This window comes from uncultured Litoreibacter sp. (genome assembly GCF_947501785.1).
GTDB lineage: Bacteria > Pseudomonadota > Alphaproteobacteria > Rhodobacterales > Rhodobacteraceae > Litoreibacter.
The window spans coordinates 54689-110832 of record NZ_CANMXB010000001.1 but is presented as its reverse complement, the minus strand read 5'-3'; the positions used below and the strand labels follow the sequence as shown (position 1 = coordinate 110832).

54 protein-coding genes (2 of these 54 running past the window's edge) are annotated in these 56144 nt (G+C 60.9%); 12 read left to right on the top strand and 42 right to left on the bottom strand.

Features of this window, described 5'->3' with window-relative positions; genetic code table 11:
* Both Q0899_RS00560 and Q0899_RS00555 read right to left on the bottom strand, forming a co-directional pair.
* Positions 1-1174, bottom strand: the beginning of a protein-coding gene (locus Q0899_RS00560; protein ID WP_299190712.1) for a helicase-related protein. 1517 nt of this gene lie to the left of the window's left edge; the window shows 1174 of its 2691 coding nt (coding positions 1-1174); it begins with the start codon at positions 1172-1174; its stop codon lies beyond the left edge, outside the window.
* 39 nt (positions 1175-1213) lie between these two features.
* Positions 1214-1774 (bottom strand): tetratricopeptide repeat protein, encoded by a 561-nt coding sequence (locus Q0899_RS00555; protein ID WP_298292761.1) that lies wholly within the window; start codon positions 1772-1774, stop codon positions 1214-1216.
* A 72-nt stretch (positions 1775-1846) separates the two neighbouring features.
* Between Q0899_RS00555 and Q0899_RS00550 the strand changes: the two genes are divergently transcribed.
* The gene (locus Q0899_RS00550) at positions 1847-2134 is read left to right on the top strand and encodes an SCP2 sterol-binding domain-containing protein (protein ID WP_299190710.1); all 288 of its coding nucleotides are present in this window, start codon (positions 1847-1849) and stop codon (positions 2132-2134) included.
* On the top strand, positions 2131-3075 hold the full coding sequence (locus Q0899_RS00545) for an alpha/beta hydrolase (RefSeq protein ID WP_299190708.1): 945 nt from the start codon (positions 2131-2133) through the stop codon (positions 3073-3075). Before Q0899_RS00550 ends, Q0899_RS00545 begins: the two co-directional genes overlap by 4 nt.
* 284 nt (positions 3076-3359) lie before the next feature.
* Here the strand turns inward: Q0899_RS00545 and Q0899_RS00540 are convergent, their stop codons facing one another.
* Positions 3360-4037 carry an ABC transporter ATP-binding protein gene (locus Q0899_RS00540; RefSeq protein ID WP_299190706.1) on the bottom strand — a complete coding sequence of 226 codons (678 nt, stop codon included), beginning with the start codon at positions 4035-4037 and terminating at the stop codon, positions 3360-3362.
* Complete coding sequence (locus Q0899_RS00535) at positions 4030-5268, bottom strand: lipoprotein-releasing ABC transporter permease subunit (RefSeq protein WP_298293328.1); 1239 nt, start codon at positions 5266-5268, stop codon at positions 4030-4032. The genes Q0899_RS00540 and Q0899_RS00535 overlap by 8 nt, the downstream gene beginning before the upstream one ends.
* Before the next feature lie 155 nt (positions 5269-5423).
* On the opposite strand from Q0899_RS00535, the gene Q0899_RS00530 reads away from it, so the two are divergent.
* Positions 5424-6323: an alpha/beta hydrolase gene (locus Q0899_RS00530; RefSeq protein WP_298359181.1), complete on the top strand. Its 900-nt coding sequence runs from the start codon at positions 5424-5426 to the stop codon at positions 6321-6323.
* A 21-nt stretch (positions 6324-6344) separates the two neighbouring features.
* Here Q0899_RS00530 and Q0899_RS00525 read toward each other — a convergent pair whose 3' ends face one another.
* Positions 6345-6944 carry a YceI family protein gene (locus Q0899_RS00525; RefSeq protein ID WP_298292771.1) on the bottom strand — a complete coding sequence of 200 codons (600 nt, stop codon included), beginning with the start codon at positions 6942-6944 and terminating at the stop codon, positions 6345-6347.
* 200 nt (positions 6945-7144) lie between these two features.
* On the opposite strand from Q0899_RS00525, the gene Q0899_RS00520 reads away from it, so the two are divergent.
* Positions 7145-9103, top strand: coding sequence for a bifunctional 2',3'-cyclic-nucleotide 2'-phosphodiesterase/3'-nucleotidase (locus Q0899_RS00520; RefSeq protein ID WP_298359187.1), 1959 nt, complete (start codon positions 7145-7147; stop codon positions 9101-9103).
* On the opposite strand, the gene Q0899_RS00515 is transcribed toward Q0899_RS00520, so the two are convergent.
* The 6 genes from Q0899_RS00515 to Q0899_RS00490 all read right to left on the bottom strand — a co-directional run bounded on the left by Q0899_RS00515 (position 9100) and on the right by Q0899_RS00490 (position 15991).
* Complete coding sequence (locus tag Q0899_RS00515; protein WP_298292776.1) at positions 9100-9924, bottom strand: glycosyltransferase family 25 protein; 825 nt, start codon at positions 9922-9924, stop codon at positions 9100-9102. The two genes, Q0899_RS00520 and Q0899_RS00515, sit on opposite strands and share 4 nt — an antisense overlap.
* Positions 9921-12170 (bottom strand): FkbM family methyltransferase, encoded by a 2250-nt coding sequence (locus tag Q0899_RS00510; RefSeq protein ID WP_299190703.1) that lies wholly within the window; start codon positions 12168-12170, stop codon positions 9921-9923. Before Q0899_RS00510 ends, Q0899_RS00515 begins: the two co-directional genes overlap by 4 nt.
* A 77-nt stretch (positions 12171-12247) precedes the next feature.
* The gene (locus Q0899_RS00505) at positions 12248-12871 is read right to left on the bottom strand and encodes an SGNH/GDSL hydrolase family protein (RefSeq protein ID WP_299190701.1); all 624 of its coding nucleotides are present in this window, start codon (positions 12869-12871) and stop codon (positions 12248-12250) included.
* The gene (locus Q0899_RS00500) at positions 12868-13827 is read right to left on the bottom strand and encodes a serine hydrolase (protein ID WP_299190699.1); all 960 of its coding nucleotides are present in this window, start codon (positions 13825-13827) and stop codon (positions 12868-12870) included. Before Q0899_RS00500 ends, Q0899_RS00505 begins: the two co-directional genes overlap by 4 nt.
* Positions 13828-13840: 13 nt before the next feature.
* On the bottom strand, positions 13841-15178 hold the full coding sequence (proS, locus tag Q0899_RS00495; protein WP_299190697.1) for a proline--tRNA ligase: 1338 nt from the start codon (positions 15176-15178) through the stop codon (positions 13841-13843).
* Positions 15179-15241: 63 nt separating this feature from the next.
* Positions 15242-15991, bottom strand: coding sequence for an SDR family oxidoreductase (locus Q0899_RS00490; RefSeq protein ID WP_299190695.1), 750 nt, complete (start codon positions 15989-15991; stop codon positions 15242-15244).
* A gap of 92 nt (positions 15992-16083) precedes the next feature.
* Here Q0899_RS00490 and Q0899_RS00485 point away from each other — a divergent pair, with 92 nt between their 5' ends.
* Positions 16084-16974, top strand: coding sequence for an NAD(P)-dependent oxidoreductase (locus Q0899_RS00485; protein ID WP_298292788.1), 891 nt, complete (start codon positions 16084-16086; stop codon positions 16972-16974).
* A gap of 93 nt (positions 16975-17067) precedes the next feature.
* Here Q0899_RS00485 and Q0899_RS00480 read toward each other — a convergent pair whose 3' ends face one another.
* From Q0899_RS00480 to Q0899_RS00455, 6 genes are all read right to left on the bottom strand, one after another.
* Positions 17068-18603 (bottom strand): Ppx/GppA family phosphatase, encoded by a 1536-nt coding sequence (locus Q0899_RS00480; protein ID WP_298292790.1) that lies wholly within the window; start codon positions 18601-18603, stop codon positions 17068-17070.
* Positions 18604-18695: 92 nt separating this feature from the next.
* Positions 18696-20870 (bottom strand): RNA degradosome polyphosphate kinase, encoded by a 2175-nt coding sequence (locus Q0899_RS00475; protein ID WP_299190692.1) that lies wholly within the window; start codon positions 20868-20870, stop codon positions 18696-18698.
* A gap of 72 nt (positions 20871-20942) precedes the next feature.
* Positions 20943-21611, bottom strand: a complete 669-nt coding sequence (locus Q0899_RS00470; RefSeq protein ID WP_298292794.1) for a DnaA/Hda family protein — start codon at positions 21609-21611, stop codon at positions 20943-20945.
* 1 nt (position 21612) lies between these two features.
* Positions 21613-22674, bottom strand: a complete 1062-nt coding sequence (locus tag Q0899_RS00465; protein WP_299190690.1) for an AI-2E family transporter — start codon at positions 22672-22674, stop codon at positions 21613-21615.
* 119 nt (positions 22675-22793) lie between these two features.
* On the bottom strand, positions 22794-24923 hold the full coding sequence (scpA, locus tag Q0899_RS00460) for a methylmalonyl-CoA mutase (RefSeq protein WP_298292798.1): 2130 nt from the start codon (positions 24921-24923) through the stop codon (positions 22794-22796).
* On the bottom strand, positions 24889-25941 hold the full coding sequence (locus Q0899_RS00455) for a hypothetical protein (protein ID WP_299190688.1): 1053 nt from the start codon (positions 25939-25941) through the stop codon (positions 24889-24891). The genes scpA and Q0899_RS00455 overlap by 35 nt, the downstream gene beginning before the upstream one ends.
* Before the next feature lie 55 nt (positions 25942-25996).
* Here Q0899_RS00455 and Q0899_RS00450 point away from each other — a divergent pair, with 55 nt between their 5' ends.
* Entirely contained in the window at positions 25997-26470 is a 474-nt protein-coding gene (locus tag Q0899_RS00450; RefSeq protein WP_298292802.1) for a DUF4174 domain-containing protein, read from the top strand.
* 16 nt (positions 26471-26486) lie between these two features.
* Here the strand turns inward: Q0899_RS00450 and Q0899_RS00445 are convergent, their stop codons facing one another.
* From Q0899_RS00445 to Q0899_RS00400, 10 genes are all read right to left on the bottom strand, one after another.
* Positions 26487-28502, bottom strand: coding sequence for an acetyl/propionyl/methylcrotonyl-CoA carboxylase subunit alpha (locus Q0899_RS00445; protein WP_299190685.1), 2016 nt, complete (start codon positions 28500-28502; stop codon positions 26487-26489).
* A 115-nt stretch (positions 28503-28617) separates the two neighbouring features.
* On the bottom strand, positions 28618-28818 hold the full coding sequence (locus Q0899_RS00440) for a hypothetical protein (RefSeq protein WP_298292806.1): 201 nt from the start codon (positions 28816-28818) through the stop codon (positions 28618-28620).
* A gap of 150 nt (positions 28819-28968) precedes the next feature.
* A complete protein-coding gene (locus tag Q0899_RS00435) occupies positions 28969-29172 on the bottom strand; it encodes a hypothetical protein (protein WP_298359228.1) in 204 nt (67 codons plus the stop codon).
* A 334-nt stretch (positions 29173-29506) separates the two neighbouring features.
* Positions 29507-29866, bottom strand: a complete 360-nt coding sequence (locus Q0899_RS00430) for a hypothetical protein (RefSeq protein ID WP_298292810.1) — start codon at positions 29864-29866, stop codon at positions 29507-29509.
* A 149-nt stretch (positions 29867-30015) separates the two neighbouring features.
* Complete coding sequence (locus Q0899_RS00425) at positions 30016-30147, bottom strand: hypothetical protein (protein ID WP_298292812.1); 132 nt, start codon at positions 30145-30147, stop codon at positions 30016-30018.
* Positions 30148-30361: 214 nt separating this feature from the next.
* The gene (locus tag Q0899_RS00420; protein WP_298292814.1) at positions 30362-30817 is read right to left on the bottom strand and encodes a DUF6497 family protein; all 456 of its coding nucleotides are present in this window, start codon (positions 30815-30817) and stop codon (positions 30362-30364) included.
* 34 nt (positions 30818-30851) lie between these two features.
* On the bottom strand, positions 30852-31619 hold the full coding sequence (locus Q0899_RS00415; RefSeq protein WP_299190682.1) for a class I SAM-dependent methyltransferase: 768 nt from the start codon (positions 31617-31619) through the stop codon (positions 30852-30854).
* On the bottom strand, positions 31616-31909 hold the full coding sequence (locus tag Q0899_RS00410; protein ID WP_299190680.1) for a hypothetical protein: 294 nt from the start codon (positions 31907-31909) through the stop codon (positions 31616-31618). The genes Q0899_RS00415 and Q0899_RS00410 overlap by 4 nt, the downstream gene beginning before the upstream one ends.
* A 132-nt stretch (positions 31910-32041) precedes the next feature.
* Positions 32042-32854, bottom strand: a complete 813-nt coding sequence (locus Q0899_RS00405; RefSeq protein ID WP_299190678.1) for a hypothetical protein — start codon at positions 32852-32854, stop codon at positions 32042-32044.
* Complete coding sequence (locus Q0899_RS00400) at positions 32824-34356, bottom strand: acyl-CoA carboxylase subunit beta (RefSeq protein ID WP_299190676.1); 1533 nt, start codon at positions 34354-34356, stop codon at positions 32824-32826. The genes Q0899_RS00405 and Q0899_RS00400 overlap by 31 nt, the downstream gene beginning before the upstream one ends.
* 187 nt (positions 34357-34543) lie before the next feature.
* On the opposite strand from Q0899_RS00400, the gene Q0899_RS00395 reads away from it, so the two are divergent.
* Positions 34544-35761, top strand: coding sequence for a multidrug effflux MFS transporter (locus Q0899_RS00395; RefSeq protein WP_299190674.1), 1218 nt, complete (start codon positions 34544-34546; stop codon positions 35759-35761).
* A gap of 80 nt (positions 35762-35841) precedes the next feature.
* Positions 35842-37224 carry a short-chain fatty acyl-CoA regulator family protein gene (locus Q0899_RS00390; protein WP_298292824.1) on the top strand — a complete coding sequence of 461 codons (1383 nt, stop codon included), beginning with the start codon at positions 35842-35844 and terminating at the stop codon, positions 37222-37224.
* On the opposite strand, the gene Q0899_RS00385 is transcribed toward Q0899_RS00390, so the two are convergent.
* From Q0899_RS00385 to Q0899_RS00370, 4 genes are all read right to left on the bottom strand, one after another.
* Positions 37221-37838 (bottom strand): thermonuclease family protein, encoded by a 618-nt coding sequence (locus Q0899_RS00385; RefSeq protein WP_299190672.1) that lies wholly within the window; start codon positions 37836-37838, stop codon positions 37221-37223. The genes Q0899_RS00390 and Q0899_RS00385 overlap by 4 nt on opposite strands.
* A gap of 92 nt (positions 37839-37930) precedes the next feature.
* Positions 37931-39589: a choline dehydrogenase gene (gene betA, locus Q0899_RS00380; protein WP_299190669.1), complete on the bottom strand. Its 1659-nt coding sequence runs from the start codon at positions 39587-39589 to the stop codon at positions 37931-37933.
* A 1-nt stretch (position 39590) separates the two neighbouring features.
* Positions 39591-41042, bottom strand: a complete 1452-nt coding sequence (gene betB, locus Q0899_RS00375) for a betaine-aldehyde dehydrogenase (protein ID WP_299190667.1) — start codon at positions 41040-41042, stop codon at positions 39591-39593.
* Positions 41043-41102: 60 nt separating this feature from the next.
* Positions 41103-42311, bottom strand: coding sequence for a BCCT family transporter (locus Q0899_RS00370; protein ID WP_299190666.1), 1209 nt, complete (start codon positions 42309-42311; stop codon positions 41103-41105).
* A 160-nt stretch (positions 42312-42471) separates the two neighbouring features.
* Between Q0899_RS00370 and betI (Q0899_RS00365) the strand changes: the two genes are divergently transcribed.
* Positions 42472-43044, top strand: coding sequence for a transcriptional regulator BetI (gene betI, locus Q0899_RS00365; RefSeq protein WP_298292834.1), 573 nt, complete (start codon positions 42472-42474; stop codon positions 43042-43044).
* 98 nt (positions 43045-43142) lie between these two features.
* Here betI (Q0899_RS00365) and Q0899_RS00360 read toward each other — a convergent pair whose 3' ends face one another.
* From Q0899_RS00360 to Q0899_RS00335, 6 genes are read right to left on the bottom strand one after another with little or no spacing between them, the layout of a single operon-like run.
* Complete coding sequence (locus tag Q0899_RS00360; protein ID WP_298292836.1) at positions 43143-43787, bottom strand: glutathione S-transferase family protein; 645 nt, start codon at positions 43785-43787, stop codon at positions 43143-43145.
* On the bottom strand, positions 43788-45296 hold the full coding sequence (gene betC, locus Q0899_RS00355) for a choline-sulfatase (RefSeq protein ID WP_299190663.1): 1509 nt from the start codon (positions 45294-45296) through the stop codon (positions 43788-43790).
* Positions 45293-45868, bottom strand: coding sequence for a transcriptional regulator BetI (betI, locus tag Q0899_RS00350; protein ID WP_299190661.1), 576 nt, complete (start codon positions 45866-45868; stop codon positions 45293-45295). Before betI (Q0899_RS00350) ends, betC begins: the two co-directional genes overlap by 4 nt.
* Before the next feature lie 58 nt (positions 45869-45926).
* Entirely contained in the window at positions 45927-46829 is a 903-nt protein-coding gene (locus Q0899_RS00345; protein WP_298292843.1) for a DMT family transporter, read from the bottom strand.
* 47 nt (positions 46830-46876) lie between these two features.
* On the bottom strand, positions 46877-47485 hold the full coding sequence (locus Q0899_RS00340; RefSeq protein WP_299190659.1) for a LysE/ArgO family amino acid transporter: 609 nt from the start codon (positions 47483-47485) through the stop codon (positions 46877-46879).
* 54 nt (positions 47486-47539) lie between these two features.
* Positions 47540-48283 carry a YebC/PmpR family DNA-binding transcriptional regulator gene (locus tag Q0899_RS00335; protein ID WP_298292847.1) on the bottom strand — a complete coding sequence of 248 codons (744 nt, stop codon included), beginning with the start codon at positions 48281-48283 and terminating at the stop codon, positions 47540-47542.
* Positions 48284-48477: 194 nt separating this feature from the next.
* Here Q0899_RS00335 and Q0899_RS00330 point away from each other — a divergent pair, with 194 nt between their 5' ends.
* Positions 48478-49362 carry a hypothetical protein gene (locus Q0899_RS00330; protein ID WP_299190657.1) on the top strand — a complete coding sequence of 295 codons (885 nt, stop codon included), beginning with the start codon at positions 48478-48480 and terminating at the stop codon, positions 49360-49362.
* 194 nt (positions 49363-49556) lie between these two features.
* Positions 49557-51338, top strand: a complete 1782-nt coding sequence (locus Q0899_RS00325; protein WP_299190654.1) for an SLC13 family permease — start codon at positions 49557-49559, stop codon at positions 51336-51338.
* 13 nt (positions 51339-51351) lie between these two features.
* Here Q0899_RS00325 and Q0899_RS00320 read toward each other — a convergent pair whose 3' ends face one another.
* The 5 genes from Q0899_RS00320 to Q0899_RS00300 are packed head-to-tail and all read right to left on the bottom strand — an operon-like array spanning position 51352 to position 55966.
* Positions 51352-51801, bottom strand: coding sequence for a hypothetical protein (locus Q0899_RS00320; protein WP_298292853.1), 450 nt, complete (start codon positions 51799-51801; stop codon positions 51352-51354).
* A 10-nt stretch (positions 51802-51811) separates the two neighbouring features.
* Entirely contained in the window at positions 51812-53590 is a 1779-nt protein-coding gene (locus tag Q0899_RS00315; RefSeq protein WP_299190652.1) for an SLC13 family permease, read from the bottom strand.
* A 25-nt stretch (positions 53591-53615) separates the two neighbouring features.
* Positions 53616-54533 carry a DMT family transporter gene (locus Q0899_RS00310; RefSeq protein WP_299190650.1) on the bottom strand — a complete coding sequence of 306 codons (918 nt, stop codon included), beginning with the start codon at positions 54531-54533 and terminating at the stop codon, positions 53616-53618.
* A gap of 9 nt (positions 54534-54542) precedes the next feature.
* Positions 54543-55358, bottom strand: a complete 816-nt coding sequence (locus Q0899_RS00305) for a TIGR00282 family metallophosphoesterase (RefSeq protein ID WP_299190648.1) — start codon at positions 55356-55358, stop codon at positions 54543-54545.
* Positions 55359-55405: 47 nt separating this feature from the next.
* Complete coding sequence (locus Q0899_RS00300) at positions 55406-55966, bottom strand: 5-formyltetrahydrofolate cyclo-ligase (RefSeq protein WP_299190646.1); 561 nt, start codon at positions 55964-55966, stop codon at positions 55406-55408.
* A 46-nt stretch (positions 55967-56012) separates the two neighbouring features.
* Between Q0899_RS00300 and Q0899_RS00295 the strand changes: the two genes are divergently transcribed.
* Positions 56013-56144 carry the beginning of a VOC family protein gene (locus Q0899_RS00295; RefSeq protein ID WP_299190644.1) on the top strand. Its footprint extends 507 nt past the window's final position, so only the first 132 of its 639 coding nucleotides appear in the window; its start codon is at positions 56013-56015; the stop codon falls past the right edge of the window.

Sequence of the window (56144 nt, the reverse complement as noted above, 5' to 3'; positions counted from 1 at the left end):
TGTCATGCAGATAGCCGTAGATGACTTCCAACATGCCCGCATGTTCGCCGCTCGAAATCCCCCGAAAATCCGGGATACGGCAGACATCCCACAGCAGTTTGACATCCTGCGGCGTTGAGGTGCGCGCCGTGACATCCGTCATCTGCGACAGCGCTTTCAGCGCGGTCAGATCGTCGGCGTCGCGGGCACGTGACAACCATTCATCATCGGTGCGCATCTCCAAGGACCGGATCAGCCGGTCGATGGAGCCGTATTCTAGCCGGTCATTGCGCCATTGCAGCTTTTTGACGGGCAGGAACTTCGACTCCGTGATCGCCGTGACGACCGCCTCGTCCAGAGGTCGCGCCTCGCCGGTGACGCCGAATGTGCCGGGCTGCATGTAGCGCCCTGCCCGGCCTGCAATCTGCGCCAGCTCGTTGGGCTGCAAAGGCCGCATCCGGCGACCGTCGAATTTGGTCAGCGACGACAGGGCCACATGGTCGATATCGAGGTTCAGCCCCATGCCGATGGCGTCCGTGGCCACCAGATAATCGACGTCGCCGTTTTGGTACATCTCGACCTGCGCGTTGCGCGTCCGAGGCGACAGCGCGCCCATCACCACCGCGCAGCCGCCCTTTTGGCGGCGGATCAGTTCCGCAATGGCATAGACGTTTTCAACTGAGAAGCCGACAATGGCCGAGCGCGCTTTCAGGCGGCTGACCTTCTTGGAGCCGGTATAGCTCAGCTCCGAAAACCGCTCCCGCTTCAGAAACTGCGCCTTGGGCTCCATCGCCGCAATCGCGCTGCGCATCGTGTCGGCCCCCATGAACAGCGTCTCGTGCAGCCCGCGAGAGGTCAGCAGTCGCTGGGTAAATACATGGCCGCGTTCGGGGTCCGCGCAAAGCTGGATCTCGTCGATACCCACAAAATCGGCCCCCATCCCTTCGGGCATGGCCTCGACGGTGCAAACCCAATAGGCCGCGCGCTCTGGCACGATACGTTCCTCGCCCGTGACCAAGGCCACCACTGATGGGCCGCGCAGGGCCACGATGCGGTCGTAAACTTCGCGCGCCAGCAGGCGCAGCGGCAGGCCGATCACACCGGTGCGGTGCGACAGCATGCGTTCAATGGCGTAATGGGTTTTGCCGGTGTTGGTCGGTCCCAGGACCGCCGTCACCCGTGCGTTGCCAGTCATGCGTGGGCAAGGCTTCGCTGGTTGGGGCCGAAATTGGCGTTACAAATCTTGGCCGGACACCTGTTGTTCCAGCCTCTCTACCGCCTCTTTTAGGCCGGGCCGGTGGGGATGTATAGCGTAAGCCGCCTGGTAGGCGGTCAGCGCGTTTTGGCTGTCATCCAATTCCTCCAACATGCGCCCCAAACCCTGCATGGCGCCGAAGTGCCGGGGGTTCAAAGCCAACGTGCGTTGGATATCGGCGATCGACAGCCCGTAATGCCCCGCCCCGAAATAGGCGGTCGCGCGCATGTTCCAGCCTTCGGCAAAATCCGGCGCATGGTCGGTCAGCGCGGTGAAATGGTCGATGGCCTCTTCAATCTTGCCGTCGCTCATCGCGCGCCGCCCGCGATTGAGCAGCAGGTTCATCGCCTTGGATCCGCTATCGGACCATTCCCGCCAAATCGCCTTCTCTATGCTTTCCCAATTTTCTTGTTCGGGCTCGGCAAGGCTGTCAAAAAGCTTGTTGAGCTCGGCCTCGTCGGCGAATGCCGGCCCAGATACCGGTGCCGTAAGCAAAAATGCCGCAACGACAGTGTTGAGGATATGTGTTGAAAACTTCATAACGTCTGTAACTCTAGCGGGTCCGCAGCAAAAATCGAGAGCGGGCCACTCACATTTTTAGGAGATTGAGACATGAGCGACGTCATTACCAAAGCGGTAGAAGCATTGTCGGCAAAATTGGACGGCGGCTTTGACGGCTCGGTCAAGTTCGCCATCGAAGGCGAAGGCGCCATTATGGTTGACGCAAACGGCGTGCGCGCAGGCGACGAAGGCGCGGAATGCACCATGTCGGCAGACGCCGAAACCTTCGAGGCCATCCTCGACGGTGACCTGAACCCAACCGCAGCCTTCATGTCCGGCAAGCTCGCCGTCGATGGCGACATGGGCCAAGCCATGAAACTGGGTGCCGTCCTGTCGTGACGCTGACCCCTGCGCCTCTGCATGCGGACGTGGCCGATGGCCCCGCCGATGGCAAAGCCTATTGGCTGACCTGTCCTGACGGGGTCAAAATCCGTGCAGGCGTTTGGGGAGCCGAGACCGGCACCAAGGGAACGGTGCTGCTGTTCCCCGGCCGCACCGAATTTATCGAGAAATACGGCCGTGCCGCCGCTGGCTTCACCGCGCGCGGATACGCCGTGGTGGTCATCGACTGGCGGGGCCAAGGCTTGGCGGACCGCCTGCTGCCTGACCGCGCCTTGGGCCATGTGGGGTCCTTCAAAGACTACCAAACCGACGTGGCCACGCTGCTCGGATTGGTCGAAGACCTCGCGCTGCCCAAACCGCTGTCGCTGTTTGCCCATTCCATGGGCGGCTGCATCGGCTTGCGTGCGTTGGTCGAAGACCTGACGGTCACCTCCGCCGTCTTCACCGGCCCGATGTGGGGCATCGCGATGACCAACAGCAAACGGTCCCTGGGCTGGGTCGCCTCGACGGCGGCGCATAACCTTGGGCTGGGCAACATTATCTCGCCGGGCACGCTGCCGGAGACATATGTGCTGTCCAACCCGTTTGACGACAACATGCTGACCACCGACCCCGAGATGTTCGACTACATGAAACGGCAGGTCACCAAATACCCCGACCTCGCCCTTGGCGGCCCGACGCTCAGCTGGCTCAACCACGCCCTGCGCGAATGCCGCGCGCTTGCTGCGCATCCAACGCCGAATGTGCCGTGCCTGACCTATCTCGGCACGAATGAGCGGATCGTGGACAAAGACGCCATCCATGACCGCATGGGCCGTTGGCCAAACGGCGAGCTGGTGATCATCGAAGACGGTGAGCACGAGATCATCATGGAATGCGAAGCTGTGCGCGAGCAGGTCTACGAGGCTGCGGACGCATTGTTTACCAAACACGCCTGATTGCGCCGGCGGGTCCTGCCCCGCCGACGTTGCCGCATCTGCTCATGGTGGGAATGTTCGTGAAAAGCGGGCCCGCCAATAGATCGTGGCCGCGAGACGGGGTTTCCCCCGCACCATTCTGTCTTCACATGTGAAGCAAAGTGAGCGCCCAAGTCCGCCGGGATTGCCACGTCCCGACCAGCGCCCTCATGCCACAAGTTTTGTGTTTGGATATCCAGGGACGGGTTCTAGCGCGCAAGATATAACGAAACCTGACCCCACCGCGCGCAGCTTGGCGGGATCGGCTACACCAGCACCCCGTCCTGCAGCCTGACCGTGCGGTCCATGCGGGCGGCCAGCTCCATATTATGCGTGGCAATCAGCGCGGCCAGCCCCGTGTCGCGCGCCAGGGCTATCAGCGCCTCGAACACCTGGTCGGAGGTCGCCGGGTCCAGATTGCCGGTGGGCTCATCCGCCAGCAACAACCCCGGCCCATTCGCCAAGGCACGGCAGAAGGCGACGCGCTGCTGTTCGCCGCCGGACAAAGCGCCGGGGCGGTGATCCGCCCGTTTGCCGACGCCGACCTTGTCGAGCAACTCTTGCGCCCGCGCCTCGGCCTCTTTGCGCGAAATGCCCGCGGCCAGCTGCGGCAGCAGAATGTTCTCGGCGGCGGTGAATTCCGGCAGTAGGTGGTGGAATTGGTATACGAACCCGATCTGCGACCGCCGCGCATTGGTCCGCGCGCGGTCGGAGCGGCCGGTGAGGTCCTCCCCCGCGATTTCCACCTTGCCTGCGTCAGGCGTATCGAGCAGCCCTGCTATATGCAGCAGCGTTGATTTGCCCGCCCCCGAAGGTGCGACCAAAGCCACGACTTCGCCGCGCCCTACTGACAGCTCGGCCCCGCGCAGCACCTGAATTTCGTTGGGTTTACCTGCATTGTAATGCTTCTTGATGCCCGTCAGGCGAATGGCCACATCACTCATAGCGCAAGGCCTCCACCGGGTTCATCCGCGCCGCGCGGCGGGCGGGGAAGATGGTAACGACGAAGCTGAGAAACAGCGACAGGGAGATGGCGGACATGACATCGCCCATTTCCAGCCGTGCCGGTAGCTTGGAAATCATCCGCACGGACGGGTCCCAGACCCCACCGCCCGCGATGTAATTCACCACGTCGAAAATCTGGTCAATGTAGATGGCGAAGAGGCAACCGAGGATCAGCCCCGCGATGGTGCCAATAACGCCAATGCCCGCGCCGCAAATGAAGAAGACGCGCAGCACGGAGCCCTCAGACAGCCCCATCGTGCGCAGGATGCCGATGTCGCGACCCTTGTTCTTCACCAGCATAATCAGACCTGAGACGATGTTCATGGATGCAATGAGGACAAGGATGCCGAGGATGAGGAACATGACGTTATCCTCCATCTCCAGCGCCTGCAGGAACGCACCTGACGAGTCACGCCATGTCCAAAGCAGCACGTTGTTACCTGCGACTTTCATGACCTCGATTTCGCCTTTTGCGATGTTTTCCGGGTCGTCCAGAATGACTTCAATTTCGTCGGCCAACCCCTCGCGGTTGAAGTAATCCTGCGCCTTTTCAAACGGCATGTAGACGCGCGTTCGATCAATGTCGTAGCGGCCGACGCGGAAGACGTAGACCACCTCGAACGCAGCAACGCGCGGCGAGGTGCCAAACGGCGTTTTCGTCCCGTTAGGCGAGATCAGCCGGATCTTGTCGCCCGGCCCCACGCCTAGTTCACGCGCCACGCCGGACCCGATGGCAATGCCCTCGTCAAAGCGCGACCAGTCGCCATAGGCCTCTTGCGGTTCAATCACGCGGCGGATGCCCTCGAAATCGCTGGCGCGGATGCCGAACACTTCGACGCCTGCGTTGCGGCCACGGCCTGTGGCCATGACCTGGCCCTTGACCAAAGGCGCGGCGCGGACCACGCCGTCTGCGGTGGAAATGGCTTTCGCCCGCGCGTCATAATCCGAAATCACCCGCGCCGAACCCGCATTCGCGCCCGCGTCATAGACGGTGATATGGGCGTTCGCGCCCAAGATCGTATCAACAAATTCGTAGCGGAACCCCGACCGCACGGCCAAGGTGATGATCAGCGCGGCCACGGCCAGCGTGATGCCAATGAGCGAAATCCAAGTCATGACCGACACGCCGCCCTCGGCTCGTTTGGCGCGGATGTAGCGCCATGCGATCATCCACTCGAACCCCGCAAAGGGGGCGGTTTTGGTTCCCGTGATCTTGGCCACGTTGGTCTCCTGCTTGCCTGAAACCAGATGTGCGCCTTAAGGACGCGAAGGTCAAGTTGGCACCCGCCCCTTGCACGGGGCGGCAAACCGCTTATCGTTACCCCATGTTCGAAGGTTTCAAGAGTTTCGCCCACGTCATCGGCGACGTTACAATTCATGGCCGGGTCGGAGGGTCGGGTCCGCCGCTGCTGTTGCTGCACGGGTACCCGCAAACCCATGTGATGTGGCACAAGATGGCCCCCGATCTGGCAAAGCGGTTCACGGTGATTGCGCCCGATCTGCGCGGCTACGGGGCGTCTACCTGCCCACGCACCCGCGACGACCACAGCCAAATGTCCAAGCGCGAGATGGCCGCCGATATGGTGGCGTTGATGCGCGGCTTCGGGTTCAAGACTTTCGACATCATGGCCCATGACCGCGGCGCGCGGGTGGCGCACCGGTTGGGCATGGACAGCCCCTACGCGGTGCGCAAGATGATCATCCTCGACATTGCGCCCACGCGGGAGATGTACGCAAACACCACGCTGGGTTTTGCGCGCACCTACGCGCATTGGTTCTACCTGACCGAGCCCTATCCCCTGCCCGAGCGGATGATCGAGGCTGACCCGCGTGACTTCTGGAACAAGAAATGCACCTTCGGCGCGGCGGGCGACGGGCCGTTCTCCGACGAGGCGCGCGATGCCTATCACAACGCGTTTTCCAACAAGGCGGTGATCCATGCGTCGTGCGAGGACTATCGCGCCGCGGCGACCATCGATATCGCCCATGACGACGCGGACGGAGCCCGAAAGCTGACCTGCCCCATCCATGTGCTTTGGGGCGCGCATGGCGCGATCGAGGCCTATTTCGACTGTCTGGAACTGTGGAAGCTCAGGGCGGAGACCGTCACCGGCAAATCGCTGCCCGGCGCGCATTATCTGGCCGAAGAGCTGCCCGAACGCGTCTTGCGAGAAGCGTTCGTGTTTTTGGGGGTCGGCGCGGTGTCGCGCGAGGGCGGCGCATAGGCCGCCCCCGGGCCCTGGTTTCTACTCGTCGAGATTGAACACAAGCCGCATCACCACTGGCGAGGTGCGGGTGATGGAATCCAGGCTGGCCAGTTCCATCAGCTTGTTGACGCCCTCGGTGATGCCAAGGTCTTCGGTCTCAACAAAGATGATGTTGTTGGTCGTCACCATGGCGGAGGTGTCAGACAGTCGGACCGCGAACATTTCGGCGTCCAGATCAACCTCTGAGCCCAGCAGCGACAGGGTGCCCTCGATCTCGAAGGTGGTCATGCCGCCAACTGGCAGTTCGCTGACCTCGGACATGTCGATATTGGCAGACAGCGTCGCGGTGCCCGCGCCTTTGAAAACATGCTCCAACATGCGTTCGTTGCGAATGTCGATATTGGTTTGCACGGAGGCCAGGTCGACCTCGATCATCGCCGCGCCATCCGCGCCAACTGCGCCTGAGATGGTGTTGAAGCTGTGCGCCTCGCCCGTTGTGTCGCCTTTGATAGAGCCGAACACGAGGCGGGAATTGTCGCCATCCAGCGTCCAACCTTTGGCGTGGCCATCGGCGTAAGCCATTGATCCTGCGGCCATCAGGCTGGCGACAAGCGCGAGGGTTTTGAAAGATTTGAACATGAGGGTCCTCCCAGAAATTCCCCACGCGGAAGTGCCGGGGTTAAGAAGGTAACGCTTGGGGGTCGCCTATTATTCGATCAACAACGCATCTTTTTCGGCAAAGGCCAGCCGGTAAGGCATCCCGCCATTTCGTGTTTTGTCACAACGGCATTACACTCGGCGCGTTCATTCCAAGAAAATTAACCAAGGGGGATTCGTCTATGACCATTCAACTCACCCGTCGTGGCTTTGTCGCAGGGACCGCAGGGCTGATCGCGCTGCACCCGTTCTCGGCCCGCGCCGCCACCAACCAAGCACATCTGCGGATCATGGAGACCACCGACCTGCATGTGCATGTTTTCCCTTACGACTATTACGCCGACAAACCCCGCGACACCGTTGGGCTGGCCCGCACCGCCTCCCTGATCAAGGCGATCCGGGACGAGGCCACCAATTCGCTGCTGATCGACAATGGCGACTTCCTGCAGGGCAACCCGATGGGCGACTACATCGCCTACGAGCGGGGCATGAAGGAAGGCGACCTGCACCCGGTGATCGAGGCGATGAACACGCTGGGCTTTGATGCCTCCACGCTGGGCAACCATGAATTCAACTACGGGCTGGAGTTCCTGATGAAGGCGCTTGCGGGCGCGAATTTCCCGGTGGTGAATGCCAACGTGGTCACCGAAATGGGCAGCGACCCCACCAAGGACAAAACGCTGATCCCGCCCTATGTGATCCTCGATCATAAGGTCACAGACGGCGCGGGGGTCGAACATGACATCAAGGTCGGCCTCATCGGCTTCGTGCCGCCGCAGATCATGGGCTGGGACCGCCGCCATCTGGAAGGCAACGTTCAGGCCCGCGACGTCATCGAGACCGCGCAGGCCTACCTGCCGCAGATGAAGGAACAAGGCGCGGACATTATCGTCGCTCTGTCGCATTCCGGTATCGGCGCACCGACGGCGGAGGACGGAATGGAAAACGCGGCGGTGCCGCTGGCGGGTCTGGACGGCGTCGACGCCATTTTGACTGGCCACAGCCATCTGGTCTTCCCCTCACCTGCCTACGAGAACTTCACCGGCACCGACCTGGATGCGGGCACGTTGATGGGTACGCCTGCGGTGATGGGGGGCTTCTGGGGCAGCCATATGGGGCTGATCGACCTGCTGGTCGAGAAGGACGGCAATGAATGGCGTGTGGTTTCTGCTGAATCCGAGGCGCGGCCCATTTCCAAGCGCAACGAGGATCGTTCGACCACGGCGCTGGTGGAAAGCGATGAAGCGGTGCTTGCCTCTGTGCAGCAAGAGCATGACGAGACGCTGGCCTATGTGCGCCGCGCAGTTGGCAAAACCGACGCGCCGCTGCACAGCTACTTCGCCTTGGTGGCGGATGACCCGTCCGTGCAAATCGTGTCGATTGCCCAGCTTTGGTATATCGAGCAGATGATGAAGGGCACCGAACATGAGGGCCTGCCGATCCTGTCGGCTGCGGCACCATTCAAGGCCGGTGGTCGCGGCGGGCCGGAGTATTTCACTGACGTGCCCGAAGGCGATGTGGCGATCAAGAACGTCTCGGACCTGTATCTCTACCCCAACACCGCCCGCGCGGTGCGGGTGACGGGGACCCAAGTGAAGGACTGGCTGGAACGCTCCGCCGGTATCTTCAATCAGGTCGAGCCCGGCGCGCAGGACGTGGTGCTGCTGAACCCGGATTTCCCCAGCTACAATTTCGATGTGATCGACGGGGTCGAATACCAGATCGACCTGTCGCAGCCGTCGAAATACGACCCAAAGGGCGTGTTGCTGAACGAGGATGCCTCGCGGATTGTGAACCTCACCTACAATGGCGAACCGCTTGATATGAATGCGGAATTCATCATTGCGACCAACAACTACCGCGCGGGCGGCGGTGGGTCTTTCCCCGGGGCCACGCCCGATACGACCATCTTTGAAGGCCCCGACACGAACCGCGACGTCATCGTGCGCTACATCGTCGAGAAAGGCACGATCAGCCCGCGCGCAGACGCCAACTGGACCTTCAAACCGATGGAGGGAACGACCGTGTTGTTTGACACAGGGCCAGCGGCGAAAGCCTATGCAACGGATGTACCCGGCGTCACAATCGAGGAAGCCGGGGACGGGCCGGACGGGTTCGCCCGGTTCCGTATCTCGCTTTAGCGGCGGTACTGACCCAAATCATCGGCCAGTGGCGGGCATCCGATCAGCCCGCCATTGGCTATTAGGCGACCATCACCCCAGAGCTTCCAGCCCAGCTTGCGCCCGCCGCGTTTCAGCTCTTTTGAAAGGCGGTATAAAGGCGGCCCCCGCCCGTCATCGGCGTTGATGCGAGTGTCGGAGGTGCGTTCGCTGTTGTCGACGCTGTCAGCCCGGTCGCTGGCCTCGTCCTCGATAAACATCCCCTGCACCGCGACGGCAGGCGTCATCTGCATTGGCCGCCAATCACGGCTGGGCGTGAAGATGAAATCATCGAGATGGTCGCAATAGCGCGCTGCGCGCTTTTCCAACCGGGCCGCGCTTTCCCGGCTCAGCGCGTAGGCAGCGGCGCTGCCGATGGTCTGGATCAACGGCCGCAGAGACACGCCGCCCATATCGACAACAGGGCCCAACCGGCGGGGTTGATTGGCCCCATCCAGCTTGATGACGTCGGCCAGCCGCCCGGCTTCGGAAAGGGAGGCCAATGCATCGCCAAACCCTGCACTCAGGATCGCGTCATCTTCCATGATGACCCCGAATGGCGCCTCGCCATCACGGACCGCCCGCCATGCGACCCGGTGGCTTTCGAAACAGGCGACTTCGGATGTGGTCAGGCTCCAGCGGCTTAGCCACCCGGCTGGGCAGTATTCAGCGGGTTGTGGGTTGTCGAAGGCGTCGACCGCCGAGATACGTTCTGCCCGCAGCCCCTGGGCCGCGAACTGGTCATCCATGAAGGTCCGCCGTTCGGGAACGCGGTCCAGATTGATGTAGTAGATGGGTGTCACTTGCCGCCCCACGGCAGCAAACCTTTGATGAATTTGCGCGTCTTGTATTTGGTGCGCGATTTGGCGCGGGCGCTCATGTAATCCTCGCCCATCTCCTCGGCCTTGTGGCTGCGGATCAACGGGTCTGACGACCACGGCTCAAACGCCACCAGCTTGCCCGCCTCGGGGTCCGGCCGGACGGTCGACGTCGCCGTGCTGTTCAACGCCGCGGCCAAAAAGGAGAAGCTGGAATTGGCAATCGCGACATGATCCGCCAGCCGCATCGCGGTGAAATCGTAGAAGAACCCGTGATCCACAGGCGGCAGGTCGAGCTGATCGGACGTCACAAGGGCAAACTCGTCAAAATCATTGCCCGCCGCGGTCGGGTCGTCGGTAGCGATGTAGACCTGCAGGGTCGGCTCTTTCGCCTGCAACCCGCGCAGCCAATCGACGTACCAGTCGTTGGGCGGCAGGAAGAAAATATCAGTGCCATAATCGCCGCGCCGTAGATGCACCACAGCCACCGGTCCGGCCAAGGCGTCAAACCCGACCCGCATCGCCTGCCCTGCCTCAAGGTAGACGCCTTTATGGGCGAACTCCGCCTCAAGCTCCGCACGGTAGGGCGCGTAATATTTCATGTTGTACTGAAAAAAGCCCTTCAGATCGGCATCCGCCCAAGGCTCCGGCGCATTAACGATGTCGCAATCGTCAAACCCGTATTTGGTTTGCTCTACGGTCCGGCCCGGTTTGGGCAAGGTCGCCTTGCCCGGGCGGACGTGATACATGTCGTCCCCTTCCCAAGGCAGGTTGGCAAATTCAAACCCGTGCTCCGCCGCATAGGTGCGCAGAAACATGTATTGAAACGCCTTGTTGGCGAACCGGCCCATGGACCCAAGCACCGAGTTGGTGATCATCGGGGCCTTCACATAAACCGCGTCGCCCCAGCCTTTGTCGTAGGGGGTCATCGTCTTGATGCGTAGAAAGCCCAGCGGGTACAGGAAGGCGTCCAGATCACTGATATGCGGGCAACCTTCGTAGAGCTCGTCATAGTTGATCTCGGTCTGGATGGCGTCGATATGTTTCAGCGTCTCGGTGGCCCCGCGCAGTGCCATCAGTTCCGCGCCCTGAATATCCATCGTCAGCATGTTGACCGAGGCCGGGTCAACGCCGGTTTCCGCCATGGCGGCGTCCAGTGTCATGGTGCGGACCTCGATCTCCTTGTCGAAGGTGATCTTGGGGTACAGTTCGGCATGTTTGGCCAGGGGCAGCAGCGAGCTGCTCTGATCCATTGACGCAATGTTGAACGTCGCGGTGCCCGCCTTATCCGATGCAGCACCTTCGACGACATGAATATCCGCTTCGCCCGCGGTCTTGTCGCGCAAGGCGCCGGCCAGCTCGGGGTTGGCCTCCACAAAAACAATCGGGCTCATCTTGTTGGTGCGGTAGGTCGGCAGTTCCTGCCCCTGATGCGCGCCCACATGCAGCACGCCCTTGGGTTTGAAGCCGTAGCGCTTCATCTTGTCGACATAGAGCACGATATCTTCGGGCTTGCCGACAAACCGCGAGCGGAGCCGTTCATGCACCGCCAACAGGTTGGCGTAACGGTAATCCTCCATCGCGGGCGTGAAGCGCTCGATCTCGGTGAAATTGCGTTTGCCCACCTTGAACACCGCATAGCCGGACCGGCGCAGGTAGGACCACACGTTGCCCAGAGTGAATCCTGCATCTTCAAACGTGCCGCCATATTCGAACTGTATGTAGTCGACCTGCCCGGCCTTCAAAAGCCGGTTCGCGCCGCGCAGCACGTCATATTCAGCGCCTTCCACGTCGATCTTCAGCAGGTTGATCTGTTTCTTCGGGTCGGTCCAATAGCTGTCCAGCGCCACGGCGGGAACCGCGTTTGCCTCGAACCCTGCGGGCAGCAGGTCGTCCTCCACGCTGGTGCGCCGGTAGATAGAGCTGAGCCGGTCGTCGTCGCGGTAAGTGTTGAACACAATCTCGCCGTCCGTATGGGAGGCCGCCGCGTGGTTGATCGTGCCCTTGTCACCCAGTTGTTCAACGATTTTTTCGTAGGATCCCTTTGTGGCCTCGAACACATGCAGGTCAACGTCACCCACCTGTTCCAGCACGGCCTTGGACCACAGCCCGTGATGCGCGCCGACATCAAACACAACGTCGCCGGGAGCCACGCATTTGGAGATGATCCGGCGCTCTTCGGGTTGGATGACGTCGTCTGACTGTTTGCGAAAATACCTGCGAAGCCCCATCACTCACCCTTTGCGCGTGCTATCTGCGATCCAAACCTGATCTGGCATTTTATCTGCAGCGGCGCAATGGCGCTGGATCATGGCCCCAGCAGCTCTTGAACAACCGGCACCAACCCTTGACCAATTGCGCGGGTGTTTTCCGCGTCCAGATGGATGCCATCAATGGGCGAGCTTTGCGCCACGCTACCTGCGTCAAACCAGGGGACGCCGATGTCATCGGCCTTGGCCTTGGCCAAGGCGCTGAACTGCCGCGAGGCCGCCAGCAGCTCAGCAGTGACATGCGGGTCGTCGCAAGGCACCAACACTTGGGGGATCACCAGCAACACCTTTGGTTGGGCTATATCGGGCACACGCATTGGATGGCGGCGCACGATCTCTGCCAGATGCTCCAGCCCGCGCACCGCGCGCCGCAGTGGGAACCCCCAGTAAACGTCATTCGCGCCCAGGGAAACGATCACCAGATCAAGAGGCGCATGCGTGTGCAGGGCCGACGGCAATAGCGCGGCGCCGTTCATGTTGCCGGGGCTGGCATGCTGGTCCATAGCGGTCGTGCGTCCGCGAAGCCCGTCGCTGATGACGTTCACGCCCTCCAGACCGGCCTGCAATACATTGGGCCAACGGTCCTCGAATTTGTGGCGCGCGCCGCCGTCGGGGCGTGACCCCCAGGTCAAACTATCGCCGAAACACAACACCGTTTTCATTTTTGTTCTCCAAAGACCGCTGCCGCCAACACGCCGTCAAGTTCGGCCATGGCCGGCCAGTCCACGCAAGCGTTATAGGCGACGCTCACCCCCCAGCCACCGTGCCACTGAACCGCAAATGCGCCCGTATTCATCCGGCCCGGGAAGCAAAGCGCCCCGAAATGCCAGAAGTTATGGCCGCCTCTAAAAGCGCGCCAAATGGTGCCGGGACCATAAAACGCGCCGCCGCCCATCTCAGCCATGGGCGCGCCTTCCGGGGCTTGGCCCAGAATACTGCCCTCGCCAAAGTGGTGGGCATGAAATTTGGCGTAATCCGCCACGGGCATGGCCCAGCCGCCAAAGGCCGCGAATGCGCCCGTGCGCGGCGACACCTCCGCCTCCACCCCGGCGGGCCGCAGGACCCTGTCGGCGCAGGCGCGGCCATAGGTCTGACCAGTCTCGACCGAAATCATTCGTCCAAGAATGGCGTAGTTTTCGTTGCTGTAGACATATGTCCCCGCCTTGCCGGGCGGCCCGAGCTCCAGCAGCGCATCCACGATGCCGGGGTGATCAGGCGCATCCAGCATCGCGGGCATCGCCATTTGGGTGGCGTCGTTAACATAGCCGCTGGTGTGGGTCATCAGCTGCCCGACGGTGACATCAGGTCCCTGCCCCAACACGTCGGCGGTCGTGGTGGCCTCGTGCCAGTCACCGCCCGCAATCAACGACATGGCGCATGTGCCCGTGATGGCCTTGGACAGGCTCGCCAATTCCATCGGCGTGTCTGCCGGCTGGCCGATGCCGATCTGGCTGACGACGTTGCCTTGGTATGTTGCGGCCAAAGCGCCGCGCGCCACATCATGCGTGTCGGCCCAATCACGAAACGCCTGTTCCAACCTGTCAGCAACCGCGTCCTGCCCTTGCGCCAGAGCTGGCAAAGCAAGGCAGAGGGAGGCGATCAGACAGGTTATGCGCATCGTGTTCCCCAGGTCAGGATGTTCCGTAAATCGCCGCTACTTTCGCAATCGCGGCGTCCGGCGCCAGCTCCTCGCTTTCGCCGGTTCTGCGGTTCGTCAATTCCACCACGCCGTTCTTCAGGCCACGTGGCCCGACGGTGATGCGCCATGGCAGGCCAATCAGGTCCATGGTGGCAAACTTGCCGCCCGCGCGTTCGTTGCGGTCGTCGTATAGCGGCTCAAGGCCTAGGGCCTCGATCTGCTTGTACAGGCTTTCGCAAGCCGCATCGGCCTCGTCGTCGCCCTGCTTGAGGTTGACGATGCCCACATGGAACGGCGTCACGCCTTCAGGCCAGATGATGCCCTTGTCATCATGGCTGGCCTCGATAATCGCGCCGAGCAGCCGCGACACGCCAATCCCGTGCGACCCCATATGCACCGCCACAGGCTTGCCGTCGGGGCCTTGCACTGTCGCGCCCAAAGCGTCGGAATATTTGGTGCCGAAATAGAAGATTTGCCCGACCTCGATGCCGCGCGCGACTTTGCGGCGCTCCTCGGGGACCTCGTTGAACAGGGCCTCGTCATGGGTTTCGTCCGTGCGGGCGTATTTTGTGGTGAATTCTTCCATGATCGACTGGCATTGCGCCTTGTCGTCATAGTCGATGTCGCGGTCGCCGAAAGTCAGCTCGGTCACGGCGCTGTCGTAGAACACCTCGCTTTCGCCCGTCTCTGCCAGCACCAGGAACTCATGGGTGTCGTCGCCCCCAATCGGCCCGCTATCGGCACGCATCGGGATGGCTTGCAGGCCCATGCGTTCGTAGGTGCGCAGGTAGCTGACCAGATGGCGGTTGTAGGCGTGCAACGCGTCTTCCTTGGTCAGGTCGAAATTGTAGCCGTCTTTCATGTAGAACTCGCGGCCGCGCATCACGCCAAAACGCGGGCGGCGTTCATCGCGGAACTTCCACTGGATTTGGTACATCGTCAGCGGCATGTCTTTGTAGCTCGACACATTGGCGCGGAAAATATCAGTAATCAGCTCTTCGGCGGTGGGGGTGAACAGCATGTCGCGGTCGTGGCGGTCCTTGATGCGCAGCATCTCCTCGCCGTAATCGTCGTAGCGCCCGCTTTCTTTCCACAAGTCGGCCGATTGAATGGTGGGCATCAGCATCGCCATGTGACCCGCACGCGCCTGCTCCTCATGCACGATATTCTCAATGTTTTTCAACACCTTGTAGCCCAAAGGCAGCCAGGAGTAGATGCCGGCCGAACTTTGTTTGATCATCCCTGCCCTCAGCATCAGGCGGTGCGAGACGATCTGCGCCTCGGCGGGCGTTTCTTTCAGGACGGGCAGGAAGTAGCGGGACATGCGCATGGGGGTCAGGCCTTCTTTGTCTGGTTCATTTGTGCCTACGACACGCGCGGCGGTGGGGCAAGTTCAGATGGAGCCTGCTTCAACCATGTAATTGTTTGCGCTGCACATGGCCGCGTCGTCGCTGGCCAGAAACAGCACCATTCGCGCCACGTAAACGGGGTCGATCAGGTCCGGCAGGCATTGCCGCTGACGATGCGCCTCCAACGCCTCGGGCGTGGCCCACAGCTCTTTCTGACGGTCGGTCATGATCCAGCCCGGCACCACCGTGTTCACCCTGATCCGGTGGTCTCCCAAATCCCGGGCCATCGTGCGGGTCAGCCCATGCACCGCCGCCTTCGCCGTCGCATAGGCCGGAAATCCACCGCCCGCCTCCCACCAACTGTTGGAGCCGAGGTTGATGATCGACCCGCCGCCTGCGGCAATCATACCCGGCGCAACCGCCTGGATCGCAAAGAACATATGGCGCAGGTTGGTATCCATCCGCTCGTCCCAGTAATCCGGGGTTACATCCGCCCAATTGTGCCGGTCGTCGCGCGCCGCGTTATTCGCCAGAACCGTAAACGCCCCAACCTTGCCCGCCAGCGTTTCAATCGCCGCCTGCGTCGCCGGGATATCGCGCAGATCACACAAAGCAAATTGCGCACCTGTCTTTTGCGCCACGGCGCGGCTGGCCTCATCGTCGCGGTCCAGAAACGCCACATTGGCCCCTTGTGCCGCAAAGGCCTCAACCGTCAACGCGCCAATACCCCCTGCCCCGCCGGTGACCAAAACGGATTTGCCTTCAAGGCTCGGGTAGGTTGCGAATGCGGGCATGTTTATCTCCAATCTCTGTTCTCCGCGATCCTAGAACAGCTTGCAGCGGCCCGCTACCGCCGCCACAGTGCACCGCAAAAATAGGAGCTTCTATGACCTCGGAAACAGTCGGATTTGTGGGCGTCGGCCTGATGGGCCACGGCATGGCCAGCAACATCTTGAAGGCGGGCTACCCCGTCACCGTGATCGCCCATCGCAACCGCGCGCCGGTCGAGGACCTCGTCGCCAAAGGTGCGACAGAGGCTGCCTCCATGGCCGATATCGCCGCCTGCTCGATCATCCATATCTGCGCCCCGGGGTCACCTCAGGTAGAGGCCATTGTGTCCGAGCTGATGCCGAACCTGACCCCGAACGCGATCATCGTCGATTGCTCCACTTCCGATCCGAATTCCACAATGGCGTTGGCTGACGGGCTCGAAGCCGCAGGCTTCGGTATGGCAGACGCCCCTTTGGGCGGCACGCCTGTGCAAGCAGAGGCAGGTGAGTTGGCCACCATGGTTGGCGCGCCCGACGCCGTATTTGCCCGCGTCAAACCCGTCATCGCGGCCTGGGCCGGCGCCATCGTCCATATGGGCCCCTCCGGCGCGGGTCACAAAATGAAGCTGCTGAACAACTTCCTCGCGATGGGCTACGCCGCGATGTATTCCGAAGCGCTTGCCCTGTCCGAGAAAGTCGGCATCACCACCAACCAGTTTGACAGCGTCATCCGCGGCTCGCGCATGGATTGCGGCTTCTATCAAACGTTCATGGGCTACGCGGTCGAAGGCAATGCAGAGGCCCATAAATTCACGCTGACCAACGCGCTGAAGGACATGCGCTACCTCGAAGCCATGGCCGATGGGGTGGCGCTGGCCAACCCAATTGGCAACGCGGTCAAAAACAGTTTCGCGCTGGCCCATGCCGCAGGTGGAGACGGCGCTGAAGACTACGTTCCGCACCTTGTGGACTACGTCGCAAAACGCAACGGCGTGACCCGCGGCTAGTCTCCATTTGGTTTCAAGCACTCTGGGGATTTGCCCGCGTGGCGAAGGGGCAAAGCCCCTTCAAGAACGCAAAACATCACGGGCGCGCAGCGCTCATTTCACCACAATGTCGGCCTCAAGCGATGCGGCAAGCGAGTTCAAACGGGCCTGTGCGACTTCTCCAAACAACCCTTTGGTCTCGGGGTGTAACTCAAAGGTTAACACGCGCTTTTTGGGCTGCCACTTCAATTCCCCCATCAACTCTGGCCGCTCGACGGAGAACATTGCGCCAAACCGCATCGCCTTACCCAAAATCTCGGCACGTTTCAGGTCTTTGGGCGGCAGCAGTCCAAACAGGTCGTCAAATCGGGTCCCGTCCCGGGAGTTTTTGTAGCGGTGCAACAGCGCGACCCCCAGGAAGATGCGCCCGGCATGATCCAACCCACCGAGATTGGCCCGTGTGGCGTTGTCGAAACACACCTCAGCGCGGTAGTCGGGATGCGCCCGCCAGCTGACGTCGTGCAAGAGACAGGCCGCGCGGATCAGCCGCGCGCGCTCATGCGGGACTTTGCCAAAGATTGGTGCCAGGAATTTGTGCAATTGCCGCCCGAAGCCGGGGATGCGGGCGTTCTTGGCCTCGTCCCAGCGGCAGGCCTCGATCAGCGGGTCGCGGCGTTTCAGCTCAAACGGCATCTGTTCGTATAAAAGCCCCTCTCGGATCCCGTAGCTGGAGGTGGCCAAGGCCTCGGGCTTGAAGCGCTGGATCAGCGATTTCAACACCTGCGCCGCGATCGGCACCAGCCGCATCCGCGCTTCCGAGTTGCCGGTGATCGCGCGCAGTTCATCCACCGACTTGCCGCGGATCCATTTCACCGTCTGCAACACGGATTTCGACGTCATCCGGTATTCGTGGAGGACTTTCAAAGGATAGCCCCGCCGCTCCATGTCCAACCGGGCGAGCGCCCGCCAGGACCCGCCGACCAGGTAGATGGTCTTGTAATCGCGGGGCATGTCGTCGCGCAGATCGGTGATCGTGGCGTCGATCACCGCCTTGCGGACTTTGTGGCCGCCTTTCATCCCCATCAGTTTCAGCGGCCCCAATTCTGACGTGACACGTTTGCCAACGACACCGTCGCCCACCTCCGCCAGCTCCATCGACGAGCCGCCGATGTCGCACATCAGGCCCTGCGCTTCCGGCCAGCCGAGGAAAACGCCCTGCGCGGACAGGCGGGCCTCTTCGGTGCCCGACGCCACCCACAGGTTGATCCCCGTCTCGCGCGCCACTTCTTCGCAAAATTCCGGCCCGTCTTCGGCGTCGCGCACGGCGGCCGTGGCCACGGCGGTCATCGGGCTGACATTCATGCCTTTGCACAGCAGCGAGAACCGTTTCAGCGCGGACAACGCGCGCGCGCGGCCCTCGACAGACAACCGCCCCGTCTCGCGCATATCAGCACCGAGGCCCGCCATAATCTTTTCGTTGTAAAAGTAGGCGGGCGAGCGGGCGGCACCGTCAAACACCACCAACCGGACCGAGTTCGACCCGACATCGATCGTGCCAACCCGGCTGAGCGCCTTGGCCTTCGGATCGTTAAACAGAGGCCGCCCGAACGGGCCATATTCCTCGTTATCGCCGGATTGAGCGCCATCCATGACCAACTGAAAATCCCCGAGGTTCGTGCTGCCGACAACATGCACTTAGCCGCTCGCCCAGGTCAATCCACCGATGGCACATCGCGCTATATTCAGTCCTTGGTGTGCGCCAGTTCTGGCACGTCACCTGCACCGGCCGACCCCCGGCCGGACAAGGACGGGTTCTCCATGAAGAACCGGTGGCAGTTGAAGGGGTGTTCGTCCTCGCCAAAGGTCTGACGCGCGTAGCTACCGTCAGGCTGCAGGACCCAGCTCTGCGCAGTGTCGGCCAGGTTGGCGGCCATAATCTGGCTCATCACCTGCGCGTGCACGGTTTTGTTGGTAATCTCGACCAAAGTTTCGACGCGGCGGTTGAGATTGCGGCCCATCCAGTCAGCAGAGGACATGTAGACCTTGGCCTTCTTTGATGGCAACCCGCGCCCATTGCCAAAGCACACGATGCGCGAATGCTCAAGAAACCGCCCGACGATGGATTTTACGCGAATGTTTTCGCTCAGCCCTTCAATGCCCGGTCGCAAGCCGCAAATGCCGCGCACAACCAGGCTGATTTTCACGCCAGCCTGACTGGCGCGGTAAAGCGCGTCGATGACATCCGGCTCGATCAGCGAGTTCATCTTGGCCCAGATTTCCGCTGGCTTGCCGGCCTCGGCAAACGCAATCTCGGCGTTGATATTGTCGATCAATTGCGACTTCATCGAAATTGGCGCGATCGACAGATTTTCAAGGCTGTCGGGCTGCGCGTAGCCGCCCACGTAGTTGAACACCCGCGTCGCATCGCGGCCCAGCGCCGCGTCACAGGTGAACAGGCTCAGATCGGTGTAAAACTTGGCCGTGATGGGATGGTAGTTGCCGGTCCCGAAATGGGTGTAGGTCACCAGCTTCTTGCCCTCGCGCCGCACGATCGCGCTGATTTTGGCGTGGGTCTTGTAGTTGATGAAACCGTAAACCACATGCGCGCCAGACCGTTCCAGTTTGCGCGACTGGCGGATGTTGGCGGCCTCATCAAACCGGGCCTTCAGCTCGACCAGCGCGGTGACGGATTTGCCGTTCTCCGCCGCCTCGCACAGCGCCGCAACAATAGGGCTTTCGTTGGATGTGCGGTACAAGGTCTGTTTGATCGCCACCACGTCAGGGTCGCGCGCCGCCTGGGCCAAAAAGCGGACCACCATGTCGAATGTCTCGTAGGGGTGATGCAGCAGCATGTCCTTCTGGCGAATGGCCGAAAACATGTCCCCTTCATGGTCCTGGACCCGTTCGGGCACCCTGGGGGTGAAATGCGGCCACAAAAGTTCCGGCGTGCTCATCTCGACCAGCTCGGAGATGTCGCTCAGCCCCAGCATGCCCGAGATTTCGATCACGTCGGCCTCGGTCACTTCCAGCGCTTCCATCACCAACCCGCGCAGCTTTGGGGGGGCGTCGGCGCTCATCGTCAGGCGGACAACCTCGCCCCTGCGGCGGCGCTTCAGCGCTGTTTCAAATTCGCGCACCAGATCTTCGGCTTCTTCCTCAACTTCGAGGTCGCTGTCGCGCAAGACGCGGAATGTGCAATGCCCCTTGGCTTCATAGCCCGGAAAGATGTCACCGACCCGCTCAATCAACAGGTCTTCCATGGCAATGACGCGGGTCTGACCGTTGACGTCCGGCAAGTTGACGAACCGTTCGATCTGTTTGGGGATGGGCAGCAAAGCCTGCAGGCTGCGCCCGTCCGATTTGCGGCTGAGCTGCAGGGCGAGGGACAAGCCGGTGTCCGGGATGAACGGAAACGGGTGCGCGGGGTCAATCGCCAACGGCGACAGCACCGGAAAGATGTTGGAGATGAAGTAATTCTCCAGATATTCAAGATCCGTCTTGTTCAGCGCGTCGCCACCCAACATTGAGAGGCCCGACACATGCATGTCGCGCCGCAAGTCGCCCAGCACGTCGTCCTGGCGTTCCATCAAGGCACGGGCGTTTTGGTCAATCAGCACCAGCTGCTGTGCCGGGGTGCGTCCGTCGGCAGACGGGGTGGTGTTGCCGGCCAGGGCCAGTTCACGCAAGCCCGCGACGCGGACGGAATAAAACTCATCAAGGTTGTTGGCTGAAATCGCAAGAAAGCGCACGCGCTCCAGCAGTGGCACTTTGGGGTTGGAGGCCTCCTCCAGCACGCGCCAGTTGAATGCCAGCCAGCTCAACTCGCGGTTGAAAAAGCGGTCAGGGCCGGTCAGCTCCACACCGTCCAACGCAACGGGCGGCGCAAAATCTGCGTCAAGAAAATTCGCTCCGGTCATGGGCGGCTTTTTGATGTCTGAATGTAACGTCACAGTGACTTATGCCATATTTTTCAGAGATTTGTCCAGAAATCAGCCTGCGTCGCCGCGCAAGATATCGCCTGCCAGTCGCTTGCCGATGGGTTTGCCCTCGCGCAGGGCGCGGGCGTCGATGGCGTCGACAAACTCCCGCGCGGCGCCAAAGCTGCGGCCAATGCGCGGCAGCACGTAATCCAACAGCCCGCTTGGCAGGTTGATCTGCTTGTCGGCGAACAGCTTTAACAACACCACGCTCAGCAGGGCGTCGTCAGGCGGGTCTAGCGCCACCAAAGCCGTGCCCTGAAGGCGGCTCAGCAGGTCGGGCAATCCCACCGACATCGCCGCTGGGGCGGTCGCGGTGGTCATCAGCAGCGGGTGCCCTTCGGCCATCATCAGGTTGTGCAAATGAAACAGAGCCACCTCGTCGTCTGAGGTCATGGTGTCGATATCCTCGATCACCAGCGGCCCTGTGGCCAGTTCGGCAATGTCGCGCGCGGACAGGTTGAGAGCAGGCAGAATGCGGGCCGCGACTTCGCCGGCCCAGACATGGGCCAGATGGGTTTTGCCCGATGCCGCGGGGCCGCTTAGCACAAGCTTGCCATTGGGCCAGCTATCGGAGTTTTCCAAGGTGGTTACGGCCAATTGGTTGGCCTCCGAGACAAAGAAGTTGTCCCGCCCAAGCGCCGGTTTGGTGCTCAGGGAAAATGCCAGCTGCTCGGCCATGTCAGTCGTCCCGGTGCAAGCCGCGATACAGGCGGCTGCCTTGATATTGCACGATGCCAAATCGGGTCAGAACGCCGAAAATGGCGGCGATTGGCACGGCGACCAGCATGCCGACGAAGCCAAACAATGTCCCAAAGGCCGACAGGGCGAAGAGCAGCCAGACCGGGTGCAGCCCGACGCTTTCGCCCACCAGTTTGGGGGTCAGGATGTTGCCCTCCAGAAACTGGCCGACGGCGAAGATGACCGCGACGGCGACGATCCATTGCGGCTCCGCCCAGAACTGAAACAACGCCAGCCCGATGGCCAATGCGCCGCCCACCAGCGCGCCCACATAGGGGATGAACGTGATGAGCCCCGCAATCACGCCCACAACCAGGCCGAATTGCAGCCCGACAAGCATCAAAGTGACCGCGTAAAAGGTGCCGAGAATGCCGCATACGGTCAGCTGTCCCCGCACAAAGCTGGCCAGGGTGTTGTCGATCTCGGTGGCCAGTTCGCGGATCACCGGCGCGTGGTCGCGCGGCAGCAGCGCGTCGATGCGGGCAATCATGTTGTCCCAATCCAGCAGCAGGTAGAAGGCCACCACCGGCACCACCACCACGAACACGGCGGCGTTGATCACGCCCACGGCCGAGCTGAACACGGTTTGCACAAAGGCGGTGCCGCGTTCCTGCAGGGTGCTGCCAATCCCGCTGAGCGCCTTGCGCAGGGTGGAGGTCTCGTCAAGGAGGGTTGGGAACCGCTCGGAGAAGTAGGTGTACAGGCTGGACAGATAGGTCGGGGCCTGCTCCAGCAGGCCGGCGGTTTGGTCGACGACTTCCCGCACCACGAAGATCAGCAACGGCACGATCACCACGATGGCCACCAACGAGATCGTGGCGGTTGCAGCCACCCGGCTGAATTTTAGCCGCTCCAGCCGGTCGGCAACAGGGTCCATCATGTAGGCAATGGCGCCGCCGACGACGAAAGGCAGCAACACGTCGCCGAGGAACCAAAGCATCAAGCCAAACACAACAGCCGCGATGCCCCAATATTTCGCCTGATCTTGAACTGGTAGTGCCATGACGCCTCTTGCAAGCCTGCCCAAGATGTGGCCCATCACGCGCGGCGTTGCAACCCGCGACACCAAAGTCTCGAGGAGACTTTGGTCACAAACTTTCGGGGAAAGTTTGAGCCCCTGATCTAGCCGCGCGACTTTCGGATCAGGTCGAGGATGTCTTTCGCCGCCTCGGGGATGTTGGTCCCGGGCCCGAAGATCGCCTTGACGCCCGCATTGTAGAGAAAGTCGTAGTCCTGCTGCGGGATCACCCCGCCGCAGATAACGATGATCTCGCTTGCATCTGCCTCCTTCAAGGCGGCCACCAGCTGCGGCGCCAGCGTCTTGTGTCCGGCCGCTTGGCTGCTGATGCCAACAACATGCACGTCGTTGTCCACCGCGTCCTGCGCCGCCTCTGCAGGGGTTTGAAACAGCGGGCCCACATCGACGTCAAACCCGATATCGGCAAAGGCTGTGGCGATCACCTTGGCCCCTCGGTCGTGGCCGTCCTGGCCCATTTTGACCACCAGCATGCGCGGGCGACGGCCCTCTTCTTGGGCGAAGGTTTCCACGTCTTGCTGAATGGCGGCGAAGCCCGCGTCGCCCTCGTAGGCTGCGCCGTATACGCCCGCCAGCGTCTTCACCTCAGCCCGGTGACGGCCAAATGCCTTTTCCATGCTCATGCTGATTTCCCCTACTGTGGCGCGGGCGCGGGCGGCTTCGACCGCAAGCGCCAGCAGGTTGCCGGTGCCGTCCCTCGCACCGTTTTCCAAGGCGGCCAGGGCCGCGGCGCAGGCCGCCTGGTCTCGCGTCGCTCGGATTTGCTCTAGTCGCGCAATTTGGCTGTTGCGCACTGCGATGTTGTCCACGTCGCGAATGTCAATGTCGTCTTGCTCGTCCAGTTTGAACTTGTTGACCCCAACGATGACCTCGTCGCCGCGGTCGACCTCGGCCTGCCTTCGTGCGGCGGCTTCCTCGATCCGCAGCTTCGGCATGCCGGAGGCCACGGCTTTGGTCATGCCCCCCATCTCGTCAATCTCTTCGATGATTTTCCAGGCCTCATCCGCCAGGTCCGCGGTCAGCTTTTCGACGTAGTAGCTGCCGGCCAACGGGTCGACGACCTTGGTCACCTTGGTCTCGTTCTGCAAGATCAGCTGGGTGTTGCGGGCAATCCTTGAAGAGAAAGCCGTCGGCAGCGCGATCGCCTCGTCAAAACTGTTGGTGTGCAGCGACTGCGTGCCGCCCAGCACCGCGCTCATCGCCTCATAGGCGGTGCGCACGATGTTGTTGTAGGGGTCCTGCTCTTGCAGCGACACGCCGGAGGTCTGGCAGTGGGTGCGCAGCATCTTCGAGCCCTCTTTCTGCGCCCCAAATTCGGTCATGATGCGGTGCCACAGGAAGCGCGCGGCGCGCAGCTTGGCGGCTTCCATAAAGAAGTTCATGCCAATGGCAAAAAAGAAGGACAGCCGTCCGGCAAACTTGTCGACATCCATGCCCTTCTCAATCGCGGCGCGCACGTATTCCTTGCCGTCCGCCAACGTAAAGGCCAGCTCCTGGACCAGGTTCGCACCTGCCTCCTGCATGTGGTAGCCGGAAATCGAGATCGAGTTGAATTTCGGCATGTCGGTCGACGTGAATTCGATAATGTCCGACACGATCCGCATCGAGGGTTCGGGGGGGTAGATGTATGTGTTGCGCACCATGAATTCCTTCAGAATGTCGTTCTGAATGGTGCCCGACAGCACCGCGCGGTCATGGCCCTGCTCTTCGCCCGCGACAATGAAGGACGCCAGCACCGGGATCACCGCGCCGTTCATGGTCATCGACACGCTGATTTTGTCCAATGGAATGCCATCAAAGAGGATCTTCATGTCCTCGACGCTGTCGATCGCGACGCCCGCCTTGCCAACGTCGCCTTCAACCCGCTCGTGGTCGCTGTCATATCCGCGATGCGTCGCCAGATCGAACGCAACAGACACGCCTTGCTGCCCTGCATCCAATGCTTTGCGGTAAAATGCGTTGCTTTCCTCAGCGGTGGAGAAACCGGCATATTGCCGGATGGTCCAGGGCCTGCCGGTATACATCGTGGCCCGCGGGCCGCGGGTAAAGGGTCCCTCCCCCGGCATGGATCCCATGTGGTCCAGCCCGTCGGCATCTTCCGCGCTATAGACCGGTTGGATTGCGATGCCCTCGGGGCTGTCCCATGTCAGCGCGTCCAGCGGGCGGCCGCGGAGTTCGGCCTCAGCCCGTTTGGCCCAGTCTTGCTTCTTCGTCATCGTATCTTCCTCTTGCATCCAGCGGCCCGCCGGATGTGTCTCCGGTCGGGTCGAAATAAGTTGCCAGACCGTCGCTGCCTTGTATCAGCCAGTCGATGTCGGTCGCGTAGTCCTGTCGTAATTTATGTATCTGGTCGGCATTGAAGGGCTGGTAGCGGCCGCGCCGTCCCATCAGGTTGCTCACAATGTCGGTGTGGCCCCGCTCCATGGCGATTTCCGCGATTTCCACCGCCGTCAGCGACGCATTATGTGTGGTGCCGTTGCCGCTGAGACCGCGTGGCAAGACCCGGCCCGACAGCGCGCCCAGCTGCGGAGCGGGTTGATCGGACCATGCCTCAAACGGCCAAACCGCGATCTTGGCATCGGGAAAAACCGACGCCACATCCGCGATCACATGCCGCCACCGGCGCGGTTGGGTGGTCAGCCTGTCCAGATCCGCCTCCGTCGGGAATGCCGCCCCCGCCTTGATGCGGAACGCCAGTGCCGAGGCCCAGTAGTTGTCGTAGGACCGCACCGCCAACCCGATCCGAACCTGGTGTCCCGCGAAAGCGGGGGCGAAGCGGCTCAGCCGGGGGTGGGTTTGCGAATACAGGCGCGAGCGGCGGAAGTTATGCGCCATCGTGCCAATCATGTTCTCTTCGCTGATCACCAGCCGCCGCATGCCGTTCTGGCTGGCGCGCGAAATTTCCATGCGGATGCGTCCTATCGATCGCTCTGCCGTTGCCTCGTCACAGGGCTGTACAAGATCGGGGTCCCGGACCAGCCCCGCAAACAGCCCCGAGCGGGTACGCCCCGGCCCCCAGATGCTCATCCGGTCGCGCGCCAAAGTCTTGCGGTTGGCGTTCAGAAACATCTGCAACGAGGTTGAGCCGGTGCGATGCGCACCCAAATGCAGGCAAATTTCCATCAGATCACGACCCTTTTGCGCAGGTGCCCATGCGGCACGGTTTGGCAAGAGGTTCTCAGGCAAAACACTGTCAAAGCCGTTAATCACGCGGCTTTGTGCAGCAAAGGTCAATTTGCCCTTAGAAATGCCCGAATGACCGCCTATATAAGCTGCAAGCGGAGGAACTATGAAACACACCTTGATCTTTGTTTTTACGGCATTTTCCGTGGTTGCGGCCGCGTTTTCGGGCATGGCGCAGACCACGTCCGAGGACGGCGACGATATGGCCCCAAAAGACGTAATTGAATTGAATTTGAACGATTTTCTCTGGGAAAAGCGCCCGATTGTGGTCTTCGCCGATACCGACCGCGACCCTGCCTTCGTCCGCCAGCTGGAACTTCTTGAGGCCCGCACCGACGCGCTTTCCGAGCGTGACGTCGTCATTCTGACTGACACGGACCCGTCCAAACTGTCCCCCTTGCGCAAACAATTGCGCCCGCGTGGCTTCATGCTGGTGCTGATCGGCAAAGATGGCGACGTGAAACTGCGCAAGCCCTTCCCTTGGTCCGTGCGCGAACTGTCCCGCGCCATCGACAAGATGCCGATGCGGCAGCAGGAAATCCGCGACCGCAAGGCGGCAGCGTCCAGCACAGATGGGTGAGGCCGCGCGCTAAACATCACTCAAATTCTAAGATCACATCGTCTACGGCAAGATTGTCGCCGGCGGCAGCGTTGATCTTGGACACCACGCCCTTCTTCTCTGCGCGCAGGATGTTTTCCATCTTCATCGCCTCCACGGTGCACAGCGCCTGGCCTTCCTGAACCTCGTCGCCGACGGCGACATCCAGTTTCACGATCAGGCCCGGCATCGGGCACAAGAGCAGCTTGGACGTGTCCGGCGCGACCTTTTCGGGCATCAGCGCGGCCAATTCCGCCTGACGTGGCGTGCGCACATGCACGCGCATATCGGCGCCACGGGTGCGCAGGCGGAACCCGCCTGTGGCCTTGTCGACCTTCAACACTAACGGCTGTCCGTCGATCTCCAGCTCCGCAAGGCGGTCACCCGGGGTCCAGTCGGATGTCACGCGATGCGATACGCCCTTTGCGGGGCCCTTCTTCTTGTGCTTGACGGTGGAGCCGTCCAGATCGGCCTTCACCTTCACCGGGAAGTCCTGGCCCTGCAGAGTCACGACCCAATCCTTGCCCACTTTGCGCTTGTGGTTGTCAATCCGCCCCGAGATGCGGGCGCGCCTGATTTCGGCGACCCGGTTCATCGCCGCAGCGGCAGAGGCCACCCGCGCCAAAGCGTCGTCATCCAGCGTAACCCCTTCAAATCCATCGGGATATTCCTCCTCGATGAACGCGGTGGTGATGTCGCCGGACACAAATTTCGGGTGGTCCATCACGGCAGAGCAGAACGGCAGGTTATGCCCGATCCCTTCCACCTCGAAGCTGTCCAGCGCCACGCGCATGTTCTCGATGGCAGAAGCGCGATCCGGGCCCCATGAGCACAGCTTGGCGATCATCGGGTCGTAATACATCGAAATTTCGCCGCCCTCGTAAACGCCCGTGTCATTGCGCACGACAATGTCCTTCTTGGAAATCTCTTCCGGCGGGCGGTACCGGGTCAGCCGGCCAATCGAGGGCAGGAAGCCGCGATACGGGTCTTCCGCGTACAGCCGCGATTCCATGGCCCAGCCGTTCAGCTTGATGTCGTTTTGCTTGATCTTCAGTTTTTCGCCATAGGCCACGCGGATCATCTGTTCGACCAGATCGACGCCAGTGATCAGCTCGGTCACGGGGTGTTCCACCTGCAGGCGGGTGTTCATTTCCAGGAAGTAGAAGTTCTTGTCGCCGTCCACGATGAATTCCACGGTCCCGGCGCTTGAATAGCCCACGGCATCAGCCAAGGCGCAGGCCTCTTCGCCCATGGCTTTGCGGGTCTTGGGGTCAAGAAACGGGGACGGCGCTTCCTCGATCACCTTCTGGTTGCGGCGCTGGATGGAACATTCACGCTCCCCCAGATAGATGGTGTTGCCCTGCCCGTCCGAGAGCACCTGAATTTCGATGTGACGTGGCTGGGTCACAAATTTCTCGATGAAAATCCGGTCGTCTCCAAAGCTGTTCGCGGCCTCGTTCTTGGAGGATTGGAACCCTTCCCGCGCCTCGTCATCATTCCACGCGATACGCATGCCCTTGCCGCCGCCACCGGCAGAGGCCTTGATCATCACCGGATAGCCAATGCCGGTGGAGATTTTCACCGCTTCCTCGGCATCCTCGATCAACCCCATATGGCCCGGCACGGTCGACACTTTGGCTTCTTGGGCGATTTTTTTGGAGGTGATCTTGTCCCCCATCTTTTCAATCGCGCCGACCGGTGGCCCGATGAAGGCGACGCCAGCGGCCTCCAATGCCTCGGCGAATTTGGAATTTTCCGACAGGAAGCCGTAGCCCGGGTGCACGGCTTCCGCGCCGGTCTGCTTGATGGCGTCCATCACCTTGTCGATGACGATGTAGGACTGGTTGGCGGGCGGCGGGCCGATATGAACCGCCTCATCCGCCATGCGCACATGCATCGCGTTGCGGTCGGCGTCCGAATAAATGGCAACCGTTTTGATCCCCATCTTGCGGGCGGTCTTGATGACGCGGCAGGCGATCTCGCCCCGGTTGGCGATCAGGATTTTCTTGAACATGTTTTAGGTCCCCAGTTCACGCGCCGCAGCGCCAGTAGAAATAGAAAGACCGGGGCGCATTGCTGCACCCCGGTCAAAGCTGTCAGGCGACCCAAGGGCCGCAGTTGTGGTGGTGTTACTTACAGATGCCGACGTCGTCGCAGAAGACGCCAGCCGCGCCGCCGATGACGCCGCCCGCAAGCGCGCTGCCGCCTGTGGCGCTGGCAACCGCTGCGCCGCCAGCGGCACCAACAAGCCCGCGTTCCGCGTCCGAGTCGCAGGCCGCAACGGTGGCGCCGATGGCGATAAGCCCGAGTGTGATGAGTGTTCTACGCATGTCTGCTCTCCTTTTGCATGATTGCAATGAGAACACCCAATCGCGCGGATTGGTTCCATACGGTTGTGTGAGGTGTAAAACGGGCGGCGCTCCGCCGCAAAACGGGCTGGCCTGTCGGCCAAACCCTGCCATTTTGGGGCTAATGCCGCGTTACTTTGGGCAAACGCCCACGTCGTCGCAGAACACGCCACCCACGCCGCCAATGACGGCGCCCGTAAGAAGGTCGCCCCCAACGGCCTTGGAGACGACCGCGCCGCCCGCCGCGCCGACAAGCCCGCGTTCCGCGTCGTTGTCGCATGCCGCAACGGTGCCGATGATGGCCACAAGACCAACTGTGATGATTGATTTACGCATTCCTGCTCTCCTCGATTTGTTTTTTCCGCACGTAAGCACGTGTGGTTACAAAAAGATTCTGCAAAATTGCGGTGGGGTAAAAATGGGCGGTTTCCTGCCAAATTCCCCCTGCGACCGCTTCGCCACAAAAAAAGAGGTCTGCCCGATGGGGCAGACCTCTTCAGAGGGGAAGGGTAACGGTTTTGTACACGCAAGCACGTCTCTGTGCTGGAGGGATATGCTTGCTGAACCAAGGTGCAACGCGCCGCAGCGGGCGCAAAGCGCGCCATGACACCCGCGCAAATTTGGGCCATTTTCTGCTCACATGACGTTAGGGAAAGCAAAAACACGCCGATTATGCCCCGTAAGTGCCGTCAAAAGCAGCAGGAAAGGCTGCGCGGGCGCGGGTTTCGTCGATTTGCAGCAGGGCCTCGTAGCTTTCAGGGTCAAACGGGTCCTCGGCGGGAATCACCTCGCGGCCAAACATCCAGCTCAGCCGTCCGGCGTCCAGGTTGCCGCGTTCAAACGGCGCGTCGCCGAAATGGGACCAAAGGGCCCACATGAACCCCTCGTCGGCACGCCGGTCAGGCGGGCGGCGGTCGGCGAACCGTTCGCGGGCAATCAACGGGGTGGCGCCGTTCTTGTTGTCGCGGCGGATGGTGAACTGGAAGTCGGTGCCGGGCAAACGGCCTGGGAAACCACGGTGCTTAAGCATGGGATACTCCCCCAAAAGGCAAGCGCGGACAACGCCCGATAAGGCGAAGAAACGTTAGGAATGTAGTGGGATGGGTCCCCGGCTCAACGCGCACGGCGGAGCGGGTGGGGTTTTGCGGGGCGGGCCAAAAGGGCCGCCCCGCAAAGGTATTAGAACTTGTTGAATGTGGGCTCTTCGACCACTGGCTCAACAATAACCACTTCTTCTTCTTGCTGGCCGCCGCAAGCTGCGACGATTGCAACGAAGCCGAGGGCAACGATAGCTTTGATGCTCTTGGACATGTCTGTCTCCTATTAGTTTCATACGTCAATGGCCCCGAGTCACCCCAGGGATCGTCGACACACGCTGTATGGGTCACAGAAATGCGACCTTGATGCAAGTTATCTGTTTTCGTTGGGAAAAAATACTGTGCAGCGTTGCCGAAATCACGATGTGTCGCGTTTGCATCATGTGCCCGCCCAGATTGGCTAACACACTCAATATATGGTGTATTTTTCATAAACCCTCCCAGATGCAGGCGTCATTTTGCACCGAGAAGGCATCAAAATATTGCACCACGTTCGGCGCGGATTCGCCAAAAGCGGTTTGTTGCGATGCAATCGAGATGATGATTTGCCCTGCGTCGGGTGCGGATTGCGCGCGAGTCATCAGCCCGAACGTGGCGCAAAGGTGGGTAAAGTCCCCCTCGATCTGCTCAAAGCTGAATGTGTCGCCCAAATTGGGGGCCACATATCGCAGCCGCACGGTGTTGACGGAATGGGTCGGCACACCTTTGGGTTCCAGCCGGGTCTCATGCAGCCGCACAACCAGCCCGGAGGGCAGCGCGATGGTGCCGTCGGCTGACTGCTCCAACGGGACAGGATCGGGCAAGGGCGTCAGAACCGGCTCCTCCTCGCAGCCCACGCCGATCGTGGCGCAGGCAAAGGCCCATATGCCGAGGCTCAGGCTCATTGCGGACCCTGCCCGTTATGTGGCCAAGGCCCCATCAGCCGGACTTCTTTACATGCACGCAGACCAGCGCCTCACGCGCCCACAAGATATCGAGCTTACCGATCTCGGACAGGGTACGGCTTTGCTCTTCCTCGCGCGCGGCGCGCAGGTCGATGATCAGATGGCCGTCGGCGGTGACGCCATCACGGAAGTAGTCCATGTAGGTGTTCACCGGGTAATGGAACCCGCAGGACATGAAGCTGACGGCCAGGTCAACCGGCTTCACCTCCGCAAGGTCCTGTGACTTGGGGTTAATGGTCGTCACGGCGGTCTTCTTCACCCCGTTGGCAAGCGCAAATTCCCGCGCCACGCCGAGGTTGGAATAGGCAGACCCCGACATTTTGTAGCCGAAATGCCGATTCTCGTTTTCCTCGATGTCGATCAAAACAATGTCGCAGCCCAGTTCCCGGGCAGCGAAGACGTCAAAGAACCCATAGCCGCAGCCGATATCGGCGATCCGTTCGGGGTCAATGGCGCGCAGGGTCGGCAGCGTCTCCTCAAATTCCTGATAGATCGCCGCCAGCGTGCGGCGGATCAAAAGCTCGGGCCGGGCCTCGGCCACCTCGACCAATGGCTGGGCGTCGCCATCCGACCAGGCGCGGATCAGCTGCCCGCCGCGGTCCACGTCAAAAATGATCTGTGCACGCTGCAAAATCATGTTCACGACGTCGCCGGTCGAAAACATGGAAATGTCCATGTCTTCAACGGCTTTCATTGCGGCCGCGTCGATCTCTGCTTTGTTCAGGGGGTTGGTTACACTCATAGCTGGCTCGTCCTCCGTGACATGGTGCTGTCTGCCTCGGCGCAGAATAGCTGATTGCCCCGCGCGCTGTTGCGGGGAGAGTGAACCGCCCGCGCGTCACAAAGAGCGATCTGCATCGCGTCGCTCATCCCCGGTCGCCCGAAATCCAGCTTCCGAACGGTGACGTGTGGCCCGTCCTGCCCTTCCTCGTCGAACATGCCCCGCTGCCACATGATCGCAGCCGCCAATGCAATCACGACGACCAGCGCCGCGACCAGAACCAGCACGTTCTCGGCTTTTCCCTTGGCCATCAGCCCGCCCCCTGCACCGATGCGTGGGCCGCCATTTCAAGCGGTTTTTGAAAGGTAGGGTTCAACGCCCCGTCTCCATTTGGTCAAAAATACTCAAATCCGGCGTTTGCTTTACGAGGTAGCGTTCGAGCATCACGATAAAGGCACGCATTTGCCGTCCTCCACTCCAAATTCTGCTCTACCAAGAACGCGAGTTAAGCCACCAAGCTGGGCCTGCACCAAATCAATCTTGATGCTGGGATAGTTTTCGGCCCGCGTAGGCACGCCTAGCCACTTGAAAGATGCCTCGATATTGGCCAATGAATGAATACAGATCGCCATTGCGTTCAAGCTGGACGGGTCACGCTCAAAATTTGGAAGAAGCGGCACGTCGACCTCCAAAGCCCGCCCTTTGGTCCCAACTGTAAAGCTGACCTCCGGCGCGCCAAGCCCCCACAGGTTCAAAATGGACAGCAACTCTTCATTGGGGTCATGCTTTGAAAACGGCTCCTTCAGGTTCGGCATGATAAAAGAAATCGTCCCGGTACAAGCCCCATTCGCTACGCGTTGGCTGAACAGATAAGGGTAAAGCGACTGCTCACCGATCTCTACAGCCATGTGAACAAAAGTCAGGTCATCCAATGCATGCTGGCTACTCGAAAAGTCTGCTGGCCGCGCCACGATCTGACCGCAGGCTTCCCGGAAGGTCTCGACCACCTGGTCCACTCCCACAAAATTGGTTCCCGCAGGCGGTTTCAGCACGACCGATACGCGTTGACCCTCAAAATCGGCGCTATCGTCACCGAGTTCAGTTTTCCACTGAGCCCCAAATATCTCGATATCAGGCAGGGCTGATTGCGCGACGCTTGAATTGCACCACAACGACCAAATCGCAGCAGCGCCGAACGCGACAATATGGGAAACAGTGCGAGGCATCAGAGCGGAATGTTGTCGTGCTTCTTCCACGGGTTCTTCAGGCTCTTGCCGCGCAGCGACGCGAAGGCCCGGCTGACCCGGCGGCGAGTCGAATGGGGCATGATCACCTCGTCAATGAAGCCCTTCTCGGCGGCGACAAACGGGTTGGCGAACCGGTCCTCATAATCCGCCACGCGGGCGGCAATCTTGTCGGTGTCACCAAGCTCGGAGCGGTAGAGAATTTCGACCGCGCCTTTGGCCCCCATCACCGCAATCTCGGCCGTGGGCCATGCGTAGTTGAAATCGCCGCGCAGGTGTTTGGACGCCATCACGTCATAGGCGCCGCCATAGGCTTTGCGGGTAATAACAGTGACTTTCGGCACCGTCGCCTCGCCGTAAGCGAACAGCAACTTGGCCCCGTGCTTGATCACCCCGCCATATTCCTGAGACGTCCCCGGCAGGAAGCCCGGCACATCGACCAGCGTCAGGATCGGGATATCAAACGCGTCGCAGAAGCGCACAAACCGCGCGGCCTTGCGCGAGCTGTCAATGTCCAGGCACCCCGCCAGCACCATCGGCTGGTTGGCCACCACGCCCACAGTCTGACCTTCCAGGCGCACAAAGCCCGTCAGGATGTTCTTGGCAAAGTCTTCCTGTATCTCGAAGAAGTCGCCCTCATCCGCCAGTTTGTGGATCAGCTCTTTCATGTCGTAGGGCGTGTTCGGGTTGTCGGGGATCAACGTGTCCAGCGACGTCTCCTCCCGCGCGACATCGTCAAAGAATGGCCTGACCGGCGGCTTCTCTCGGTTGTTCAACGGCAGGAAGTCGACCAGACGGCGGACCTCGGCCAAAGCCTCCACGTCATTTTCAAACGCGCCGTCCGCGACCGAGGATTTCTTGGTATGGGTCGACGCCCCGCCCAGTTCTTCGGCCGTGACAACCTCGTTGGTCACAGTCTTCACCACGTCGGGGCCGGTGACAAACATGTAGGAGGTGTCTTTCACCATGAAGATAAAGTCGGTCATCGCGGGCGAATAGACAGCACCACCCGCGCATGGTCCCATGATCACGCTGATCTGCGGCACCACACCCGACGCCATGATGTTGCGCTGGAACACCTCGGCATAGCCCGCCAGCGAGGCCACGCCTTCCTGAATGCGCGCACCGCCCGAGTCGTTGATCCCGATGATCGGCGCGCCGTTTTGCATCGCCATGTCCTGGATTTTGCAAATTTTCTGCGCATGGGTTTCCGACAGCGATCCGCCAAAGACGGTGAAGTCCTGGCTGAAGACGTAGACCATTCGCCCGTTCACAGTGCCCCATCCGGTGACCACGCCGTCGCCTGCGGGGCGTTCCGCCTCCATCCCGAACTCGGTGCAGCGATGAGCCACGAACATGTCAAACTCTTCAAACGAGCCCTCGTCCAACAACAGCTCGATCCGCTCGCGCGCGGTCAGCTTGCCCTTGCTGTGCTGCGCGTCGATGCGGCGCTGCCCGCCGCCTTTGCGGGCCACGTCGCGGCGCGCCTCCAACTCGCTGAGAATGTCTTTCATGTCGGAACCCCCGTTGAAATTTGCGCCACAGTACAGTTTCGCTGCACTGCAACAAAGAGGATTTCAGCAAATTTGCAAATTTTTTCCTGCAACGGCACATCAAATTGCAAATCTGCAAATTTTTGATGCACAACCGATGTGCAGTTCAGGTCATGGACAATCCCGCAAATCGGCGTAAAGGGGATGGATGCCCTTTGATACTTCCGTCAAATTTCTAGACCGGACAACGCCACCCCACATTTTCACGCTGGTCCTGCTTGCAGGGGTGTCGGCGATGAACATGAGCATCTTCCTGCCCTCCCTGCCCGCGATGACGCGTGAATTCGGCACCTCCTACGGGGTGATGCAGCTGTCGGTGTCGCTGTATCTGGCCTGCACCGCGTTGACGCAGCTGTTCGTCGGGCCGATCTCGGACAAGTTTGGGCGGCGCCCGGTCATCCTGGCCGCCATTGCCATCTTCGTGCTGGCCACAATCGGCTGCATGACCGCGACCAGCATCGAGGTTTTCCTTATCTTCAGGATGGTGCAGGCCACGGTGGCGGTCGCCATGGTGGTCAGCCGCGCCATCGTGCGCGACATGTTTTCGCAAGAGCAAAGTGCTGCAATGATTGGCTATGTCACCATGGGGATGTCCCTGGTGCCGATGTTCGCGCCCGCGATTGGCGGGCTGTTGGACGAGGCGTTTGGCTGGCGCGCGACGTTCCTGTTTCTGATCCTGTTTGGCATGGCGCTGGGCACATTGTGTTACTTTGACCAAGGCGAAACCAACCGCTCCGGCGGCATGGGGTTCAAGGCGCAGCTGGCCGAGTACCCGGAGCTGTTCACGTCCCGCAGGTTCTGGGGCTACGCGCTTGCAGCGGCCTTTTCATCGGGTGCATTCTTCGCGTTTCTGGGTGGCGCGCCCTATGTCGCGACCGAGGTGTACGGGATGCCGTCGACCGCCGTGGGGATATTCTTTGGGGTCCCTGCTGTGGGCTATTTCTTCGGCAACTACATCTCTGCACGGCTATCGGTGCAAATCGGCATTGACCGGATGATCGTCATCGGCGGATCGATACTGACCCTTGGCATGGCACTGTCGCTGCTGCTGACCTTTGCGGGCTTTGGCAGTGCCTATCTGTTCTTTGGCTTCTGTACGTTTGTGGGCATCGGCAACGGGATGGTTCTGCCAAATGCCTCTGCAGGCCTGCTGTCGGTGCGCCCGCATTTGGCGGGCACGGCGTCAGGGGTCGGCAGCGCTATCATGATCGGTGGCGGCGCGGCCCTGTCGGCGCTTGCGGGCACGCTCTTGCAACTAGGCGGCGGCAGTTACCCGCTGCAGTGGATCATGCTGATCAGCTCGGTCGGCTGTCTGGCCGCCATCTTCTACGTAAAACAACGCGCCAAGACGGTGGCCGCCCCATAAGGCTGCAATTGCCAGGCGGGTTTGCAAAGTGCTAGATGGCCAGTAGCAAAGTTGCAAAGTCACCAAGTGAAAGCACGACCATGGCGACCCAGAAACTCTACGCAGGCGTCAAACTGCGCGCGCTGCGCACCAAGCTCGGCCTGACCCAGAAGGCCTTCGCCGCCAAGCTGGGCGTGTCCCTGCCCTATCTCAACCAGATGGAAAACAACCACCGCCCGGTCTCGACCAGCGTGGTTCTCTCCATGGCGCAGGAATTTGACTTCGACATTACCGAACTCCGCGCAGGCGACGCCGAACGCATGGTCACCGATATGCGTGAAGCCCTTGCCGACCCGGTTTTTGACGGCAACATGCCCCCCATTCCTGACCTGCAGCTCACGGCCTCCAACGCGCCAGGGCTTGCCCATGCGTTCCTGCAACTGCACCGCGCCTACCGCCAGTCGCATGAACGCCTTGCCTCCCTCGATGAGGCTTTGGGGCGTGAAGACGCCGCCTTGCAGCCCTCCCCTTGGGAGGAAGTGCGCGACTTCTTCCATTATTGCGACAACTACATCGACGCCGTCGACCGCGCGGCTGAACATTTTGCAGAATCGCTCAATGGCGATGTGCTGCGCACGGATAGCTTGACATTCGACCTGCGCTTCGCCGACACGCCGCATCTGCGCCGCTTCGACAACCCGAGCCTAACCCTGACCCTGTCCGCCCGCGCCACGCCGCCGACGCAACGGTTTCAGGTCCTGCATCAAGTGGCTCTGGTGTCCCACAATGACCTGCTGGAAGCGACGCTTGATCTGGCTCGTTTCCAGACCGACGCCGCGCGTCAGATTGCCAAGATTGGGCTGGCCAACTACTTCGCCGGTGCCGCGCTGCTGCCCTATGCTAGCTTCCTGAAAGCCGCGACGGAGACGCGCCATGACCTCGAGCAGCTCGCCGACCGTTTCGGCGCGTCGATCGAACAAGTTGCCCACCGGCTGTCCACCCTGCAGCGCCCCGGCGCAAAGGGCATCCCGTTCTTCTTCGTGCGCGTCGATCAGGCCGGCACCATCACCAAACGTCACTCTGCCACCCGGCTACAATTCGCCCGCTTCGGCGGCGCCTGCCCGCTTTGGAACGTGCATCAGGCGTTCGAGACGCCGGGCCGCTTCCTGCGCCAACTGGCCGAAACCCCCGACGGGGTGCAATATATCTCGCTGGCCCGCGATGTATCAAAACCGGGCGGCAGCTTCACCGCCCCCACCCGCCGCTTCGCCATCGGGTTGGGCTGCGAAATCAGCCACGCCGACGCGCTGATCTACGCAGACGACCTGCTCCCCGCCAAGAAGCAAGCCTTTGAACCCATTGGAATTTCCTGCCGCATCTGCGAGCGGGTCAATTGCCACCAACGCTCTGTTCCGCCGCTGGAAAGCAAGCTGAGCGTCGACCACAACCTGCGCGCGACCCTGCCCTATAAGGTCGGATCTTAACGCCGTGCCTTGCGCCAACCGGCGGCGCGGGCCTCGGCCTCGCTCCCAAAACAGGCCTCGCCCTTGGCGGTGTTGATCGACACCTTCGCATACTGCTGCTGGCCCGCGACATGGTAAATCTTCTCGCCCGAATTGGGGGAGATGTTGCCCTTCACCACGCAGCCCTCCGGCGCGGAGGCAGGCTGCACCTTGGCCGCGCGGTGTTGTGACGGGTCACCAAATTCCCCCGCCCAAAACCCGCGCTTGTTCAACGCGGCTTCCTTTTCCAGCAAAGCGTAGTCAGAGGAATATCTGAGATATGCCCGCGCATATCCCGCCTCCACCAGCATCGCGCCAATGTCGCGCCCGGCGTGGTAGCATTTGGCCACGTAGCGTCCATAGCGGTCCTTGCCGCCGATGGTGCGGCACTGCACGGCGTCGCCTTGGATCAAACCCGCCAACCAATCACGCGCCGCGAGACCACAGGCCGCGTCGCCGCAATACTGGTCTATTTCCGGCGCGTCTATGCCATGCAGACGGAACACCCACGCGTCTCGCGTCAGCCGGATCGTGTCGCCGTCAATGACCTCAGCCGGAGCCGAAAAGTCCCGCGCCTGCGCCGTGCCGCACATCATTAACCAAATTAAACAAAGTCTTAACATGTCCCAGACATGGCGGCTTTAGCGACACCAAACAAGGGAGAATGTTAATCCTTATTGCCAAATGGTTAACGTTGCTTGGTCTCCCACTCAGGATGGAACCACGGCTCCGCGTTGTCTTTCGGTAAAGGCGCTTTGCCCAAAATGTGATCCGACGCCTTCTCCCCCACCATGATCGAAGGCGCGTTCAGGTTGCCATTGGTGATACGCGGGAAAATCGAGCTGTCGGCCAGCCGCAGCCCGTCCACACCAATTACCCGCGCCTCGGGATCGACAACTGCGCTTGGGTCATCCGCGCGGCCCATCTTGGCGGTGCCACAGGGATGGTAGGCGCTTTCGGCATGTTCGCGGATGAAATCATCCAACTCGTCATCTGTTTGCACCGCCTCGCCCGGCTGAATTTCGTGCTTGGAATACTCCGCAAAGGCCTGCTGCCCGAATATCTCCCGCGTCAGGCGGATACAGGTGCGGAAATCCTCCCAATCCTCGGGGTGGGACATGTAGTTGAACTTGATCTTCGGGGCGTCGTTGGGGTCGCTGGACCGCAAGGTGACCTGCCCCCGCGACTCGGACCGCATTGGCCCCACATGCGCCTGGTAACCATGGCCTTCAGCGGCCGCCTTGCCGTCATAGCGCACCGCGATGGGCAGGAAGTGGAACTGGATATCAGGGTAGCGCACCCCCGCCTTGGACCGGATAAAGCCCCCGCTTTCAAACTGGTTCGACGCCCCCAGCCCCAGCTTGGCCAGCAGCCATTGCGTGCCGACCCAACCTTTCATGGGGATGTTCCAGTACTTGTACAGCGTCACCGGTTTGGAGGCCGCCATCTGGATATACAGCTCCAAATGGTCCTGCAGGTTTTGCCCCACGCCCGCGCGGTTCGCGACGACGTCGATGCCATGCTCCGCCAGATGGGCGGCAGGCCCGATCCCCGACAGCATCAGCAGCTTGGGCGAGTTGATGGAGGAGGCGGAGATAATCACCTCAGCATTGGCGCGGATCACCTCAATCTGGCCGCCGCGGTCCACCTCGACGCCCACGGCGCGGCCATCCTCGATGACAACCTTGCGCGCAAACGCATTCACGATTTCGCAATTGTCCCGCTTCAAGGCCGGGCGCATATAGGCATTTGCCGTCGACCAGCGCCGCCCATGGCGGATGGTCGCGTCAAACGGCCCCACACCTTCCTGCTGCTTGCCGTTGTAATCCGGTGTCATCTGGTAGCCCGCTTGCACGCCCGCGTCGATAAAGGCCTGCGTCAGCGGGTTCGACCCCGGCCCGCGCGACACATGTAGCGGCCCCTTGCGGCCGCGCCACGACTTGTCGCCACCCCGTCCCCCGGAATGCCAATGCTCCATCCGCTTGAAATAGGGCAGCACATCCGCGTAGGACCAGCCATCCGCGCCCTGCTCCGCCCAATGGTCAAAGTCTCCGGCATGCCCGCGCACATAGACCATACCGTTGATGCTTGAAGACCCGCCAATGACCTTGCCGCGCGGCGTCACCAGTTCGCGCCCGCCCAAATGCGGCTCGGGCTCGGACTTAAAGCCCCAGTCGTAACGCGACATATTCATCGGGTAGCTCAGCGCACCCGGCATCTGGATGAACGGCCCGATATCGGTGCCGCCATGCTCGATCACGAGGACCGAACGCCCCGCCTCCGCAATGCGGTAGGCCATGGCGCAGCCAGCCGACCCCGCGCCGACAATCACATAATCTGCCTGCATGTCAGAACGGAGCCTCGACCGGCCCCATGCCCACATAGACGGACTTCACTTGGCTATAATGGTTGATCGCTTCCTTGGAATTCTCACGCCCTACGCCCGAGGCCTTGGAGCCGCCAAACGGAGCCTCCACAGGCGCAAGGTTATAGGTGTTGATGTAGCACGTCCCCGCCTCAAACGCCTGCGACACCCGATGCGCCCGCGTCAGGTCATTGGTAAAGACGCCTGCCGCAAGTCCAAACTCGGTGTCATTGGCGCGTGCGATCACGTCGTCTTCATCCTCAAAATCCAGCACGGCCATTACGGGGCCAAAAATCTCCTCCCGCGCGATGGTCATGTCGTCGGTGACATCGGCAAACACGGTGGGCTCGATGAAGAACCCGTCGCGCTGCGCCATCTTGCCGCCGGTGACCAGCTTGGCCCCCTCGTCGACACCCTTGTCGATATAACCCAGCACGATGTTCATCTGGTTGGCAGACACCATCGGCCCAAAATTGGTGGCCTCGTCCATCGGGTCGCCCATCACGGCTTGCTCCGTCCGCTCCTTCAGGCGCTTCAGAAACGCTTTCTTGATGCCCTTCTGCACGAACACCCGCGTGCCGTTGGAACAGACCTGCCCGGAGGAGTAGAAATTCCCCAAAATGGCCCCCGACACGGCGTCTTCAATATCCGCGTCGTCAAACACGATCATCGGGGACTTGCCGCCCAGCTCCATCGTGACATGCTTCATGCCCTCGGCGGCGGCGGCATAGACCTTACGCCCCGTCGGCACCGATCCGGTCAGCGACACTTTGTCGACCCGGGCGTCAGTCACCAACGCGGCCCCAACGTCGCCGTATCCTTGGACCACGTTGTAAACGCCCGCGGGCAACCCCGCCTCGTGCAAAATCTCCGCCACTTTCAACGCGCAAATCGGTGTGGTTTCCGACGGCTTGAAAATCATTGCGTTGCCGCAGGCCAAAGCAGGCGCGCCCTTCCAGCACGCAATCTGGGTCGGATAGTTCCAGGCGCCAATGCCCACGCAGACCCCCAACGGCTCGCGCACTGTGTAGACCCAGTCCTGACCCAGCTGGATGTGCTCCCCGGTCAGGGATCCGGCAAGACCGCCAAAATATTCCAACGCTTCGCGCCCCGATGTCGCGTCCACATACAGCGTCTCAGACATCGGTTTCCCGGTGTCCAACGTCTCCAACACGGACAGCTCGTGGTTGCGTTCCTCGATGATCAACGCCGCGCGACGCAACACGCGCCCCCGCTCGGTGCCCGTCATCGCTGCCCAAATCTTCTGCCCTTCCTTGGCGGAGGCCAGCGCCTGTTCAATGATCGCGGGCGTGGCCGAATGGAGCTTGGCCACAACCTCGCCGGTGGCGGGGTAAATACATTCGATCTCGCGGCCTTCGGTGTCTTCAACATATGCGCCGTTGATGAAGTGGCTGGCGATGGGCTGGGCGCGCATTGGCGGTATCCTTAGAATTTGTGACGGGCCGGCCCCGAAGGAGCCGACCCGAAGGTTGGTTTAATGAACGTTTTCGATCTTGCCGAAGTCGAGCTCGTTTTCTTCAGGCGAGGAATTGATCGCCGCAACTTCGCTGCGTTTGGTCGCCAGGATGTAGAACATGCAGGCCAGGTAGATCAGGATGACGATCGCCCCGATCCACTGGATCTGCAGCCACTGGCTTTGGAACAGCAGCGTCAGTCCGAACAGAACCGCCACGTTGCCCGCGATATATGCGGCCTTGCCGAACCGTTTGGTGGTCAGGTTCAGGTTGTCGGTGTACAGCCGGATCAGCGAATCCAGCGAGTTGATCACGAAGGTGATCCCCACCACGACCATGGCGATGTTCATCAGGCCCACGGTGGTCAGCTCGTTGAGGTAGTAGTGGTAGAGAACCGCAAACCAGATCGCCAACGGGATGGACGGGAAGATCAGCAAAGCGGCCAGCAGCTGCCAGGTCTTCAGCCCGCCCACAAAGCGCGAGGTGAACTGCCCGATCATGATCGACCATGCAAACCACCAGAACAGGTAGAACTCGTGATATTCGGTCAGCGGCAGCACGAATTTGTGGATATTGGCAAAGTAGCCGCCGATGTTGCTGATCGAGGATCCGAACTCACCCAGGCCAATCCCAGCATTGATCCACAGCAAGGCGATCAACCCGAGGAACAGGAAGGACGAACTCAGCGACAGAACCTTCACGAACTTGATGTCTGTGGAGCTGTAAGCCGCCGCCAAAATCACCGCGAAAACAATGACGTAGAACGTGGCCACAACGCTTTCCCCATCGCCGATTTCGGGGATGTAGTACGGCATGTAAATCAAAAACAGCGACGCGGTGAACGCGCAGGTGGCGATGATGACGATGTTGTTTAGGATGCGCACCGCGGGGATTTCAAAGAACTTCACCCTCGGTTCAATCACGCAGAAATAGAAGCTCGTCAGGAAGTAGAACGCCCAGATCAGGAAACCCCAGAACCCGAATTCCAACGCCAACGGGTTGGTAAACGCGTAGGCGGGCTCGGTCGCGGTATCCGCATAAAGCGGGAAGTCAAAGGCCAGCGGGAACATGATCAGCCCCACATCCAGCCCCGAGGTGAACAGGATCGCAATAAAGGTGAAAAGCGGCACGGGCGTCACGCCGATGCAGCGCACGTTCCACCATTTGATGACGCAAAACAGCACCAGCGCGAAGGCGAGCAAGATGCCAAAGGAAATAACGAGGTTCATTTGAGGTCTCCCTAAATGCGGGCATGGATGCCCGTCTTTGTTGTGGGAAAACGGCTATCACAGCGGCTGCAAAAACTCAACAAATCCTGAACGACCATTCAGTTTTTGGAATTTGCGTCCAGAAACTTGAACTTAGCACCGGTTGTGTCATGCTCGCACGATGACCCGCCGCCGTATCCGCGATATCCGCCATGACGAATTCGTCGCCGCCACGATTCGTGGCGTGCACGCGCATGGGTTCGGCCGGGTCACCATGGCAGAGATCGCCAAGGAGGCCGGCAGCTCCGCGGCCTCGATCGCCTATTACTTTGGCTCCAAGGAGAAGCTGATGGAGGCCACTATGCGCCATTTGCTTACGCTTCTCAAACAGGCAATGCTGCGACGCTACGCGGCGGCAAATACTGCGCGCGACCGTCTCATTGCGGTCATCGATGCCAATTTCGACGATCAGCTCTTCACGCCCGCGCAATGCTCGCTCTGGGTGCAATTCTGGTCCAACGCCCCGTACGCGCCCAGCCTGTCGCGCCTTCACAGCATTAACCGCGCCCGTGTGCAAAGCCATGTCCAGGCGGAGGTCAAACACCTCTTCCCCCCAGACAAACGCGCCGCTGTCACGGCAATGCTCCAGGCCTATATGGACGGCGTCTGGCTGGAAGCTGCACAGTCAAATGACTGCAACCCGAGCCAAGCGCGAAAAGATGCGGCGGCCCTCGTCACCCTGCTTCTTCAATAGCAGCTTCTTTCTGCCGGAAATATGCTGGAGGGATGCCCGTGCGGCGGGAGGCAAAGCCTCCCAAGAGCACAAATATCACGCGCGGCTGAGCCGCACATTCAGATCGTGTCGCGCAGCATCTCGTAAGACACGATGACGCTCTTCCGATACGCCTCACGCCCACACAGCCGGTCGTAATAGCCCCGCAACGCGCCAAACTCACGCCGCTCAATCTCGATGTCAAAGTAACGGTAGAGCACATGGCCGAAGGGAATATCCGCAAGGGTGAGGGCATCACCCGCAAGGAACGCGTGATCGCGCAGCTGCCGATCTGCTGCGGCCAGCTCATGCTCGAACCGGTCCACGGCATCGCGGATCGCTGGCCGGTCCCAGCGCGCCGCCGGCGTGCGCACGACCCGCCAGAAAATCGGGCCCGTAAAGCGGTTTGCGACCTCAACCTTCGCCCATTCCGCCCATGTGTCGACCGCCGCCCGCGCCACAGGGTCCTGCGGCCAAATTACCCCGTCCCCATAGACCGCACCGAGGTAGCGCAGGATCGCCCCAGACTCGAAGATCGCAAGGCCGTCCCCATCCACCAAAACCGGGATGCGCCCATGCGGGTTCAGCGCCAGAAACTCTGGCGTATCCAGCCCGCCAAAGCTCTCCCCGCAATCGATGCGGGTGTGCTCCAGCCCAAGCTCCGCCAACGCCCACAGCACCGCCTGTACGTTCGACGACGTGGCACGCCCATAAAGCGTCAGCATTCACTCACCTCTCGGGAACCGCTTGCTCTCTTCCAGCACGTTCAGGTCCATGTGGTTGCGCATATAGCGCTCGGACGCTTTTTGCAGCGGCTGGTAGTCCCATGGATAATAGCCTCCCTCGCGCAGCGCCTCATAAACCACCCAGCGCCCGGCTTGGCTATGCCGGACGCCTGCGTCAAACGCATCCAAATCCCACCGCGCATCGGCCTTGGCCGATAGCGAGTTATACGTGCCCGCATGCGCCGCATCCTGCGCCAGGTTCACCAGCTCATGGGGGTCGGCCTCCATGTCAAACAGCTGGTCGGGGTCCAGCGCGCAGCGGTTGAACTTCCACTTGCCATAGCGCAGCGAGACCAGCGGCGCATAACTCGCCTCCGCCGCGTATTCCATCGCCACCGGCGTGTCGCGTGTCCCGCCCTGCCCCAAGGGCACAAGGCTCTCACCGTCTGTCCAGTCCATCACCTCCGACATGTCCACCCCCGCCAGATCACACAAGGTCGGGCAGACGTCGATGTTGGACACCGGCGTCTCCACCAGACCGGGCGCCATGTCAGGTGCGGAAATCATCATCGGTACCCGCGATGATCCCTCATAGAAGCTCATCTTGAACCAAAGGCCCCGCTCCCCCAGCATGTCGCCATGGTCAGAGACAAACAGGATCGTGGCCTCCTGCCGCGTGTCCTCAAGCGTCTGCAAAATCCCCCCAACCTTGTCATCGAGGTAGCTGATATTGGCAAAATACGCCCGCCGCGACCGCTTCACATCCTCTTCCGAGATATTGAAATTGTCCCGGTCATTGGCGTCCAGAATGCGCTTGGAATGCGCGTCCTGCTCTTCATAAGGAATGGCTGCAACCTCCGGCAAAAGGTGGTCGCAATCCTCATACAGGTCCCAATACTTCTTCCGCGCCACATAAGGGTCATGCGGATGGGTAAAGCTCACGGTCAAACACCACGGCCGCGCGTCAGCCCCACGGGACAGGTCATACAGCTTGCGGGTCGCGTGGTAGGCCACCTCGTCATCATATTCCATCTGGTTGGTGATCTCGGCCACGCCTGATCCGGTCACCGAGCCCATATTGTGATACCACCAGTCAATCCGCTCGCCGGGTTTGCGGTAATCCGGCGTCCAGCCGAAGTCGGCGGGGTAAATGTCGGTTGTCAGCCGCTCCTCAAACCCGTGCAGCTGGTCCGGCCCCACAAAATGCATCTTGCCACTGAGGCAGGTCTGATACCCTGCGCGGCGCAGGTGATGCGCATAGGTCGGGATGGCCGATGAAAATTCGGCGGCATTGTCGTAACACCCCGTCCGCGACGGCAATTGCCCCGACATGAACGACGCCCGCCCCGGCGCGCAAAGCGGTGAGGCGGTGTAGCTGTTGCGGAACCGCGTCGACCGCGCCGCCAGTTTCTTCAGGTTCGGTGCATGCAGCCACTCCGCCGGGCCGTCGGGGAACAAGGTCCCGTTCAACTGGTCGACCATGAGGATCAGGATGTTGGGTTTGCTCATTGGCGTTTTAGCTCCGCGTTTAGATATGAGAGTACGATGTCGGCGGCATGCGCCGTCTCCTGCGCGCCGCCAAGGGCCGCGCGAATGTAGAGCCCGTCAATCAGCGCGCCGATCCCGCAGGCAATGTCGTCCGCCCGCGCACCGCAAAGAGGGCGCAGGTCATGCAGCAGGTTCGAGCGCAGCCGCGATTGGTAGACCCGCAACAGCCGCAGCGCCTCCGCGTTGCTATGGGCCCGCACATAGAGGTTCAGCCATGCGCTGACCGAGGCGGGTTTAAACGCCGTGTCCCAGAAGCTGGCCCGGATCACCGCTTCCAGACGCCCGCGCGGCGTCGGGGCATCCGCCAGCCGCTGCGCCACCTCAGCTCCGAAAACACGCAGGATGTGGCGCATCGCCGCCTGAAAAATCTGCTCTTTGCCGCCAAAATAATGATGCGCCAGCCCCGAGGACACCCCCGCCCGACGCGAAATGGCGCTGACCGTCACATCAAGCGACCCCGCAGCGGAAATCTCGGCGATCGTGGCCTCAACCAACGCCTTGCGGCGGATTGGCTCCATTCCAACTTTTGGCATTGCATCCCCCTTGGCGGGGGACGTTATTTTTTATTGACTGACGAGTCAATTAACAAAGCTACACCTTCGTCGCAGGTGGCGCGGGCGTGATCGCCTGCCGCTTCAGGACATGTTCGCGCCACGTAATGAACGTCACCGCCCCAATAATCAGCACGCCGCCCAGCACCACCCAAATGTCCACCGCCTCGCCAAAGGCGAGCCAGCCCAGCAGCACCGCCCAGACCAGCTGCAAGAACGTCACCGGCTGGGTCACCGTCAACGGCGCCGACGCGAAGGCCAGCGTCATCGTGTAATGCCCCCCCGTGGCCAGCGCCGCCAGCAAGAACATCCACCCCAGCTGCGCCACGGTCGGCGTCACCCACACAACAGCCGCCATCGGTGCCAAACCAATCGTCACCGTCACCGACAGCAAGAACACCACCACCGCCGGGGACACCTCGTCCGCCATCAGCTTGGCGCTCAGGTAAGACCCCGCAAACAACACGGCGGTGAACAGCATCGCGAAATGCCCAGAATTCAGCTCCCTGAAGCCCGGCCGCAAAATGATCATCGCCCCCGCCAAGGCGGCCACAACCGCCAGGATCCGCCGGAACGCCAGCTTCTCCCCCAAAAACAGCGCAGCGGCGATGGTGACGTAAACCGGATTGAGGTAGTTCATCGCCGTCACCTCCGCGATGGAGATCTGGGTCATCGAATAGAACCACAACATCACCCCCAGCGAATGCACCACGCCCCGAAACGCTGATATCTTCCAGATGCGCGGCGTCAGCTTGGCCGCCCGCATGGCGGGGATCATCGGGATCAGGAACACCAGCCCCAGCAGGTAGCGCAGGAAAGCAGCTTCGGCGGCGGGCAGCCCGTCGCCCACATATTTCACCACTGCAGTCACCGCCAAAAACAACGCGCCGGTGACCAACATCCAGAAGACGCCGAGAACGGGGTTATGTGGGCGTGGCGACATGACTCAACCAGACAGCGAGACCACCCCCGCCGCAAGCGCAATCGCGTTCAATGTCCGAAAATCAGGCCCAACGCGATGACCCACATCGTCAGCCCGACGCCAAAATCAAGCACCTGCCACGCGCGGGGCCGCGCAAATATCGGTGCCAGCAACCGCGCCCCGAACCCCAGCGAAAAGAAGAACACAAAGGAGGACACAACCGCGCCCAGCCCAAATTCCAGCCGCGCGCCCGGATATTGCGCCGAGATCGAGCCCAGCAGCACAACCGTGTCCAGATAGACATGCGGGTTCAACCAGGTCAGCGCCAGGCAGGTCAGCAACGCGGCCCGCAGGCTGCCTGCGCCCTGCCCTTCGGCGCTCATGCCATCAGACCCCCGCCAAGAGGAGCGAAAGGAGATCAAGCCATACACGAATAGGAATGCAGCCCCGCCGTAGCGCATCGCGGCCCCAAACCACGGGGCCACTTCGCTCAGCTGTCCAAAGCCGCCGACGCCTGCGGTGATTAGCAACGCGTCCGATACGGCGCAGGTCAAACACACCGCAAACACATGGGAGCGCCGCAACCCCTGCCGCAACACAAACGCGTTTTGCGAGCCAATCGCCAGGATCAGCGAAAACCCAAGCGTGAAACCCGCAACCGCGGCGCCAAAGCTCATAGTTTCATCTTGGCAAAAATATGCAAATCCAACATCAAAATGAGAATGCTAGGCTCATTCAAGCTGGGCCATGACCTCATCAGAGGCTTCGAAATTGGCCGTAACCGTCTGGATGTCGTCATCGTCTTCCAGCGCGTCCATAAGCTTCATCAGCTTCTGCATGCCTTCCAGGTCCAGCTCGGTCGTCGTCGTCGGCTGCCAGATCAGCTTGGTGGACTCAGATTCTCCCAGTTCGGCCTCCAACGCCGTAGACACGGTGTTCAGATCGGTATCCGCGCAGATGATCACATGGCCATCCTCGGTGCTTTCGCAATCCTCGGCCCCCGCCTCAATCGCCGCCATCATCACCGTGTCCGCGTCACCCACATCAGCCGGGTACATCACCTGTCCCTTGCGATCGAACATGAAGCCCACGGACCCGGTCTCGCCCAGATTTCCGCCATTCTTGGTAAAAGTCGACCGCACGGTCGACGCGGTGCGGTTCTTGTTGTCGGTCATCGTCTCCACGATCACGGCCACACCACCGGGCCCGTAACCCTCGTAGCGGATTTCGTCGTAATTCTCGGCGTCGCCGCCTTGGGATTTCTTGATCGCGCGCTCAATCACGTCCTTGGGGACGGATTGGCTTTTCGCTTCCTTGACCGCCAGCCGCAGGCGCGGGTTCTTCTCGGGATCAGGGTCGCCCATTTTGGCGGCCACGGTGATCTCCTTGGCGAGCTTGGAAAAGAGTTTCGAACGCAGCTTGTCTTGACGGCCTTTGCGGTGCTGGATGTTTGCCCATTTTGAGTGGCCTGCCATGGGTCTCTCCCCTGTCTTTGGTGGTCGATATGCGAGTGCTTCCTCTTAGCGGGGCCGCGCGCCGCCCGCAATCCCGACAAGTCCAATCCGAAGGATAGAGACAATTGAAACTGCTTTGGTTGGATCGCGCAACGGATTGTCAACTTCCTGCCACCAGCTTGGCGCGCGTTACATGTCCTTAGAATGGGGTCCCCATGGCACATCAAAACACCCGAATTGGCTGGGTGGCCTTCCTGTGCTTCGCGATTTTGCTGCACATTCCGCCAAGCGTGACCCCCAGTGTGGCAAATGGCTCGCTGTTTGTGGCAGCGCCGGCCCAGACCAAGGGCGGCCTGATCATGCATCGCGCCTCTGCGCCTGCGACTATGACGGCCACACTGGCCCCGACCCCGCCACCCATCATTGGCGAGACGTCACGTACCGTTGCCAGTCTGTTTCGCAAGGCCCCGGACAAAGGCATGTTCCGGCCGATCAGCCAATCGTCGTTGCGTGCCGCGCGGCGCAGCAAAGCGGGCGCCGGGCGCGCCAGCGACGACATTGCCGCACATATCCCCGCCCGCAGTCGCGGACCAAAGCTTGCTGCCAACTCCAGCCAGATCGACCGGCTGCGCCAACTAATTGAAACCGCCGAGTCCCGGCATGACGGTTATGACGCCGTCCAACATCGCGCCAAGGTCAAACCGGCCCGACTGCCGACCCGCATGACGCTGTTTGAAATCTACACCTGGATCGACAACACACCGGGCCAGCCACATGCCATCGGGCGCTATCAGTTCATCCCCGCCACGTTGCGCCGGTTGGTCAAACGGCTTGAGTTGCCATTGGGCACGCGCTTCTCCCCCGCCATTCAGGACCAACTGGCCGACATCTTGCTGGCAGAGGCGGGACTGAACCGGCTCCAGCGGGGCGAAATCACCCGCGAGACCTTCATGAAAAACCTGGCCAAAATCTGGGCGGGACTGCCGACCTCGACCGGCAAGTCCTATTACGATGGCTACGCCGGAAATTCCGCCAGTATCAGCTGGGCCACCTTTGATCGCGAAATGGGCAAGATATTTCCGACGAAAACGCCTTCCTGATCGGGCCGCGTTAACGCTTTGACCTGCGCGCGGGTCAAGATGAAACGTTGATACGTTGTCTATATGCTTTCTCTACGCAAAATAGACAGCGCCTGACCGGCATCAGAGCCGTTCATCTTTCATCCGCTTTGATGGCAAAACCGCGCAGAAAATCCCCCTTTCGTCCATCTGCAATGCAGGGCAGAGTCCGCCCCATGACAACTGATCAAATCATCCTCTTTTCGCTCTTTGGCGGCGTCTTCATCTTCCTGCTCTGGGGCCGCTGGCGTTACGATCTTGTGGCCTTCACTGCCCTCATGCTGGGCGTCGTTCTGGGCGTGGTGGAGACCAAGGACGCCTTCGCGGGCTTCGGTCATTCGGCCACTTTGGTGGTCGCTTTGGTGCTGGTTGTTTCCGCCGGTTTGGTGCGCTCGGGGGCTGTGTTTCTGATCACCCGCACGCTGGTTGATTCCGCCCGCAGCCTTGGCGCGCATATCACCCTGATGGGGGCAGTTGGCGGCATTTTGTCGGCTTTTATGAACAACGTAGCGGCCTTGGCGCTTTTGATGCCGGTTGATATTCAGACTGCCCGCAAAGCGGGGCGCGCACCGTCTTTGTCGCTGATGCCGCTGAGCTTTGCCACCATTCTGGGCGGCATGGTGACCTTGATCGGCACGCCCCCGAACATCATCATCGCCTCCATCCGCCAGGACAATCTGGGCGAGCCGTTTCGCATGTTCGACTTCGCCCCTGTGGGTGGCGTGACAGCCATTGCCGGGCTGATCTTTGTTGCGCTCATTGGCTGGCGCCTGATCCCGCAGAAAGCCGATGCCAGCACCTCCGGCGACCCGATGGATGACTACGCCGAGTACATCGCCGAGCTGGTTGTGCCCGAGGGATCCAAACTCATCGGCAAACGCCTGCGCGAGCTCAACGAGGACGCAGAAAAAGCCGACGTCGCCATTTTGGGCCTGATCCAAGACGGCCAACGCCGCTACGGCTCCGGCCAGAACCGAAAACTCAACGCAGGCGACGCCTTGGTGTTGGAAGCCACCCCGGACGCGCTCGATGAATTCCGGTCGGCCCTGTCCCTGCAATTCGCTGATGATAAACGGGAAAACATCGTTCGCGCGGAAAGCGACGGGCTCAGCGTGATCGAGGTTGTGGTCACGGATCAATCGCGCATCAACGGCAAAACCGCGCAGGCGATTGGCCTGACATGGCGCCAACAAGCGGTGCTGATGGGCATCTCCCGCGAGGGCAAACCGATTAAGGCCCATGTTCGCAAGACCGAGGTTCACGCAGGCGATATCCTGTTGCTGTTGGTTGCCCCGGAGAATGCCAGTGACGTTGCTGAGTGGCTGGGTTGTCTGCCGTTGGCCGACCGCGGGTTGGTGGTCACCGAAGACAAAAAAGTATGGCTCGCCATAGGCTTCTTCGCCGCCGCCGTGGCCGCCGCCTCTTTTGGACTGATTTATCTTCCAGTGGCCCTGGGGCTGGTGGTGGTGGCCTTTGTTTTGGCCAAAATTATTCCAATCTCGGAGATCTATGACCACATCAGCTGGCCCGTGGTCGTTCTTTTGGGGTCCATGATCCCGCTGGGACAAGCCCTGGAGCAATCCGGCGGAACAGAGCTGATTGCCGGGTCATTGGTCTCGCTCACCGAAGGGATGCCCGCATGGGCCATTTTGACGATCCTGATGGTCGTCACGATGAGCCTGTCTGACGTTCTGAACAACACGGCCACAGCCATCGTGGCCGCGCCCATTGGCATCCAGATGGCCCAGTCCCTTGGGGTTAACCCTGACCCGTTCCTGATGGCGGTCGCCGTTGCCGCGTCCTGCGCGTTTCTGACGCCCATCGGCCATAAGAACAACACATTGATCCTTGGGCCGGGCGGGTACAGCTTTGGCGATTATTGGCGCATGGGGCTGCCGCTGGAAATCCTGGTGGTCGCGGTCTCTATCCCGGCGATCCTGCTTTTCTGGCCACTCTAACGACGGCCACCCATCAAAATCCCTCAGCAGATTCAAAGCGATAGCTTTGCCCATTGGTGTCGGTGATGCTGACGCTTGCGATGGGGCGGAAAGGCACCTCCCCCTCATCCAGCGGCAAAACGGGGCCTGTCACCTCGTTCAGCGGTATCTGTCGACCGGGCGTGCCAGCTGCCAATGCCACGGCGTAAGTGTAGGGATAGGGACATTCCGTCAAAAGTCCGGTCCACCCGGCTGCGGCAAAGCTGCCTCCGGCATTGCCCAAACACTGGGATTGGTCATCCATCTCGACAATGATGCGGTCCCCGTCAACAACCACGAACGCCGGACGCGCCAAGCGATCTGGCGGAGGGGGCGGCAGCGTGATCTCGGTGCTGGGTCGGTTCAGCGCACGGTCCAAGAACCAGTCACAGCCTTGCAGTGCAACCATGGCCAGGCAGAGCGACACAACGGGCAACGTCTTCATGCAAGCTTCCTCATAGCGGCCAGATAAACGGGATGACCGCGCTGGCCAATATACCAATGCTGAGATTAAGCGGAATGCCCACCTTCATAAAGTCAGTGAATTTGTAGCCCCCTGGCCCATAGACCAGCATGTTGGTTTGATACCCGATTGGGGTGGCAAAACTGGCGGACGCGGCAACCATGACGGCGACGACAAGGGGCCGGGCGTCAATGCCCATGGCTGACGCAAGCCCGATGGCGATTGGGGTGACGACCACTGCGACCGCGTTGTTGGACACAAGTTCGGTCAAAACCGATGTCAGCAGGTAGATGCCCCAGATGATAAAGAACGGTGGGAAATTCATCATATAGGGGGCGAGCGTTTCCACGATTAACGCAACCGCGCCAGAGGCTTGCAACGCCGTGCCGACTGCCAGCATCGCGAAGATCAAAGTCAGCAAGCGCCCGTCAACGAAGGAGAAAGCCTCCTCCGCGTCGATACATTTGGTGAAGAACACGACAGCAACGGCAAGGATGGCCAGCAAGAAAATCGGGGCAACGCCAAGGCCTGCAAGCCCCACCAAGCCCAACAGCGCCACGATTGCGATGGGGGCATGCCCGCGCCGGAAAGCCCGCGCGGTAGGATGCGCGACGTCAACAAGCCCCATCTCGGACGCAAGCCGGGCAATATCTTCCGGCGCGCCCTCAAGCAGCAGCGTATCACCGACGCGGACCTCCATATCGTCAAGCTGCTGGCCGATATTCTGGTCGCGGCGATGCAGCGCCAGCGTGTAGACCCCAAAGCGACGACGCAGCCGCATTGATCCCAACGTGCGCCCGATCATTCGCGCACCTGGCGTGATGAGGACCTCGACAGTTGATGTCTCCACGGCTGACAGTTGGTCCACGCGTTTCAACTGCTTGTTGGCCTGTAATGACAAAAGTTCGGTCATCTCTGTGCGCAAGATCACACGGTCGCCCACCTGCAGGGCCACCCCTTTGAGATTGCGGCGCAGCGAAGTGTCGCCGCGCACCACGTCGATCAGGCGCACCCCATCACGCTTGAACAGCTGCACATCCTGCACCTCCCGCCCGATCAGGTTGCTTTCCGGCGGGATAGCGGCCTCCGAAAAGAACTTCTTCTTGGAGCGGTCAGACAGCAGCGACGCCATGCTGGAACGATCCGGCAGAAGGCGGGGGCCAATGAAACGCAAGTAGATCATGCCCCAGATCACCAGAACAATTCCAAGCGGCGTGACTTCGAAAATGGTGAAAGGTTCCATCCCGTTGGCCCGCGCCACCCCATCCACCAGAAGGTTGGTTGACGTCCCGATTAACGTCAGAGTGCCCCCAAGGATCGCCCCATAGCTGAGCGGGATCAGCAATTTCGACGCCGATAGCCCCATGGTCTTGGCCAATTGCACGAAAACGGGGATCATCACCACGACCACCGGCGTGTTGGACACGATCGCGGATGAAATCACCACGAAGCCCATCAGCGCGGCTATCGCCATGACCGGGTTCGTTGCGGCCTTCCGGTCGGCAATTTGCGTGAACCAGTCCAGAGCCCCAGTACGCACCAGAGCCCCCATTACGATAAACATCGCGGCAATGGTCCACGGCGCGGGGTTCGACAACACGGACAAAGCCGCGTCATAGGGCAGAACCCCGGTTACCAGCAAAACTGCAACACCGCCAATGGCGACCACTTCCGTCGGGTAGGCCTCGCGCATGAACAGTACGAACATGCCCACCACTACGCAGAGCGCCACGATGGATTGGGTGGTTTGTGGAAGGGCAATCAGGTCCATATCAGGGCCTTTTCAGTAGCTTATGTTATGCAGTGTCGCGCAGCGTGGGGGCGCTGTCCAGCAGTCGTGGGCGAGGCTGCACCAACGTCAGACCGACAATCATCACCACAAAAGCGGCCCAGACCCAAACCGAGTAGCGTTCCCCCAATAACAGCATCGACCAAAGCAGCCCGAACGCCGTCACCGGATAGCTGACCTGCACAGCGAACACCGCACCAGCACGGCCTATAAGCCAAACGTAGCCTGTATAAGTGAGCGCGTGGACAACGGATGACACCAAGATGGCCACATCAGGCGCACCCATCGGAATTTGCAGGACAAGAAACTGTCCTTTCCAAATGGCCAGCGGCAGCGTGACAAACACGCCCACAATGGACGCCCCGAACATCACTTGAAACGGGTCCAGACCGGCGGTGCCCCAGCGCGCCACGTAGTTGCCTTCGAACGCATAGAGGCATGGGGCGACCAAAGCCAAAGGAATTACAGCCAACATGGCACGTTCCGGCAAGCTGGCCTCGGGCAACGTGATCAGCAATACCGCGATCAGACCCAACGTCAGTCCGATCAGGCGGCGCAGCCTGAAATGTTCATTTCCAAGCGCCAAGGCCATCGGAAACGCTATCATTGGGATAAGGGACAACAGGATCGACACAATCCCTGCAGGCAAATGAACCATCGCCTGGTATGAAGCGCCGTTTGGCAGCACTGTCCCGATCAGGGCAATTACCACGTAAGCCCAGATATGACGCACACCTAATGGCAAAGCGGTCTTACGGACGGCGCAGATCACGCCAAGAATTACGGTCGAAATGGAAACCTGCCAGAAAATCAGCCCGAACTGGCGGTAGTCCTCGCTGACGGCGATTTTGGTCAGCGGCTGCGTGACGCCCCATGCCGCCCCTAAGACCAGCAAGAAGGCCATGAGAAACAGCTTGTCCCTCATTCTAGGGGCCTATTCCGGCCCGGAGGATGCGAGCCGCCCACCCTGCCGCACCGGAACGATGCGCGTCGCTTTGCCCGTGCGATCGTCGGTTTCGACATATGCACCGCTCAACGTGGCCTCTTCGCCCGCGGGCACAAAGCGACCTTTTACCATGCCGGTCACAAACCGACGCATCGGTTCGGCCTTCTCCATCCCGATGACCGAGTGGTAATCGCCGCACATCCCTGCATCAGACAAAAACGCGGTTCCACCCGGCAGGACCATGGCATCCGCGGTCGGCACGTGAGTATGGGTGCCGACCACCAAGGATGCCTTGCCGTCGCACCAGTGCCCCATGGCCATCTTCTCGGATGTCGCCTCGCAATGCACATCGACCAACGCGGCGTGCACCACACCGCCCAACGGGTGGGTCTTCAAGGCCTGCTCTATCAAACCAAACGGGTCCTCGAACGCGCGCTTCATGAACACTTGGCCCAGCACCTGGGTCACCAGCACTTTGCGCCCTCGGGTCGCCTCGAACACGCGCGCACCAGCGCCCGGCGCGCCCTTGGCGAAATTCAGCGGGCGGATGATGCGCGGCTCCTGGTTGATGAAACTTAGCATGTCCTTTTGATCAAACGCATGATCGCCAAGGGTCAGCACATCTGCGCCGGCGTCCAACAGCTCTTTGGCATGAGCGGGTGACAGCCCTGCCCCGTTCGTGGCGTTCTCGCCGTTGACGACGACAAAATCGAGCGCCCACTCTTCGCGCAAACGGGCCAGATGCGTGATCACGCCAGCGCGGCCAGACCGCCCCATAACATCGCCAAGAAATAAAAGCTTCATGCTGCGTTGCTACGCCTCCGTGCGGGGCTGTGCAATGGGGCTGCGCCTCAGGGGATTATCACGCCCTGCTCGGTCACGATCATATCCAATGGCTGGTCTGTCGCTTCCAAGGGCAATTGATCCGCCATTTGAGCGCTATAGGCGTAGCCAATCGCCGTAACCGACCCATTTGCGCGCAGACTTTCCAATGTGCGGTCATAAAACCCGCCGCCGTAACCCAGCCGCATTGCTTGCGGAGTGAAGGCAACCAGCGGAACGATCAGGACCTGGGGCGTCACCCAGACGCCTTTTGCAGGGACTTTCGCACCAAAGGGGCCGTCCTTCATCTCGCAACCAGGTGACCATTCGCGGAATTTCAGCGCCTGCCCTTTGCCTTGTATGACGGGCACGCCAACCGGCCCAAAGGACGCAAGCGCCGCCATGGCAGGGATGGGGTCAACTTCGGTGCGGATCGGCATGTAGCCCGTCAATGGCGCACCTTTCAAGGGCATCAACACCTTCAACAACTGCGCCGTCGCCTGCGCATCCGCTTCAGAATTGCGGGCCAGCTTGCGTCTTTGGAACGCGGCCTTTCGGGCCTGCGCTTTGAGTTCAGTCATCGCTGTCATGCGGGCCGTTTTGAGCTGAAGGGCGACGCTTGGCAAGAGGGCTTCGATGCGCCTAATGTGGGATATGTCCTTGTTGAAACTCGATCACCTCGCCGTTTCTTGCGAAGCGCTTGATGCAGGCGCTACTGCCATTGAGCAGCGGCTTGGCATTTCGCTTGAAGTCCAAGGGGAACACCCC

What these genes read in the sequence shown, in the direction of transcription:
- Q0899_RS00555 (WP_298292761.1), bottom strand. Translation starts at nt 1,774, where the DNA reads ATGAAGTTTTCAACACATATCCTCAACACTGTCGTTGCGGCATTTTTG.
- Q0899_RS00550 (WP_299190710.1), top strand. Translation starts at nt 1,847, where the DNA reads ATGAGCGACGTCATTACCAAAGCGGTAGAAGCATTGTCGGCAAAATTG.
- Q0899_RS00540 (WP_299190706.1), bottom strand. Translation starts at nt 4,037, where the DNA reads ATGAGTGATGTGGCCATTCGCCTGACGGGCATCAAGAAGCATTACAAT.
- Q0899_RS00535 (WP_298293328.1), bottom strand. Translation starts at nt 5,268, where the DNA reads ATGATCGCATGGCGCTACATCCGCGCCAAACGAGCCGAGGGCGGCGTG.
- Q0899_RS00530 (WP_298359181.1), top strand. Translation starts at nt 5,424, where the DNA reads ATGTTCGAAGGTTTCAAGAGTTTCGCCCACGTCATCGGCGACGTTACA.
- Q0899_RS00525 (WP_298292771.1), bottom strand. Translation starts at nt 6,944, where the DNA reads ATGTTCAAATCTTTCAAAACCCTCGCGCTTGTCGCCAGCCTGATGGCC.
- Q0899_RS00520 (WP_298359187.1), top strand. Translation starts at nt 7,145, where the DNA reads ATGACCATTCAACTCACCCGTCGTGGCTTTGTCGCAGGGACCGCAGGG.
- Q0899_RS00510 (WP_299190703.1), bottom strand. Translation starts at nt 12,170, where the DNA reads ATGGGGCTTCGCAGGTATTTTCGCAAACAGTCAGACGACGTCATCCAA.
- Q0899_RS00505 (WP_299190701.1), bottom strand. Translation starts at nt 12,871, where the DNA reads ATGAAAACGGTGTTGTGTTTCGGCGATAGTTTGACCTGGGGGTCACGC.
- Q0899_RS00500 (WP_299190699.1), bottom strand. Translation starts at nt 13,827, where the DNA reads ATGCGCATAACCTGTCTGATCGCCTCCCTCTGCCTTGCTTTGCCAGCT.
- proS (WP_299190697.1), bottom strand. Translation starts at nt 15,178, where the DNA reads ATGCGCATGTCCCGCTACTTCCTGCCCGTCCTGAAAGAAACGCCCGCC.
- Q0899_RS00490 (WP_299190695.1), bottom strand. Translation starts at nt 15,991, where the DNA reads ATGCCCGCATTCGCAACCTACCCGAGCCTTGAAGGCAAATCCGTTTTG.
- Q0899_RS00485 (WP_298292788.1), top strand. Translation starts at nt 16,084, where the DNA reads ATGACCTCGGAAACAGTCGGATTTGTGGGCGTCGGCCTGATGGGCCAC.
- Q0899_RS00480 (WP_298292790.1), bottom strand. Translation starts at nt 18,603, where the DNA reads ATGGATGGCGCTCAATCCGGCGATAACGAGGAATATGGCCCGTTCGGG.
- Q0899_RS00475 (WP_299190692.1), bottom strand. Translation starts at nt 20,870, where the DNA reads ATGACCGGAGCGAATTTTCTTGACGCAGATTTTGCGCCGCCCGTTGCG.
- Q0899_RS00470 (WP_298292794.1), bottom strand. Translation starts at nt 21,611, where the DNA reads ATGGCCGAGCAGCTGGCATTTTCCCTGAGCACCAAACCGGCGCTTGGG.
- Q0899_RS00465 (WP_299190690.1), bottom strand. Translation starts at nt 22,674, where the DNA reads ATGGCACTACCAGTTCAAGATCAGGCGAAATATTGGGGCATCGCGGCT.
- scpA (WP_298292798.1), bottom strand. Translation starts at nt 24,923, where the DNA reads ATGACGAAGAAGCAAGACTGGGCCAAACGGGCTGAGGCCGAACTCCGC.
- Q0899_RS00450 (WP_298292802.1), top strand. Translation starts at nt 25,997, where the DNA reads ATGAAACACACCTTGATCTTTGTTTTTACGGCATTTTCCGTGGTTGCG.
- Q0899_RS00445 (WP_299190685.1), bottom strand. Translation starts at nt 28,502, where the DNA reads ATGTTCAAGAAAATCCTGATCGCCAACCGGGGCGAGATCGCCTGCCGC.
- Q0899_RS00440 (WP_298292806.1), bottom strand. Translation starts at nt 28,818, where the DNA reads ATGCGTAGAACACTCATCACACTCGGGCTTATCGCCATCGGCGCCACC.
- Q0899_RS00435 (WP_298359228.1), bottom strand. Translation starts at nt 29,172, where the DNA reads ATGCGTAAATCAATCATCACAGTTGGTCTTGTGGCCATCATCGGCACC.
- Q0899_RS00430 (WP_298292810.1), bottom strand. Translation starts at nt 29,866, where the DNA reads ATGCTTAAGCACCGTGGTTTCCCAGGCCGTTTGCCCGGCACCGACTTC.
- Q0899_RS00425 (WP_298292812.1), bottom strand. Translation starts at nt 30,147, where the DNA reads ATGTCCAAGAGCATCAAAGCTATCGTTGCCCTCGGCTTCGTTGCAATC.
- Q0899_RS00420 (WP_298292814.1), bottom strand. Translation starts at nt 30,817, where the DNA reads ATGAGCCTGAGCCTCGGCATATGGGCCTTTGCCTGCGCCACGATCGGC.
- Q0899_RS00415 (WP_299190682.1), bottom strand. Translation starts at nt 31,619, where the DNA reads ATGAGTGTAACCAACCCCCTGAACAAAGCAGAGATCGACGCGGCCGCA.
- Q0899_RS00410 (WP_299190680.1), bottom strand. Translation starts at nt 31,909, where the DNA reads ATGGCCAAGGGAAAAGCCGAGAACGTGCTGGTTCTGGTCGCGGCGCTG.
- Q0899_RS00400 (WP_299190676.1), bottom strand. Translation starts at nt 34,356, where the DNA reads ATGAAAGACATTCTCAGCGAGTTGGAGGCGCGCCGCGACGTGGCCCGC.
- Q0899_RS00395 (WP_299190674.1), top strand. Translation starts at nt 34,544, where the DNA reads ATGCCCTTTGATACTTCCGTCAAATTTCTAGACCGGACAACGCCACCC.
- Q0899_RS00390 (WP_298292824.1), top strand. Translation starts at nt 35,842, where the DNA reads ATGGCGACCCAGAAACTCTACGCAGGCGTCAAACTGCGCGCGCTGCGC.
- Q0899_RS00385 (WP_299190672.1), bottom strand. Translation starts at nt 37,838, where the DNA reads ATGATGTGCGGCACGGCGCAGGCGCGGGACTTTTCGGCTCCGGCTGAG.
- betA (WP_299190669.1), bottom strand. Translation starts at nt 39,589, where the DNA reads ATGCAGGCAGATTATGTGATTGTCGGCGCGGGGTCGGCTGGCTGCGCC.
- betB (WP_299190667.1), bottom strand. Translation starts at nt 41,042, where the DNA reads ATGCGCGCCCAGCCCATCGCCAGCCACTTCATCAACGGCGCATATGTT.
- Q0899_RS00370 (WP_299190666.1), bottom strand. Translation starts at nt 42,311, where the DNA reads ATGAACCTCGTTATTTCCTTTGGCATCTTGCTCGCCTTCGCGCTGGTG.
- betI (WP_298292834.1), top strand. Translation starts at nt 42,472, where the DNA reads ATGACCCGCCGCCGTATCCGCGATATCCGCCATGACGAATTCGTCGCC.
- Q0899_RS00360 (WP_298292836.1), bottom strand. Translation starts at nt 43,787, where the DNA reads ATGCTGACGCTTTATGGGCGTGCCACGTCGTCGAACGTACAGGCGGTG.
- betC (WP_299190663.1), bottom strand. Translation starts at nt 45,296, where the DNA reads ATGAGCAAACCCAACATCCTGATCCTCATGGTCGACCAGTTGAACGGG.
- betI (WP_299190661.1), bottom strand. Translation starts at nt 45,868, where the DNA reads ATGCCAAAAGTTGGAATGGAGCCAATCCGCCGCAAGGCGTTGGTTGAG.
- Q0899_RS00345 (WP_298292843.1), bottom strand. Translation starts at nt 46,829, where the DNA reads ATGTCGCCACGCCCACATAACCCCGTTCTCGGCGTCTTCTGGATGTTG.
- Q0899_RS00340 (WP_299190659.1), bottom strand. Translation starts at nt 47,485, where the DNA reads ATGAGCTTTGGCGCCGCGGTTGCGGGTTTCACGCTTGGGTTTTCGCTG.
- Q0899_RS00335 (WP_298292847.1), bottom strand. Translation starts at nt 48,283, where the DNA reads ATGGCAGGCCACTCAAAATGGGCAAACATCCAGCACCGCAAAGGCCGT.
- Q0899_RS00330 (WP_299190657.1), top strand. Translation starts at nt 48,478, where the DNA reads ATGGCACATCAAAACACCCGAATTGGCTGGGTGGCCTTCCTGTGCTTC.
- Q0899_RS00325 (WP_299190654.1), top strand. Translation starts at nt 49,557, where the DNA reads ATGACAACTGATCAAATCATCCTCTTTTCGCTCTTTGGCGGCGTCTTC.
- Q0899_RS00320 (WP_298292853.1), bottom strand. Translation starts at nt 51,801, where the DNA reads ATGAAGACGTTGCCCGTTGTGTCGCTCTGCCTGGCCATGGTTGCACTG.
- Q0899_RS00315 (WP_299190652.1), bottom strand. Translation starts at nt 53,590, where the DNA reads ATGGACCTGATTGCCCTTCCACAAACCACCCAATCCATCGTGGCGCTC.
- Q0899_RS00310 (WP_299190650.1), bottom strand. Translation starts at nt 54,533, where the DNA reads ATGAGGGACAAGCTGTTTCTCATGGCCTTCTTGCTGGTCTTAGGGGCG.
- Q0899_RS00305 (WP_299190648.1), bottom strand. Translation starts at nt 55,358, where the DNA reads ATGAAGCTTTTATTTCTTGGCGATGTTATGGGGCGGTCTGGCCGCGCT.
- Q0899_RS00300 (WP_299190646.1), bottom strand. Translation starts at nt 55,966, where the DNA reads ATGACAGCGATGACTGAACTCAAAGCGCAGGCCCGAAAGGCCGCGTTC.